We start from the raw sequence: 50635 nt of genomic DNA, 5'->3' as shown, positions 1-50635 counted from the left end.
TGTGCTGATCGGAGTAGAAGGCCACCGGCTTGCCGTGCCGCTCGATATACGCCCGGGTCGCTTCCATATAGGAAAAGGTACTCTCGCTCTCGACCATCTGGAGATGCATCAGCTCACTGGTCGCGTCGTCGATATAGACGAGCAGGGTGCATTGGGATCCGCGGTCAGAATGGTGAACGAGGCCCGGTGATGGCTGCCGGCTCGCGATAGCCGTTTGAAGCGCGGCAATGGCGAGGCGGGCGTCGATGACCGACCGATAGCATAGCCCACAACCCGCCTTGACCAGCCATCCAGGATTATCGCTACATAAGCAAAGCCACTCGCGATCGCGACATAAGTTAGGTCTGCGACCCAGAGCTGATCCGCACCTGTCAGAGCGACATCCTTCGCCAGGTCTGGGAATATCGGCAGATCATGAGCACTGTCGGTCGTTGCAACATATCGCCGCCGCTTTCGCGGCTGAAGGCTATGCTCGCGCATCAAGCGCTTGATGCGATTATGATTTGCACAGATGCCCTGGTGTTGCAGGGCCGCGCGTACGCGGCGCCAGCCATAGGCTTCGAACTCATCGCAGATCGCGATAATCGCGGCTAGCAGCTCGGCCTCTCCAATCCGCTCCACCCGCTCAAGGTAGTAAGTTGAACGCGCGATACCCATCAGCCTGCACCCTTGGGAGACGGAGATGCCGCTGGGCCGGCGATAACGGATGTAGTCCCGTTTCGCGGTCGTGGTGCGCTTTGAAGAGCCCCCTTTAGAAACTCCAGCTCAAGGGCCTGCTTGCCCACCAGTCGCTCCAGCGCGGCGATGCGGGCCTCATACTGCTGGATGAGATCAGCCGCTTGGGCGTCATCGTCGAATGCGCCGGCCTCGTACTTCTCGATCCAGACTCGGATCAACTGGCGAGAAACATCGTGACGCTTGGCCAGCCCATGCAACGTTTCGCCGCCCAGATATTCCTGAACGACCTGGCGCTTGAACTCCATGCTGTGGGATCGATGTCGCATTGGCTTTTCTCCGAAAGCCAAACCCACGGTCAATCATTATGGTCCCACCTGTCCGGCCCCAGGGGCCCACTCCATCTTCCTGGCAAAACTTGAGAAGATTGCCCGGGCGTGATCGGTTTGCTCGAACCTGAGGATCAGCGTCGGTTTGATATCCTTGCGTTGACTGGTTCCATGCGGAAGCATGCTCTGCGGACATCCTGGAGGGCCCATAGCGGGCGTAGCGAACGCGTCTTCCGGCAATTATGAAGTTTGAGCATGAAGTTTTCAGCGCTCCCCAAGATCGGCCATCATCGCCTCGCGCAGCAGATATTTCTGAACCTTGCCGGAGACGGTCATCGGAAAGGCCTCGACGAAGCGGACGTAGCGCGGAACTTTATAGTGGGCGATCTTCCCGCGACAGAAAGCAATGATCTCCTCGGCATCCGCCGCCGCTTCGGCGCGCAGCTTGACGCAGGCGAGCACCTCCTCGCCGAACTTTGCGTTTGGCACGCCGATCACCTGCACATCCTCGACCGCCGGATGGCTGTAGATGAACTCCTCGATCTCGCGCGGGTAGATGTTCTCGCCACCGCGGATGATCATGTCCTTGATGCGCCCGACGATGCGGCCATACCCCGCCTCGTCGATGACGGCGAGGTCGCCGGTGTGCATCCAGCCGTCGCGGACAGTGGCGGCGGTCATTTCGGGATCGTCCCAATAGCCAAGCATCACCGAATAGCCGCGTGTGCACAATTCGCCCTGCTCGCCCAACGGCACGGTCTCGCCGGTGGCCGGGTCGACGATCTTCACCTCAAGGTGGGGCTGAACCCGCCCGATCGTGCCGACCCGCCGCTCGATCGGATCATCCAGCGCCGTCTGGAAGCTGACCGGACTGGTCTCGGTCATGCCATAGGCAATGCCGACGTCGCGCATGTGCATCCGGGTCATGATCTTGTGCATCACCTCGACCGGGCAGGGCGATCCGGCCATGAGGCCGGTGCGCAGGCTCGACAGGTCGAAATGCGTGAACTGAGGGTGCTCGAGCGCGGCGATGAACATGGTGGGCACGCCGTGCAACGCTGTACAGCGTTCGGCCTCAACCGCCTCGAGAACGGCGAGTGGATCGAAGCCCGGCGACGGATAGACCATCGTCGCACCGTGAACGAGGCATGCGAGGTTGCTCATCACCATGCCGAAACAATGATAGAGCGGCACCGGAATGCACAGTCGGTCGCCCGGGTACAGGCCCATGGCGAGGCCGCAAAAATAGGCGTTGTTGAGCACGTTCCTGTGCGACAGCGTCGCTCCCTTGGGCGAACCCGTGGTGCCGCTGGTGAACTGGATATTGATCGGGTCGTTCGGATGAAGGCCTGCCGCGATGGCGGCAAGTTCCTGCGCGGATGCGTCTGTCCCAAGCGCGGCCACCGCGTCGAAGTCGAGCCAGCCGGGGCGATGACTGCCGCCGATCTTGATGAGATGGGCAAGGTCCGGCAGTCGGTTCGACATAGGCGCGGGTGCCGGGGCTGCGACAGTCGGAACCAATGCCTCGACCATGGCGATATAGTCGCTCGTCTTGAAGGAGGCCGCGCAAATAAGCGCCTTCGCGCCGACTTTCCGCAACGTATATTCTAGTTCCGAAGTGCGGTAGGCCGGATTGATGTTGACCTGGACGATACCTGCACGGGCAGTGGCGAACTGGGCGATGGTCCACTCTGCACAATTTGGCGCCCAGACACCGACCCGGTCACCGGGACGAAGCCCAAGCGACAGCAGTCCCATCGCGAATGAATCGACCGCTGCCTTGAGTCCCGCCCAGGAGAGGCGGACATTCTGGTGGCGCGACACCAGTGCCTCGGCCTCCGGCCGGCGCTGAGACGCCAGTTCCAGCGCTTCGCCGATCTTATGCTCAAGCAGAGGTGGCCCGGAGGCGCCGACGAGATGACTGAGTTTGTCCATGCTCATGACGCACCACCCATTGCTTCCAACATCAGCAATACCCGGTCATTGGGTTTTGCCAAGACTGGCCCCAGGGTTACTACCTGGCAACTAACATCATCATTTGGCGGCGCTGGATCCAGCATGGGAGAGCGCCGCCAAGACGCAGGGCCTAAGAAAAAGAACCGGGCCCCTGAACTCTATGCCGCGCCGGCGGAGGCGCAGGTTCAAAAACCGCTGCTCCTTCAGCATGATCGCGCGAGTTATGTGCGCCGCGGCCAATTATGACTCCAAATCGCCACAAATCCGGCCGCGATTGCTTGTCAGTTTCAGCAGCGGGGGCCATGCTGTTCCCCTATGCTGGAACGACGCGGCAGTCGATCTTCCGCGGCTCGGCGGCGTTTGCTATTGTGGCTTACATCCGATAATTCAGCGTCACACCGATCGTTCGATAGGAGTTTGGCCCGAAATTGTGCCAATAATCTCCCCCAAGCGCAGCGTCTGTAACGCCCGCCGGGCCGGTGTAAACTGTCGCAACCGGATCCGCGATAGCGTAAGTTGGAACTCGCTTATCGAACAGGTTCCGCACAAAGGCAGTGATGGTTAGTCTATCATCCGCAGTGTGCGCCCCGAACGATAGGCCGATAATCGCGTTGCCATTGATCCGCGTTTGCTGGTCGCGTGTCTGAGTGAAATAAGCGGACGTGCGATAGTAGACATCGCCTTGAACAAACCCCACCCAATCTCCAGAAACCGGCCTTTCGTAGCGAACCGTGCTGTTCATCGACCAGCGAGGGGCATTGGCGAGCTGGTTTCCGCTTACATCGGTAGTCCCGTTCGGCCTGCAAACATTTGTCCCGCTTGTTCCGGTCGGTTGGCCGTAATAGCAGGGCACGTTCTTGAGATTTTTATATTCAGTATTGTTGTACGTCACTCCACCCGATAGCTTGAGACCTTCCGCAAGCAAAGCATTATATTCCACTTCGACGCCGCGCGTTTTCAATTGACCCGCATTGAGGGTCACGAAACCAGCTGACAGGCCTGGTGCCTGAGCGAGGGTCTGGAAGCCGTCGTACTTGGTATCGAACAGCGCGATATTCAATCGGAGGCGCCGGTCGAACAATGTGGACTTTAAGCCGACTTCGATACTCTTCGGGATTTCGGGAGCGACCCGTGCACCACTAAGCTGATCGAAAGTCGGGCCTTTATATCCACGCGAGTAGGTCGCGTATGCGAGCACATCAGGCGCGACGTCATAGTCAACACCGAACCGATACGAAAAGTTGTTTTGTTTCGTTGAAACATCAAAGTCGATGTTAGGATAAAGGGGAATCACCGCCGAAGGGTTGGTGATCTTGTCCCGCAATGAAATGACATCATGGGTGTAACGACCACCAGCCGTGAGTCTCACCGCGTCCGAAATTTCGAACTGGCCTTCAAAGAATCCGGCATAGCTCTTCGTCCTGGCCGTTTGGTCAAGGAAGCCGCCCGCAAAGGAGAGCCCTGGCGGAACGGGTAGGCCGAGATTCGCGCCCTGAAGCAGATACTGTTTGGCGCGAAGATTGAGGTAGAACAAACCTAGCTGGAAGCTGAAGCGGCTGGTCGCGGGCGAAGACAGTCTGATTTCCTCAGTTGTCTGCCGATAGTCGTAGCCACCCTCATTATTATTAAATATGTCGGCGGTGGTGATGTCGATTGGCGACGCCATCCTCTGGCGAAATTTCCTATACGCCAGGATGTTGGTCAAAGTGAAGCCACCGCCAACATCGACTTCGGCTTTCAGTTGCCCGCCATAGACCTTCGAGACGAGATAGCCGAGACCATCGGTGGCAAGAAGGTTATTTGTTGGAGATGCCGTGATGCCATTTGCGGCGTTGATAGTCGCGATGAGTCCGCCAGGGGCGGTATAACTATGGACGAAAACGCCGTCACCGCGCCCCTTACTATGTTGATAGTCCCCGGCCAAGGTCAGCCGGACCGCCTCGGTCGGTTCCCAGAGATATTTGACACGTCCGCCGTAAGATGTGTTGCCAAGATTCTGATCCTGAGCGAGATCCTTAACGAAAGCATCTTGCCTGGTAAAAAACGTCGACAATCGAAGCGCAGAGTTCGCGCTCACGGGGAAATTGACGGCCGCCTGTAGAGAGGCGACGTTTCCGGACCCGGGCGCTGTCGTATTTCCATACTCGGCATGAACGAGCATTTCTCAGCTACCGATCTTCGGCTGCGTGGTTACAATGTTAATAAGGCCCGCAGAGGCGTTCTTTCCAAACAGCATACCCTGTGGCCCGCGCAGGACTTCGACCCGATCGAGGTCGAAGAACTGGACGTTGCCAAACTGAGGCCGCGCCATCGCCACGTCGTCGATGACGATGCCGACGCTCGATTCGGTCTGCGGCCCAATGGGCGTCGTTCCGACGCCGCGGATCGTGAAATTTACGGCGCCAGCCTCGAGCAGTCCCGACTGAACCTGCAGGCTGGGCGTCAGGTTGACAAGCTGGTGCGCGTTTAGGACCTGATGTTCCTCAAGGGTAGCTGCGTTCGCCACACTTACCGCCACAGGGACGGTCTGGGCACTTTCGCTGCGTCGGCGTGCAGTGACGATGATGTCCTGCAGCCCTTTGTCGCCGGCGGATGCGGCTTGCCTTGCCCCTGTTGGCGCAGAATTGGCGTTCGTCGCCCGCGATGGACTGGAATCCAGTTCGGCATCGGCCGCCGGGGCCACGGACTCCGCCATAACCTGCGCGCGCGCAGGAGCAGAGACTGCTCCTAGCAGGCCGACCAGACCGACGCTGCCCAGCAGGACACACTTGCTTCTCATTAGAAGCCTCCCATCCATTTTTTTGCCGATTTCAAGCGACAATCATTCATATATTAAGGAATATATATTCTGTCAAACATATAAATAGAATAACACCTTTGAATGGTTCGTTGTCGAGGTCGGCTTTGAACGAGCTAGACCCATAGCGGCGTCGGCCGGACGGGCTAACCTTCATGTTGGTAATTGCTCTTTGGTATCAGCCATGTTCCTTCCCACATTAAAGGGACCAGCAAAAGCAGTTTAATTCCGACTTGGAACTTGACGGAATAAAAATTCCATTTCATCCTAGGCTGGGATGATGATCTGGAGAGAGGGCATAACCCAATGTTGCGACGACGCGTATCTCGTGCGCGAGACCACATCCTGGCAATGTCGCGGACCCGCTGAATCGAGTGCGACATGATCTGTATGCGCGCGACTGAATGCGGCTACCGCCTGTGCAAGAATTAAGGATGATGGAGAGAGATATGACTACTCACGCCCCTATCGACACGCGGGAGCGATCCATGACGGTGACCGTGGAAGCCGACATGCCGGTCCCGATGCGCGACGGGACGGTCTTGCGTGCCGATGTCTACACGCCAGATGGCGACGGGCCGTGGCCCGTCCTGCTGTCGCGCACGCCCTATGGCCGCGCGGCGCCGGATCACCTGATGGTTCTGGAACCCGTGCGCGCGGCCCAGAAGGGATTCATCATCGTGCATCAGGACACCCGCAGTCGCGGCGGATCAGAGGGCGAGTGGATGCCGTTCCGCCACGAATATGACGACGGTTACGACACCGTCGAATGGGCGGCCCGCCTGCCCAAGGCGAACGGTCGCGTCGGCATGTTCGGCGGCAGCTATGTCGGCAATACCCAATGGAGGGCCGCCGCGGCGCAGCCTCCGTCGCTCGGCGCGATCTCGCCGATGGTGACGTGGTGTGATCCGATGGATGGTCTTTACGGACGCGGCGGCGCGATCGAATGGGGACTCGAGCTGCCTTGGACGACGCAGATGGGGTTCGAATATCTTGCCAAGAACCCGGCGCTCCCGCCCGAAGAGAAGGCGCGGCTCGCCGGCGAGTTGCTCGCTGATGTCGACGGCATGAAGGACCGGGGCTATTGGGACCTGCCCGTTCGCCGCAGCCCGACGCTGGAGAAATACAAGCTGCCCGGTCTGGGCGCGATCCGGGCGATCGACCAGCCGGAGACGGTGAGCTGGTGCCGTGTCGCCGGGCAGCATGACCGGATTGATGTGCCGAGCCTCCATTGGGGCGGCTGGTACGATATCTTCCTCCAGGGGACGCTCGACAATTACGTCGCCATGGCCGAGGCTGGCAAGGATGCGCGGCTTCTGGTCGGCCCGTGGACGCATGGTGTGTTCCGCGATCCGATCGGCGATCTGTGCTTCGGGGCGATGGCGTCGCGACTCTATGCCCCGGTCCATCCCCATGGCGACACCAATGACTTCCAGCTCGCATGGTTTCGCCGCCATCTGGCAACTGATGCCGGGGTGACGCTGCCCGACACGCCGGTGCGCATCTTCGTGATGGGTCGTAATGAATGGCGCGACGAGCCGGCCTGGCCGCTGGCGCGCGCCCGCACGGAACAACATTTTCTGCGCAACGGCGGCGGCCTGACCACGGGCAACCCGGATGCGGCGGAGGACGTCTCAACCTTTATCTACGATCCCGCCGATCCTGTGCCGACGCTTGGCGGCCCGCTCGTCATGGCGGCCGCCTATCCAGCCGGACCGCTGGATCAGGCGCCGGTCGAGGCGCGCGACGATGTGCTGGTCTTTACCTCCGCCCCGCTGGAAGAAGAGGTCGAAGTCACCGGCCGTATCCGCGTCGTCCTGCACGCGGCGAGTTCTGCGCCGTCGACCGACTGGGTCGCGCGGCTGTGCGACGTGCATCCCGACGGACGCTCGATCATTCTGGCCGACGGCATCACGCGCGTCGTGACCGGCGCGGACGCGATCGATCGCCACGAGATCGACCTGTGGTCGACCAGCAACGTGTTTCTGCCGGGGCATCGCATCCGCGTGCAGGTGACCAGCAGTTGCTTCCCGCGCTGGGACCGCAATCTCAACACCGGCGATCAGGATGGGACGGCGATGCAGGTCGCGCGGCAACGCATCTTCCATGATGCCGATCGTCCCTCGTTCATCGAACTGCCCGTGGTCCCTGGCGGACAGGCGTCGGCATGAGCCGCCCGAACTATGGCGTAGCGGCGGCCCGTTTCGATGCGGCGGCGGCGCTGGCATCGGTGGCGATGGACTCCGCCGGGCATATGAACGCGGCGGAGGTCTGCTGCGATCGTCATGCCGACGACGGGAACCGGATCGCGCTGCGTCACCGCAACCCGGCCGGCGAAACCCGCGACTGGACGTTTGCCGAGCTGAAGCGGCGGTCGTCCCAGTTCGCGCAGGTGCTGGCGGAGCTGGGTGTGGGCAAGGGCGACCGAGTCGCCGGCCTGCTGCCGCGCACGCCGGAACTAATCATCACCATCCTCGCCGCATGGCGGCTGGGTGCGGCCTATCAGCCGCTGTTCACCGCCTTCGGGCCGAAGGCCATCGAGCACCGTCTCACGCTCGCCGAAACGCGGGTGGTGGTCACGGACGCAGCGAACCGTCCCAAGCTGGCCGGGCTGGAGCATCTGGCCGCCATCGTTCAGGTCGGCGCAACGGCGGGGTATGGCGATCGCGATTTCTGGTCGTCGCTGGATGGCCGCGGCGAAGCGCTGGAGCCGGTCGTCTGTGAAGCGCAAGACCCGTTCCTGATGATGTTCACCTCTGGCACCACCGGGTTGCCCAAGCCGATGTTCATCCCGCTGCGCGCGATCGCGGCGTTCGTGGGCTATATGCGCGACGCCATCGGCCTACGCGAGGACGACCGCTTCTGGAACCTTGCCGATCCCGGCTGGGGCTATGGCCTCTATTATGCCGTCATCGGTCCCCTTGCGATGGGCATGACCACCCTGTTCCACGAAGGGGTATTCAGCGTCGACTCGACCTACGCGACGATCGCCGACTATGGCATCACCAGCCTCGCCGGATCGCCCACCGCCTATCGCATGTTGATGGCCGATGGCGCGGAGAAGGCGGCGAAGATCAAAGGGCAGTTGCGCGCGGTGAGCAGCGCGGGTGAGCCGCTGAACCCCGAGATCATTCGCTGGTTTGGCCAGAATCTCAGTGTGACGATCCACGATCATTACGGCGCGACCGAACTGGGCATGGTCCTGTGCAACCATCACGGCCTTGATCATCCGGTACGGATCGGATCGGCCGGTTACGCCACGCCGGGGCATCGGGTGGTCGTGCTGTCGCCTGAAGAAAAGGAACTGGGCGTGGGCGTACCGGGCGAACTTGCGCTCGACATAGCGGGTTCGCCGATGATGTGGTTCACGGGCTATCATGGGCGCGAGACGCCGGCTCTGGGCAAGGCCTATTTCCGCAGCGGCGACATGGTCGAGCTGAACGATGACGGCAGCATCTCGTTCGTCGGGCGGGCGGACGATGTCATCACCACGTCCGGCTACCGGGTTGGCCCGTTCGACGTCGAAAGCGCGCTGCTCGAGCATGAGGCGGTGACCGAGTCGGCCGTCATCGGCAAGCCCGACCCTGAGCGGACCGAGATCATCAAGGCTTTCGTCGTCCTCCAGCCGGGCTATGAGCCGGGTGCGGAACTGGCTGATCAACTGCGGCTCCATGTCCGCGCGCGCCTGTCGGCCCATGCCTATCCGCGCGAGATCGAATTCGTCGCGGACCTGCCCAAGACGCCGAGCGGCAAGGTACAGCGCTTCCTGCTGCGCAACCAGGAAATCGCCAAAACCAAGGCACCGGCGTGACGCCGGCCAACGATACCCGACAGGAATGAGTTGATGAATGTAAGAGATATCCCGGCGATCGTGACCGGGGCGGCGTCAGGATTGGGCCTGGCGTCTGCTGAGGCACTGGCGGCGGCCGGCGCGCGCGTGACGCTGATCGATCGCAACGTCGACGGGGTCGCCGAGGCGGCGGACGCTGTGGGAGGCCTGGGCCTCGCCTGCGACGTCACCGACGAAGCCGACGCCGAGGCGGCCATCGCGCGGGCGGCAAAGGCGCACGGGCCGGCGCGTATCCTGGTGAACTGTGCCGGCGTCGCGCCCGCCGCGCGGATCGTTGGCCGTAGTGGGCCAGCACCGCTCGCGGACTTCGCGCGCGTCATCGGCATCAACCTGATCGGCACCTATAATATGATGCGCCTGGTAGCGGCTGGCGGGGCCGGGCTGGACCCGCTGGAGGACGGGGAGCGTGGCGTCATCATTTCGACCGCTTCGGTCGCGGCCTTCGAAGGCCAGATCGGCCAGGCGGCCTATGCCGCGTCGAAGGCGGGCGTGGTCGGGCTGACCATGCCCGCCGCGCGCGAGTTTGCGGGCATCGGCATCCGCGTCTGCGCGATCGCGCCGGGCATTTTCGAGACGCCGATGATGAGCGCTATGCCGCAGGAGGTGCAGGATGCGCTCGGTCGATCGGTGCCCTTCCCGCCACGTCTCGGCCGGCCGCGCGAATATGCGCAGCTCGTCATGGCAATCATCGCGAACCCGATGCTGAACGGCGAGACGATCCGCCTCGACGGCGCGATCCGCATGCCCCCGAAATGACCGATGCCTCGTCGACAAGGCCAATATCTCTTCAACAAGGACTGACATGACCAACGACCCGATCGTGATAACCGCTTATACCCGCACGCCGATCGGCGGCTTCCTCGGCGGCCTGTCCACCGTCAAGGTGACAGATCTCGGCGCGGTAGCGATCAGGGCGGCTGTAGCGCGCGCTGGCATCGCGCCGGAGCGGATCGAGCGCGTCTATATGGGGTGCGTGCTGCCAGCCGCACTGGGGCAAGCGCCGGCCCGGCAGGCGGCGCTCGCCGCCGGCTTGTCGCTTTCCGCGCAGGCAACGACGGTCAACAAGATGTGCGGATCGGGCATGCAGGCGGTTATCATGGCCTGCGAGGCGCTCGCCGCCGGCACCGCCGATGTCATCGTCGCGGGCGGCATGGAGAGCATGAGCAATGCGCCCTACGCGCTGCCCCGGCATCGGGCCGGGGCGCGGATCGGTCACGACCGGATGATCGACACGATGATGATGGACGGCCTGGAGGACGCCTATAGCGCGGGCAAGCCGATGGGCGCCTTTGCGGAGGAGGCAGTCGCCCGATACGGCTTCACCCGCGAGGAACAGGACGCCTATGCGGTGCGCTCGCTCGAACGCGCGCAGCAGGCGATCGCAACCGGCGCCTTCGCCGATGAGATCGCGCCCGTGACCGTCCGCGACCGCAAGGGCGAGACGATCGTCGATACCGACGAGCAGCCGGGCAAGGCGCGGGTCGACAAGACCCCCTCGCTCAAGCCCGCTTTCACCGCCGACGGCACGATCACCGCGGCCAATGCGGCGTCAATTTCGGATGGCGCGGCGGCGCTGGTGCTGACGCGCGAGAGCGTCGCGAAGCAACTGGGGCTGCCGGTGCTGGCGCGCGTGGTGGGAACCAGCGCCCATGCGCAGGAGCCAGGCCTCTTCACCACCGCGCCGGTGCCCGCGATCCGGGCGCTGCTCGACCGCGCCGGTTGGTCCGTCGCCGATGTGGACCTGTTCGAGATCAATGAAGCCTTCGCAGTGGTGCCGATGATCGCCGCGCGCGAACTGGACATCCCGGCCGATGCGCTGAACGTCAACGGGGGTGCGACCGCGCTCGGTCATCCGATCGGTGCGAGCGGCGCCAGGATCATCGCCACACTGCTTGGCGCGTTGCGCTTGCGAGGTGGACGGGGCGGCGTCGCGAGCCTGTGCATCGGCGGCGGTGAAGCCACGGCTATGGCTTTCGAGCTGGTGGATTAGGCGATGATCGTTCCTGATCCGACCGTGTCTGCCTATGACGCCGTCGCCGGTCGGCGCTCGGTGCGCGCCTTCCTGCCCACCCCGGTCGCCGACGAGGTGATCGATCGCATTCTCACGGCGGCATCACGCGCGCCGTCAGGGCAGAACATGCAGCCGTGGCGGGTGCACATCGTGACCGGCGACACGCACGCACGGCTATGCGCCGAGGTCACCGCCGCCGCGTCCGCCGGGGAACGCAGTGACGAATATCCCTATTTCCCGGCCGACATTCGCGAACCCTACCGCGGCCGCCGGCGCAAGGTCGGCTTCGACCTCTTCGCGATCTATGGCATCGGCCGAGACGATCTGGAGGGGCGCCAGCGCGCGCTCCTGCGCAACTTCGATTTTTTCGGCGCGCCGGTCGGGCTGTTCTTCACGATGGCGCGCGACTGGGGCTACGGCGCGTGGATCGACATGGGCAATCTCATGACCAACGTCATGACGCTGGCGCCCGCCTTCGGGCTTGCGACCTGCCCGCAACAGGCCTGGGCGGAATATGGCGCTGCCGTCCGACGCGTGCTGCCGGTGCTCGACGACGAAGTGATCGTCTCGGGCATGGCGCTGGGTTATGAGGACCCGGCGGCAGTGGTGAACGGGCTGGTGACCGCGCGCGCCAGCATCGACGAGTTCGTCGTTCGCCATCGCTGAGCGACTGCAGCGAGACGGCTAGGCGTTGGCGCCTGCGATCTTGCGGCTGGCGAGCCCGATCGCGAGGGACTGCGCGAGACACATGGATGCCGCCAGCGAACGGAAGCCGCGGACCTCCGACTCCCGAACCTGGAGAACCAGCGCGTTTTCCTTGGCGATGGCGCCGATGACGCTGTCGGTGATAGCGATCACCGCACCTTGACCTGCGAACGCATCGACGAGGGCGATCGTTTCCGGGCTGTACGGGGCGTAGCTGATTGCCACTAGGACGTCCCCGTCCCTCAGGCCGCGGGCCTGCTGCAGGTGAAGGCCGCCTACGCCGTCGACAAGAACGGTCCGCTTGTCCGCTTGCGCCAGCATGTAGGTGAGATAGCTGGCGACAGGAAAAGAACGACGAAAACCGATGACATACACTGTGTCGGCGTTCTCGATCAGGTCGATGGCCTCGGTCAATTCGCGCATTCCTACCGAGTGGTTCAGATTCTCCAGCGCTAGGATGTTGCCCTTCACGAATTCGGACAGCAATTCGCGCGGCCCCTCCTCCTCGCCCGGTGTGGCATAGCGATGCTGCCGGATCCGCTCGGCATAACCCAGCGAGCGATCCTCCTGGAGCAGTCCGTCGCGTATCAGCCGTTGCATGGGGCTGGCGCCGGCGAAGCCGAACGCCTGTGCGAACCGCACGATCGCGGAAGGCTGGACATTGCTGCGTTCGGCCACGACCGCCAGAGTCTCGAAGGCGAGGTCGTTGGGCTCGTCCAAAATATGCCGGGCGATGCGCTGCAGACGGTCGCTGAGAGCGTCATAGCGCTCACGTATGGTCAGGAGGAAGCTTTCCAGATCCTCGGGCGGCTCGGTTATCGTCTGCATTACGCTCCTAATGACCATGAAATAGATCGCAGAACAAGTATTTCATCATCGCTCCCTTTGCGTCAGACATGCCGGATCGTGCGCCGACAACGCCACTGGCTGCGCCTAGGCGACGGTGAACGCCGCACGAAAAGCGTCGAGCGCGGCGGCGGGATCGCCCGATGCCCAGCCTTCCAGCCCGACGGGGCCGGTATAGCCCATCTCGGCCAAGCCGCGCGCGATGTTGGAATAGTTGATCTCGCCGGTCCCTGGCTCGCAGCGGCCCGGCACGTCGGCAACCTGGATCTCGCCGATATAGGGCAGCGCCTGGCGGCACAGCTCGATCAAATTCCCCTCGCCGATCTGCGCGTGGTAGAGGTCGAGCATCAGGCGAAGTGAGGGGCGGTCGATCGACGCGATCAGTTCCAGACATTCGGCCGCCTTGCCGAACGGAACCCCGGGATGATCCACGGGCGCATTCAGATTCTCTAGCACGAAGGTGACGCCCGCTTCCTCGCCCAGGTCGGCGAGGCGGCGCAGCGTGTCGCCCGCTTGCAGCCACATGGCGCCCGTCACTTCGGTCGCAGGTCGCAGCGGCAGGCCATCACCGCCCAGCCCGGTGCCGTGCAGATTAAGCCGTGGGACCCCCAGCCGCTTCGCGACCGCTACTGATTCGCGCGCTGTCGCGAGCAGTTCGTCGGCGCCCTCGCCATCGGCAAGCCGGCCACGGACATAGCCGGTCATTGAGGAGAAGGTGGCGTCACTCGCCGCCAGCGCACCAATATCATGGCGTGTCCAGTCCCAGATTTCCACTAGGAAACCAGCGGCGTCGATCCGACGCACACGTTCCAGAGGTGGCAGATCGACGAACATCATCTCGCTCGACACTGCTAGAGAGAATGGCACGCCAGCGAAATGCCCTTTGCCGGAACTCATTGCGCATACTTGGCGGCCAGCATGACTACGCTGGAGGTACGCGCTGACTCTTCCGCCGCTTCCGCCAGCAACAGCGCGCCGACGCCATCGTGCTGGTCGGCAAGCGGTGCTGCCTTGCCTTCCACAACATCGGCGAAGTGCTGCATCTCGATCCGATAGGCATCGGCGTAGCGGTCGAGGAAGAAATTCTGGAACGGCGCGTTCTTCGCGCCTGGCTCGGTCCAGGTTTGTACTGTGGTCTCGAGCGCATTGTCGGCGCGGATCAGCCCCTTGGACCCGAAGGCTTCGATGCGCTGGTCATAGCCATAGCCGCTGCGTCGGCTGTTGGAGATGACGCATAGCTTGCCAGTGACAGTGCGCAGGATGATCTTCGCACTATCAAAGTCGCCAGCCGCGCCGATTTCCGGGTCGATCAGCACCGAAGCCGATGCGAAGACGCTCTCGATCTCCTCGTCCAGCAGCCAGCGCGCCATGTCGAAATCGTGAATCGACATGTCCTTGAAGATACCGCCCGAGGTTTTGATGTAGGCCGGTGGCGGCGGCGCGGGATCGTGGCTGATGATATGGAGCGTCTCCAGCGCGCCGACTGCTCCCTGCGACAGCTGCGCGCGCAGGCTGGCAAAGTTCGGGTCGAAGCGGCGATTGAAGCCGAGCAATATCTTAGGCCCGGCAGCCTCCAATTCCTTCAACGCCCCTAGCGCGCGATCAACGTCCTGATCGAGCGGCTTTTCGCAGAAAACGTGCTTTCCGGCCCGAACCGCTGCGAGTGTGTAATCGAGGTGCGTGTCGGTCGAACTCGCGATCACGACGCCGGCGACCTCGGGGTCGGCCCAGACCTGCTCCACGTCGGTGGTCTGCGCGCCATGCTCCTGCGCCAGTCCGGCGGCGTCGCCATATGGGTCGACGACATATTTCAGCGACAGCCGCGCATTGCCCGCAGCGTTCGCCGCGTGAATTTTGCCGATACGGCCGGCGCCGATGACCGCGATACCAATCATGTCCGATCCTCATTAATATAGAATATGTATTCCGAACGGTAGCTATGAAGCGGCGCGATGTGAAGGGGGTTTTTCTGCAAAACGGTCGCCATACCCGCTCTTATAATAGAATTATTGTTCCGTATAATTCATTGACAGAAATTATGGTTCTCGTATTTTGGAGTGGAGAGGAAAAATGGATGACCGAAATGATCGGACTCACCGTGGCGGAGCGGCAGCCGAGGCTGCAGCGCTCGAAGACGCGGCGTTTGTCCATTCTCCTGTTCCTCGCCTATTCCTCGCTCATCACCATTTTCCAGGGCGTGCAGAACATTCTGCTGCCCCCCGTCGTGCAGCGGCTGGCGCCCGATGCGAAGGTGTCGACGATGGCCCTGCTGGTTACGCTCGCCTCGGTCACCACGGTCATCTCGCTCTTTGCGGGGGGCGCCCTGTCGGATCGCACCCGGTCTCGCTGGGGACGGCGGACACCGTCGCTGGTGCTCTCGTGGCTCGCGGGCGTGATCCTGATGCCGGTCATGGATATCGCCGGTTCGGTCACGCTTCTCGCGTTGGTGATGCCGCTGCTGTGGTTCGCGCTGAACTATTACCAGTCGGTGCTGCTGGCCGCGTTGCCGGATCGCATCCCCGAAAACGAGCTCGGCTTCGCCTCGGCGGCGATCGGCCTCGGCGCGCCGGTCGGAATATTCTGCGGAGTCAACCTGGCGACGTTCGCGTCGAGCACGATGCTTGGCTACGTTATCCTGGCAATTCCCTTCACGATCCTGACCTGGACGCTGGTGTTGCTGGAGCCGGAGGGATCGTCGGTCGACGTATCGACCCCGTCCCGGCAACCCATGTCAATGACCAGCTTCCTGGCGCAATTCTCGAGCGTGCGGGAGCGCAATTTCGCCCTGGCACTGGCGTCCCGGTTTCTGATGTTCCTGTGCTACTTTGCGGTTAGCGGGTACATGTTTTATATTGTCCAGGATTATGTTGGAGCGGCAAAGGTTCCCTTTGGCAACGTTGCCGCGGGCGTCAGCATTCTGCTGAGCGTGATGACGGTCACTTGGCTCGTGATCACGCTCGGATCTGGATATTTCGCAGACCGGATTGGCCGCACCGCGCTGGTCGTCGCACTCGCTTCTTTCGGCGCCGCGATCGTCACCATGCTGCCAGCGGCAAGCGCGAGCTGGCCGGTCATGCTCGCTTTCGCTCTCGGCATCGGGCTGACCTTCGGCGCCTATTTCGTGCTGGACCTGAAGCTTGCCACCCTTGTCCTGCCGGCGCCGGAGACTGCCGGACGCGACCTGGGTATCCTTCTGGCAGCCGGGTCCGCCCCCGGAGTCATCTCCCCGGCGATCGCTGCGTCGATCATCCAAGCCGGCGGCTACCCGGCGTTGTTTTTTTTCGGCGCGGCAGTCGCTGCGCTGGCGGGCGTGTGCGCGATCCTGATTCGCATCGCGCGCTGAACGCAAGGCGCTGCTCAAACATTGTAATCTTGCATTCTTTATTCCACTAAGTTATATAGTAGAAATATTATTCTGGAGTTGACCCCGACATGCAATTAGTGACGGAAGGGTCTGGGCACGACGCGTCGTCGGTCGATAACGCAGCCGGCTGGGCACCGATCGACGCGATGATCCGCGACGTGGTCGATCGCGGGCTGCTCAGTGGCGCAGTGACGATGGCCTGGCATCGCGGCACACTAGCGCATATGTCCGCGATCGGATCGCAGGACGTCGCCACTGGAGCGCAAATGCGCCCGGACACGATCTTCCGGCTGTTCTCGATGAGCAAGCCGGTCATGGCGGTCGCGATGATGATCCTGCGTGAGGAAGGACGCTGGGCACCCGGAGATCGGCTGGCGGACCATTTGCCCGAGCTGGCAGACCTTCAGGTGTTCCGCGGCGTGGATGACCATGGCACGCCGATCCTCTCCCCGCCTGTGGGTCCGGTGCTGATCGAGCATGTCATGACGCATCGCGCCGGCTTCACTTATGGCTTCAGCGACGAGCCGGCCGACCGCGCCTTCCGCGCGGCGGATGTGCCCGTCATTCCCCATGATCTGCCGCTCGCCGACTATCTCGCCCGGCTCGCACGCGCGCCGCTCGCCTTCGATCCCGGCACGGGATGGCGCTACGGCGTCGCAATGGACGTGCAAGGGGCGCTGGTCGAGCGGCTGAGCGGCATGACGCTGCGCGACTTCATGATCGACCGGATCTTCGCGCCGCTCGGCATGGTCGATACCGATTTCGTCGTGCCGGCGTCGAAGCGCGACCGCTTCGCCAGCCTGTACGTGCTGCCAGGCAACACATTGGTGGAGGCGAACGCCGAGGGACCTATGCCTTACGACAACATGGCGCATGCGCCGGCGCGTGAACTTGTTCTGGCCTATGACCGGATCCCCGCCTTTGCGTCGGGCGGCGGCGGGCTGGTGTCGACGGCGGGCGACTATCTGCGCTTCGCACGGATGCTGCTCAACCGGGGCGAACTGGAGGGCGCGCGCATCCTGAGCGCGGAGGCTGTCGTGGAAATGACACGCAGCCATACGCCACCGGACCTCCTGACCGGCGCGTTCGGCACGGCGCCGCATATCCTGCGCCTGGGCTATGAATATGCCTATAATGGCGTGGTCGTCACCGATCCGGCGGCGGCGGACGTCCGCCTGGGACGCGACACCTATTTCTGGGACGGGGCGGCGGGGTGCTGGTTCTGGGTCGATCCCACCAACGATGTGGCGTTCATCTGCATGGTCCAATTGCTGGCGGATGCCGAGCGTCTGTCGCTGCAATTTCGCAGCCGCGGGCTGGTGGCCGATATCCTGTCGGGCAAAGCGGACCAGGCGCAACAGGGGGGAGAAGGCCGATGAGCGAAACGGTAGCTGCGGCCAGACCACTGGACCTCATCGCCCTGGGCCGGTCCGGCGTCGATCTTTATGGCGAGCAGATCGGCGGTCGGCTGGAGGACATGGGATCCTTTGCCAAATATATCGGCGGCAGTCCCACGAACACGGCGATTGGTGCTGCGCGGCTGGGGCTGAGGACCGGCCTGATAACCCGCGTCGGCGCCGATCATATGGGACGCTTCATCCGCGAGGAACTCGAACGCGAGGGGGTAGACGTGGCAGGCGTGATCAGCGATCCCGATCGCCTGACCGCGCTCGTCATCCTGGGCATCCGCGATCCGGACAGCTTTCCCCTGATCTTTTATCGCGAGAACTGCGCCGACATGGCGCTGTGCGAAGCGGATATCGACCCGGAATTCGTCGCGTCGGCCGGCGCGCTTCTCATCAATGGCACGCATCTGTCGCGGCCTAACGTGCGTGCCGCGAGCCTCAAGGCGGCGCGGGCGATCAACGCGGCGGGCGGGCAGGTGATCTTCGATATCGATTATCGGCCGGTGCTGTGGGGTCTGGCGCAAAAGGACAATGGCGAGGACCGCTTCGTCGCGAGTGCGATCGTTACCAACAAACTGCAAAGCGTGCTGCCGCTTTGTGACCTGATCGTCGGCACCGAGGAGGAAATCCATATCCTGGGCGGCACGACCGATACGCTTGCGGCGCTTCGAACGATCCGGGCGGCCACTGACGCGCTGCTGGTCTGCAAACGCGGGGCTGACGGGTGCGTGGCGTTTCCGCGTGCGATACCCGACAGCCTCGATGGCGGTATCGTCGGTCAAGGCTTCCCGATCGAGGTGTTCAACGTCCTGGGCGCGGGTGACGCCTTCATGGCCGGGTTCCTGCGCGGCTGGCTGCGCGGCGAACCGATCGAGACCTGCTGCACCTATGCCAATGCGTGCGGCGCGATTGTCGTCTCTCGCCACGGCTGCGCGCCGGCCGAACCGAGTTGGAAGGAATTGCAGGCGTTCCTCGGGCGCGACGACTGGCCGCACCGCCTGCGCGACAGCGCGGCGCTGGAACAGACGCATTGGTCGACCAACCGTCACCCTGATTATCCCGACCTCACTGTGCTCGCGATCGACCATCGTAGCCAGTTCGACGATCTCGTAGTGACGCTGGGCACCGGCAATTTCGACCGGGTGCCCCGTTTCAAGGAACTGGCACTGCGCGCTCTGGAGCGTGTGGCGCGCGACAATCATGGCTATGGCCTGCTGGCCGACGGGCGCTATGGCGCGCGTGCGCTGGAGGCGGCGGCGGAGATGCCCTATTGGGTCGGCCGTCCGATCGAGCAACCCGGGTCGCGGCCGCTGGTGTTCGAGGGCGGGCTTGAGGCCGCGACGATCCTCGCCGACTGGCCGCTCGACCATGTCGTCAAGTGCTTGGTCTTCTACCACCCCGACGATGATCGCGCGCTGCGCGAGGCCCAGGATCGGCAGATTTTGCGATTGTTCGAGGCATGTCGCCAGACCCGGCACGAATTGCTGCTGGAGGTGATCGCGTCCAAACATGGACCGGTCACGACCGATACCGTGGCAGGGCTGGTGGAGCATTTCTATGAACTGGGCGTCTATCCCGACTGGTGGAAGCTGGAGCCAGCGGTCGAACCGGCGGCATGGGCCGCGGTCGAAGCGGTGATCGGCAAGCATGATCCGCACTGCCGTGGTATCGTGCTGCTGGGTCTGGCCGCCACGCAGGACGCGCTGCTGACCAGTTTTGCGGCGGCGGCCACCAGTCCGCTGGTGAAAGGCTTCGCGGTGGGTCGCACGATCTGGGCCGAGCCGGCAGCGAACTGGCTCGAGGGCACGATCGACGACGAGGACGCAGTGGAGGCGATGGCGGCGAACTTCTCCGTCCTCGTCGATGGTTGGCGCGCGGTACGCGAAAGGCAGGCGGTATGAGCGCGGCAATGATCCGACTGACCACCGCGCAGGCGCTGGTGCGCTGGATGGCGGCGCAACATATCGCGACCGATGCGGGGGAGGTGCCGTTCTTCGCGGGCGTCTGGGCGATCTTTGGCCATGGCAATGTGGCCGGCGTGGGCGAGGCGCTGGCCGGCGCGGGCGATACCCTGCCCACGTTTCGGGCGCATAACGAGCAGGGCATGGCACATGCCGCCATTGCCTTCGCCAAGGCGCACCGGCGCGAGCGTGCGATGGCCTGCACCACCTCGATCGGACCGGGCGCCACCAACATGGTGACCGCAGCCGCGCTGGCCCATGTCAACCGCCTGCCGGTGCTGTTCCTGCCCGGCGACGTGTATGCCAGCCGTCGCCCCGATCCGGTGCTCCAGCAGATCGAGGATTTCGGCGACGGCACGGTCAGCGCCAACGACTGTTTTCGCCCTGTCAGCCGCTATTTCGACCGTATCACCCGGCCCGAGCAAATCCTCGACGCCGCCCCGCGCGCGATGGCGGTGCTGACCGATCCGGTCTCCGCAGGGCCGGTGACGCTGGCCTTGTGCCAGGACGTGCAGGCGGAAGCCTATGACTGGCCAGAAAGCTTCTTCGCGCGGCGCCTATGGCGACAAAGGCGGCCCCGGCCCGACGAAGAGGAACTTGGTGCGCTGCTGGACGCGATCCGCGCGGCGGAGCGCCCGCTGATCGTCGCGGGCGGCGGCGTCCTCTATTCGCGTGCAGAAGCGGCGCTGGCGGCGTTTGCGCGGACGACGGGCATACCCGTTGCGGAGACCCAGGCGGGCAAAAGCGCGCTGGCGTGGGACCAGCCCGAGGCGCTCGGCGCGATCGGCGTCACCGGCACCAGCGCCGCCAATCGCGCGGCAATGACGGCCGACCTGGTGATAGGTATCGGCACGCGATTGCAGGATTTTACCACTGGCTCGCGCACCCTGTTCGGCGGCACGCTGTTTCAGGTCAACGTCGCCCCTCACGACGCGGCGAAGCATCATGCGCACGCCGTGGTCGGCGATGCGCGCGCGGTGATCGAAGCATTGGCTGCGCACCTCGGCGATTGGCAAGTGCAGGAGGCCTGGCGCGAAGCCAACGCTGCCGCGGTGACGAAATGGAACGCTGCGGTTGAGACGGCGATGGCGCCGGGTGACGCGCTGCCATCGGACGCGCAGGTCATCGGCGCGGTGTGGCGACGGGCGGGCGATGACACCGTCGTCGTCAGCGCCGCAGGGGGGCTGCCCGGTGAATTGCACAAGCTCTGGCGCGCGCACCGGCCGGGCGGCTATCATGTCGAATACGGCTTTTCCTGCATGGGGTACGAGATCGCCGGCGGACTGGGCGTGAAGATGGCCGATCCGTCGCGCGACGTGGTCGTGATGGTCGGAGACGGCAGCTATCTGATGCTCAATTCGGAACTGGCGACCTCGGTCATGCTGGGCCTGAAGATCATAGTCGTGCTGCTCGACAACCGCGGCTATGGCTGCATCAACCGATTGCAGCAGGCGACCGGCGGCCTGCCGTTCAACAACCTCCTCGCCGATACGCGGCACGACATGCTGCCTGCGATCGACTTCGCCGCCCATGCCCGCAGTCTCGGCGCGGCGGCGGAGAAGGTGGCGAGCCTTGCCGAGCTCGATGCCGCGCTCGCGCGCGCCGCGGCGTCACCGATCAGCACCGTCGTCGTAATCGATACCGATCCGGTTCCGACGACGCAGGCCGGCGGCCACTGGTGGGATGTCGCCGTGGCGGAGGTTTCCACGCACAAGGACGTGCTGGCGGCGAGAGCGCGCTATGATGATTCCAGGAAGGGACAAGTGAAATGACGATCCGCTGGGGCGCCAGCCCGATCGCCTGGGCCAATGACGACCTGCCCGAACTGGGCGGCGACACGACGCTCGACGCGCTGCTGACCGACGTGAAGGAGATCGGTTTTGACGGTGTCGAACTCGGCAACAAATTTCCCCGCGACCCTGCCACGCTGAAGCCGATCATGGCCGGATACGGCCTTGACATCGTCGGCGGCTGGTATTCCTCGAACCTGCTGGTCCGCGATGCCGACGCAGAGATCGAAGCGATGACGGATCATCTGGCGCTCCTCGAAGCGATGGGGTCGAGCGTTTTCATCCTCGCCGAAACCTCCAACGCGGTGCACGGCGACCGATCGAGCCGACTCGACACGCACCCGCAGCTTGCCGACGATGCCTGGGTGCGTTTCGGCCAGCGGCTCGATGCGGTCGCGGCCCATGTCAACCAACGCGGCCTGCGCTTCGCCTACCATCATCATTGTGGCACCGTCGTCGAGACCGACGCCGAACTCCGGCGCTTCTTCGAGGTGACTGGCGACCATGTCGGACTGGTGCTCGACACCGGCCACGCCTATTGCGGCGGCATCGACCCGGTCACGGTCGTGCAGGAGCGGTTGGAACGGGTGAACCACGTCCACTGCAAGGATATACGCGCCGCCCGGCACAAGGCGTTCCTCGCCAATGGCGACAGCTTTCTCGACGGCGTGGTCGGCGGCATGTTCACGACGCCGGGCGATGGCGATTACGACTTTGCGCCGTTCATGCGGGCGCTGGCCGGGGTCGACTATACTGGCTGGATCGTCATCGAGGCGGAGCAGGACCCTGCGGTCGCGAATCCGCGCACCTACCAGCAGCTGGGCCTCGACACACTCAGGCGTCTCGCCCGCGATGCCGAGCTGGTCATATGAGCCTGCGCGTTCGCAGCAGCGCTCCCGATGCCAGCGGCGTCGTGCTGGACATCACGCCCGAGAATGCAGGCTGGCGCTATGTCGGCTTTCGGGTCGTAAGGCTGATGCCCGGCCAAGCCTATGATGGAACCGAGCATGGCCGGGAGGCGTGCCTCGTCATCCTCTCGGGCACGATCAATGTGATCGGCGGTCATGAGCGCATCACCGGCGTCGGTGGACGCAAGGACGTGTTCGACGGGCCGGCCACCTCGGTGTATGTGCCGGCCGGAACGCCCTACCGGATCGAGGCGGACAGCGTTGCCGAGATCGCCATCTGCACCGCACCCGCCACGGGCAAGGGCCGCCTGCGCCTGATTCCGCCGGAGGATGTCGGCCTGGAAACGCGAGGGCAGGGCACCAACACCCGTTACGTACGCAACATCCTCGACGACAAGGCGGAGGCCGAGAGTCTGCTCGTTGTCGAGGTGATTACCCCCGGCGGTCACTGGTCGAGCTATCCGCCGCACAAGCATGATCGCGACGCCTATCCCGAGGAGACCTTCCTCGAGGAGACCTATTATCACCGGCTGTCGCCGCCGCAGGGCTTCGCCTTCCAGCGCGTCTACACGGACGACCGATCGATCGACGAGACGATCGCGGTCGAGGATGGCGACGTCGTCATGGTGCCGCGCGGCTATCACCCGGTCGGGGCAGCGCATGGCTACGATCTCTATTATCTGAATGTGATGGCAGGCCCTCGCCGTAACTGGGTCTTCGCCAATGACCCGGCGCACGCATGGATCATGGACACGCCCGTCGCAGACGACGCAACAGGAGACTGACGATGGCTCTCGACCCTGTACTACAGCAGATGCTCAATCAGATGCCGATCCCCGCATCGGAGGGCCTGGACATCGCCGCCTATCGCGCAGCGGCCGAGGCGCTCCGCCCGATGATGGTCGGACCCGACGGAACGATCCCTGTGGGGTCGATCGAGGATCGGACGCAGCCGGGTCCGCGCGGCGACATCGCCATGCGCATCTATCGCCCCGAAGGTGCGGTCGAGGGCACACTCCATCATTTTTATGGCGGCGGCTGGTCGGTCGGCAACATCGACATCATCGATCCCATTGCGCGCCGGATGGCGCGAGACCTGTCGATGGTGGTGGTGACGAGCCATTATCGCCTTGCGCCAGAGAATCCCTTCCCGGCGGGTCTCGACGACTGCCTCGTCGCGGCGCGCTGGACGCTCGATCACCTCAAGGACCTTGGTGGCGGCGATCTGCCGGTGGTGCTGAGCGGCGAGAGCGCCGGCGCGAACCTCGCCGCGGCGGTAGCCCTGCTGCTGCGCGACGAGCGACCGGGCGGAAGCTTCGACGCCCAGTTGCTGGTCAACCCGGCGGTCGATCTACGCGACACCGCGTTTCAACGCGCCTCGGTCCTGGCGGATGCAGATCCCTCGCTGCGCACCCATTCGCTCCGCCAGCTTTATCCCTTGTACAGCGCCGGACATGACCGCGCCGACCCGCGCCTCTCGCCGCTGGCAGCAGATGACCTGTCCGGGCTGCCGCCGGCGGTAATCGCCGTCCTGACGGTCGATCCGCTGCGCGACGAGGCCGTGGAATATGCTGATAGGCTGCGTGCGACCGGCGTGCCGGTCGAACTGATCGAGTTCGGCGACCTGACACACGGATTTACGGGCCACACGATCGTGGTGCCCGCTGCGGATCGCGCTTTCACGCGCACTTTGGCCGGGTTGCAAGAGGTTCTCGCGCGCACGAGCGCGAGGACCGGCCGGTCATGACCCCTCTTCAAGGAGAACGACGTTGACCACATCAACCATCCGCGAGGTGGAGCATTTTATCGGCGGTGCGTCCGTGCGATCCTCGTCCGGCCGCGCCGCCGACATCTTCGATCCCAACACTGGCCAGATCCAGGCGCGCGTCGGGCTGGGCGGGGCCGCCGATCTGGACGCGGCGATCTCCGCGGCGCAGGCGGCGCAACCGGCATGGGCCGCGGTCAATCCGCAGCGGCGCGCGCGGGTGATGTTCGGCTTCAAGCAACTGGTGGAAGCAGAGATGGAGTCGCTAGCACGGCTGCTCGCCTCCGAACATGGCAAGGTGGTGAGCGACGCCAAGGGTGACATCCAGCGCGGTCTTGACGTGGTCGAGTTCGCCTGCGGCATCCCGCACCTGCTGAAGGGCGACTATACCGAGGGTGCCGGGCCGGGAATCGACGTCTATTCGATGCGTCAGCCGATCGGCATCGGCGCGGGCATCACGCCGTTTAACTTCCCAGCCATGATACCGCTGTGGATGAGCGCGGTGGCGATCGCGTGCGGCAACGCCTTCATCCTCAAACCCTCCGAACGCGACCCGTCGGTGCCGGTGCGTCTCGCCGAACTGTTCAAGGCGGCGGGCCTGCCGGACGGCATCTTCCAGGTCGTCCATGGCGACAAGGAGATGGTGGACGCGATCCTCGATCATCCCGCGATCGGCGCGGTCAGCTTCGTAGGCTCCTCCGACATCGCCCAATATGTCTATTCGCGCGGCGTCGCGGCGGGCAAGCGCGTACAGGCGATGGGTGGGGCGAAGAACCACGGCATCGTCATGCCCGACGCCGATCTAGACCAGACCGTCGCCGACCTGTGCGGCGCGGCGTTCGGCTCTGCGGGGGAACGCTGCATGGCGTTGCCAGTCGTGGTGCCGGTCGGTGCCGACACTGCGGAGCGACTGAAGGCGAAGCTGATCCCGGCGATCGAGGCGCTGCGCGTCGGCGTTTCAACCGATCCCGACGCACATTACGGCCCGGTCGTCACCGCCGACCACAAGGCCCGGATCGAACGCTGGATCCAGACCGGGATCGACGAAGGCGCGGAACCGGTTGTCGATGGTCGCGGCTTTACGCTGCAGGGGCATGAGGACGGCTTCTTCGTCGGCCCCAGCCTGTTCGACCATGTCACGCCTGAAATGTCGTCCTATCGCGAGGAAATCTTCGGGCCGGTTCTGCAAATCGTCCGCGCGTCTAGCTTCGAGGAGGCGGTAGCCCTGCCCTCTGGCCATCAATATGGCAACGGCGTGGCGATCTTCACGCGCAACGGCGATGCCGCGCGCGAATTTGCGCAGCGTGTCAACGTCGGCATGGTCGGCATCAACGTGCCGATCCCCGTGCCCGTCGCCTATCACAGCTTCGGCGGCTGGAAGCGTTCGGCATTTGGCGACCACAATCAGCACGGCATGGAGGGCGTGCATTTCTGGACCAAGGTCAAAACCATCACCCAGCGTTGGCCCGGGGGCGGCGCGGTCACAGATTCAAGCTTCGTCATACCGACGATGGCGTGACCCCATTTGTTTTGCCTAGCGGTCGGTCGCCTGCGCCGGACGTGACTGCGCTGGAATGATACCACCCGGCAACTGAACTGAGAGAAAGCGATGGTACTGACCGAGGTTCAACTGGCCATCCGTGACACGGTGCGTACTTTTGCGCAGGAGCGCATTCGTCCGCAGAGCGCAGCTTTCGAGGAGGCGGGTGGCTATCCATCCGGGCTGTTCGTCGAACTTGCTTCGTTAGGGCTGATGAGCATGACCGCGCCGGAAGACGTGGGCGGCGCCGGTGCCGACTATGTGTCCTACGCGCTGGCACTCATCGAGCTTGCTGCTGCCGACGGCGCGTTGTCGACGATCGTGTCGATCCAGAATAGCCTCATCGTCGGGGGAATCCTGCGCGACGGCACGGGAGCACAGCAGGCGCGTTTCCTGCCCGACCTCATCTCAGGGCAAATGATCGGCGCCTTTGCGCTGACCGAGACGGACGCCGGATCAGACGCCTCGGCCATTCGTGCGCGCGCCACGAAGGTTGAGGGCGGCTATCGCCTTAACGGCGCCAAGCAGTTCATCACCTCCGGCAAGATCGCGGGTCTGGCTGTCGTTTATGCGGTGACCGACCCAGCCGCCGGCAAAAAGGGCATTTCGGGCTTTCTTGTGCCGACCGACCGGCCAGGCTACTTGGTCGAAAAGGTTGAACACAAGCTGGGGCAAGCTGCGTCCGACACCTGCGCGATCCGCTTCGATGATCTGTTCATCGAGAACGATCTGCGGCTGGGAGAAGAGGGACAAGGTTATCGCATTGCGCTTTCAAATCTGGAAGCCGGCCGCATCGGCATTGCGGCACAGTCCGTTGGCATGGCGCAGGCAGCGCTCGAAATCGCGGTCGCCTACGCGAAGGACCGTCGCTCCATGGGAAAAGCGATTATCGAGCATCAGGCGGTCGGCTTCCGGCTTGCGGATCTCGCCGCATACCTCGCGGCGGCACGGCAGCTCGTGCTTCACGCGGCCTCGATGAAGGATGCAGATCAGCCATGCCTGACAGAGGCGTCGATGGCCAAGCTCGTCGCCTCCGAAACGGCCGAGAAAATATGCTCGGGCGCCCTGCAGACCTTGGGAGGTTACGGCTATCTTGAGGAATTCGGCATCTCCAAGATCTACCGCGATGTGCGCGTCTGCCAGATCTACGAAGGCACGTCCGACATCCAGCGCATGGTAATTGCGCGCGATCTCTGAAAAGGACCATAGCATTACAGCTGGTTCAGTCGTTATCGTTTCAAACACGGGGGCAGCCATGCGATGTTGTCATTTCTGAATGGCGTGTGATTAATAATTGTTCCGCTAATTAGAGAAGTCACATTGAGGTCATCGCAATGGATGCTTTCTGAATTGCGTTAGGTGAGAACGGGTACGTAACCCGCCTTCAAGCGGTTCGCCGCTGCTGCGCGATACGAAATACGGGTAACTCATAAATGGGTATCTTAAATCGAACATGCCTGTGGAGCCTGATGGCGAATGGACATGCAGATAAACCAGTTATCTCACAAACGGAATCGACGGTCGAACGGGCGATGCAGTACAAGCGCCGCCGAGGAGCGCAGCGCGGCATGGGCACAAGAACCGATCCGGAAGGGCAAAAGAGCGCGGGTGTAGCGGCTGGGATCGACCTGCCGGCCGTGACGGAGCCTACCGACCTTGGCTGGGCGGTGATGCGCATGCGCGCTGGCGAACGGATCACCGTCAACGAGGATCTCATCGCCGCCTATCAGGCGGCGAGTTCGCCGCACAGCCTGCGGGCGCTGCAATCCGATCTCGCGGCGTTCGACCTTTGGTGCCGGCGTCATAGTCGGATCGCGCTGCCGGCCACGCCTGAGACGGTGGCGGATTATTGCGATGCGCGGGCAGGGCAGGGGGCCAGGCCGGCGTCGCTCAGCCGCTACACGGCGTCGATCGCCAAGATCCACCAGTTGCTCGACCTCAAGGACCCGACCCAGGCCCCGCTGGTCAAACTGCGTTGCGCGCGATCCGCAAGGACAAGGGGACCGCCCAGCGCCAGGCGCGGCCACTGCGCTTCAAGGGTCCGGTCCGCGATGTCGCCGCCGATGCGCCGCGCGGCCTCAATCTCCGGGCTTTGCTCGACAGCTGCGGCACGACGCTGCCCGAATTGCGCGACCGGGCGCTGCTCTCCACCGCCTATGACACCGGCTTGCGCGCCTCTGAACTTGTGGCGATCCAGGTCGAGCATATCCAGGAGGCGACCGACCCCGAGGCACGGCTACTGGCGATCCCGCGGACAAAGGGCGACCCGGAAGGGGAGGGGGCCACCGCCTTTTTGAGCCCGCGCAGCGTGCGCCCGATCCGCGCCTGGCTACAGGCGGCGGGGATTGACGACGGGCCGCTGTTCCGCCGGGTGCAGGTGCGGCGGCTCAAGCCGCGCGTGGCGGTGCCAGGGGAGGGGGTCGCGCGGCTCGACGCGGACGGCAGATTGGTGCTCATGCGGGGCAACGGCAAACCGGCGCAGCCCGCACGGATGGAGTATGATGTGGGGCCATCGGCGCTGCATCCCGGTTCGGTCGGGCCGCTCTATCGCGCGATCATCCGGCGGGCATTCGCGCGCGTGGCGCTGCCCGACCTCACCGCCGACGACTGTGCGCACCTGCTCGAGGGGATCAGCGCGCATTCGACTCGGGTGGGATTGAACCAGGACCTGTTCGTCAGTGGGGAGGAACTGGCCGGGATCATGGACGCGCTGCGCTGGAAAAGCCCGCGCATGCCGCTCGCCTATAACCGCAACCTGGCGGCGGAGCAGGGCGCCGCCGGGCGTCTGATGGCGAATCTCGGTTAAGGGATCAAAAGGCTGGCCGACCTTCGGCGATGTTGAGCAGCTCGGGAAAAACGAAGGTGGCTGGCGCGCGGCCGGATGCTGGCACCAGATCACGCAGCATGCCGTGATCGCGAAACGCGCGGATGATCTTCCGGGCCGTGGCTGCCGGGATCTGCGCAGATTCGACGAAATCGGCGTCTTGAACAGGGGGCATCGCCGATGTGAGGTGACATGGGGAAAGTGGTCCACACGCAAAGTTAGTTTTTCCGGCGCATTTTCCATTTGAGGGAGATACGGCGACGAAGAGGCAAAGGTTTTCCATAGAGCAGATCGTAGAGGGATCGTGCCCCGCGGGATGGTGTAACAGCGCGGATCCTCGGTAGAGGAACGGACTGGATCAGGCGGCCACGCCGGGCAGCTTGATGAGAGGGTTGTCGCTGACTGGCGCGAGACTTTCAAGACTCATGTATCGGCGGGATACGGCCCATTCATCCTGCTGTTCGAGCATCAGAGCGCCGACGAGGCGGATCACGGCCGCATCATTGGGAAAGATGCCGACGACATCAGACCGTCTTTTGATCTCGCCGTTGAGGCGCTCGAGAGGATTCGTAACCGGTATGAGGATTGGCGGTGCCGATGTCCCTGCCGCGATTCGATGTTGTGGCGTATGGTACGACCATCCGGGACAGAGGCACCGGGAGCACGAATGTGCGGGCAGGCCGATCTTATAGCATGAGCTACGAGCTCGAGTTAGTAGCTGGCCGCCTCTGCGACTCACCCGGTTGCGCTGCGAGCGCGGATCCGTAGTTGTCGTGTCGCCCGCCGCTCCCGTCACTTTGACTGACAGGAGGCGGTATGAAAGCGATTAGCTTCCGTGAAGGAATGGAGCGGTGATGATCACCGTAGAGGCAAGGGCTCCCCCCCTCGTGCAGGCAGGAGCGTTAAGCGGATTGCCGAACCTCCTCGGCAATGGAGATGCACCCATGTCTTATGATTATCATATCGGCGTGGATTACCACAAAGCCTATACGCATCTGGTGGTGCAGGACGGCGGCGGGAAGGTCCTGCGATCGGGCAAGGTGAAGAACGATCCGCGCTCGCTTGCCGGCTTCCTCTCGCCCTATCTGGAGAACAGCCATGCGGTGATGGAAGCGAGCCGCAACTGGACGGTGATGTACGACTGGCTCGATGAGCTGTGCGACGATGTCATTCTCGCCCATCCACTCAAGGTGAAGGCGATTGCCGACGCCAAGATCAAGACCGACAAGATCGACGCGACGATCCTGGCGCATCTGCTGCGGGCTGACCTGATCCCGGAATCCTATGTCCCGTGCGAGGCCGCGCGCGCGCTTCGCCAGGCGTTGCGAGAGAGGATCTTCTTCGTCCGGCTGCGCACGATGGTGAAGAACCGGGTGATGCCGGCGCCGATCCTTCACATCCGGTAATTGAGCGTCACGCCGATGGTGCGGAATGAGTTCGGGCCGAAATTCTGCCAGTAATTGCCGCCCAACGCACCGTCGCTCCGCCCGGTGGGACCAGTGTAGAAATTGGCGACCGGATCGGCAAGAATAAAGCTTGGCACGCGCTTGTCGAACAGGTTGCGTACGAAGGCCGTCAGGGACAGTCGGTCATCGGCACTGCGGGCACCGATCGAAAGGCCGACAATCGCGTTCGCTTTGACACGCAAGTTCGGATCATTAGTCTGGGAGAAGTAGAAGGAACTGCGGTGGTAAACGTCACCCTGCAAGAAGCCGATCCAATTACCCGCAACGGGGTGCTCGTACCGGGCCGTAGCTGTCGTGGTCCATCGCGGCGCGTTTGCGAGCTGGTTTCCGCTTACGTCTGTCGTCCCGTTTGGCAGGCAGACATTCATGCCACTCGTGCCTGTCGGCTGACCATAGTAGCATGGAATACCGGACAGGTTCTTGTACTTGGTATGATTGTACGTGGTACCACCACTGATCGTCAGCCCTTCGAACGGCAGCGCGGTAAATTCGACTTCCACGCCGCGGGACTTCAATTGACCCGCGTTGAGAGTCATGAAGCCGGCCGCGGTGCCCTGTTTCTGCGCTTGCGTTTGGTACCCATCGAAGGTCGTGTCGAACAGCGCCATGTTCAACCGGAGCCTGCGGTCCAGAAGCGTGGACTTGAGACCCAGTTCGATGCTCTTAGGTATCTCGGGATTGACGGTGGCACCGCTGAGTTGGTCGAAAGTCGGCCCCTTATAACCTCGCGAGTAGGTAGCATAGGCAAGCACGTCCGGCGCGATCTTGTAGTCGATACCAAAACGATAGGATAAATTATTCTTGGTGATCTGACTTGTACGATGGATGTCAGAGCCGTAGAGCGGCAGGAGAGCCGCCGGATTGGTCAGGTCCAGACTATAGCCAATATTGTCATGCGTGTAGCGGGCACCTGTGGTCAGTCCCAAGTTCTCCGTGAGTTTGAATTGACCTTCGAAAAATCCGGCATAACTCTTGGTCGGGGACACGCCATCTGCATATCCGCCGAGGAGTGACAATCCGGGGGGAACGGGCGCCCCGAGATTCGCGCCCTGAAGGAGAAACTCCCGAGCGACAAGATTCAGATAGAAGAACCCCAGCTGGTAGCTGAAGCGGTCGTCCTGTGGTGATGAAAGGCGCAGTTCTTCGGTCGTTTGATGGCGCGTAAAACCGCCGGTGTTGACGCTGAAGAGGTCGGATGTCGTCGTATCGGTGTCGATCGAGGTGTTCATCTTGTAATTACGGTACGCAAGTACGTTGGTCAGCGTATAGCCGCCACCAAGATCGACTTCCGCCTTGAGCTGTACGCCATACACCGTGGAGTCGTTGTCATTAGGGACATCCGTGGCGATGCGGGCGTTCTTGGGGGACGCGAAAATGCCGTTGGACGCGTTGATCGTGTCGATCAAGCCACCCGGCGCGGTGAAGCGATGCGCGAGGACGCCTTCACCGGGTCCTTTAGAACGCTGATAGTCGCCCGCGAGCGTCAGGCGGATGGCATCGCTTGGCTCCCAGAGAAATTTGAGGCGTCCGCCATAGGCCGTATTGCCGAGGTTCTGATGGAGAGTAACGTCGCGAACATAGGCATCCTGACGTGTGACGAACGCGGAAAGCCGAAGTGCTGAATTGCTCGTGACCGGAAGATTGGCCGCTGCCTGGAACGTGGCGATATTGCCGGATCCCGGCGCATTCGTGTTGCCATACTGGGCGCTAGCCAGCAACTCGGTACGCCCCAGTTTCGGTTGGGCCGTAACGATATTGATCAGGCCGGCCGCCGCGTTTTTCCCGAACAACATTCCCTGGGGGCCGCGCAGAACTTCCACACGTTCGAGATCGAAGAACTGGATGTTGCCGAATTGCGGGCGGCTCATCACAACATCGTCGATAACGATACCGACGCTCGACTCGACCTGCGGCCCGAAGACTGTCGTCCCGATACCGCGAATAGCGAAATTGACAGCGCCCGCCTGCTGATTGCTCGATTGCACCTGCAAGCTTGGAGTCAGGTTCACGAGTTGGTAGGCATTGAGAACCTGATGCTGCTCGAGTGCGGCTGAGCTTACGACGCTGACCGCCACCGGGACGGTCTGGGCGCTCTCGCTACGCCGACGTGCTGTGACGATGATGTCCTGCAGACCTTTGTCACTGGCGGATGCGGTCTGCCTTGCTCCAGTCGGCGCAGAATTGGCGGACACGGCCCTCGATGGGCTGGAATCCAGTTTGGCATCCGCCGCCGTAGCTGCCGACTCTGCCGTCATCTGCCCATGCGCAGGAGCAGAGACCGCTCCCAGCATGCCAACCAGAGCGACGCTGCCCAGCAGGGCACGCTTGCTTCTCATCAGAATCCTCCCGTCAATTTTTTGCCAATTCAAAGTGGTCACCCCTTCCATAAGCGGAATATATATTCTGTCAATATAACTTATGGAAATATACTTCCGTATCGCTCGTAGCCGTGCTCGTCGTTGACCGTGCTGGGCCGGATAAGACGCCCGTTAGAGGCGTTAGGGGGCGGGTATAAGATCGGTACCCGGGCAGCCATGGTCGCCAGGTCGTGCAGTCAGGTCGCGTCGCGGGGACGACGGCGAACCGATAGCGCCATACAGGCGCGGGTCGCCGAATGTGTCGGCCGTGCGCGCCAGTGCCACCTCGGTCGCCGCGTTGGCGCGATCGGGCGCAGCCATCGCGATCAGATCTTCATTCCATTCCTCAACATCGGACCAGTCGAGATGGCAGGCGCTCTTGCCGTCCCAGGCCTTGTCGACACTGAGAAGGCGGCACCTCCGGCGGTAGGCGGCGCGAGTCATCGGATAGACCAGCAGGGCCGTTCCATTGGCCAGGGTCGAGGCCGCTGCCAATGATCGCGCGCACGCCCGTCGCCTTCCTTGCATCCCAGGTACGCACGATCCCGGCAACGCTGTGGGCATTTTGCTGGGCCCGCCAGTTTGAGCAACTGGGCCACAAGGTGAAGATCGTCAGCCCGCAATATGTGAAACCATTCGTGCGACGGCAGAGGAACGACGGCAACGATGCCGAGGCGATCTGCACGGCTGTGCGTCAACCCCACATTCCGCTGGTGCCCAAAAGGAGCGTGGAGCAGCAGGATGTCCAAGCCCTCCACCGAGCCCGCCAGCGCCTCGTTAATCATCGAACCGCCCTGGTCAGTCAGATGCGCGGACTGTTGCTTGATCGCGGTATCGCCTTTGCCAAGTCGATCACCCGGGCGAGGCGAATGATCCCGGACATACTCGCGCTGCCGATTCCGGTCTGTCGACTATGGCGCGTGAGAGCATTTCGGAGCTCTGGGATTTCTTCTGCGATCTCGATCGTCGCATCACGCATTTCGACAAGAAAATTGAAGCCGTCTTCAAAGCGAGCGAGTCCTGTCAGCGCGTCGCCAAAATCAAAGGCGTTGGGCCCAAAACGGCCACAGCGATTGTCGCGGCGGTCGGCGATGGTTCGGACTTCAGGAATGGGCGCCACATGGCGGCCTGGCTTGGATTGGTACCCCGCCAGTTTTCGAGCGGTGACAAGGCCGTGCTTATGGGTATTTCCAAACGAGGAAGTCAGCATCTGAAAGATCTGGAAAAGGAGAACCAGCGGCTCCGCCGGGCGATCTCGGACCTCACCTTGGACAAGCTGATATTGCAGGAGGCGGCGCGGGGAAACTTCTGAGCCCCGCGCGGCGACGGCGCTGCATCGATCATGTGCGACGAGAGCTTCCGGTGTCCGAGCGACGGATATGCCGGGTGCTGGGACAGCACCGATCGACACAGCGCAAAGCGCCACGCGGGGCGGATGACGAACAGGCGCTCACGGAGGACATAATCGCATTGGCAAAGCAATATGGTCGCTATGGCTATCGCCGGGTTACGGCATTGCTGTGCCAGGCGGGTTGGACAGTAAACCATAAGCGTGTCGAGCGGATCTGGCGCCGCGAAGGGCTCAAGGTCCCACAACGCCAGCCAAAGCGCGGGCGCCTGTGGCTTAACGACGGATCATGCATCCGCCTGCGGCCTGAGTATCCGGGACATGTATGGGCCTACGACTTCGTCGAGGGTCGCACGCATGATGGGCGCAAGTTCCGTATCCTCACCATAATCGACGAGGCCAGCAGGGAATGCCTGGCGCTCATAGTCGCGCGACAACTCAAGCATGAGGATGTGCTGGCCGCCTTGGCGGACCTATTCATCTCGCGCGGCCCGCCAGCCAATATCCGGTCAGATAATGGCGCCGAGTTCATCGCCAATGCCGTCCAGCAATGGCTGGGGCACATCGGCGTGAAGACACTCTACATCGCGCCGGGATCGCCATGGGAGAACGGCTACAATGAAAGCTTCAATGGGTCGCTTCGCGACGAACTGCTCAACGGCGAGATCTTCTACAGCCTCGCCGAGGCCAAGGTGCTGATCGAAGCGTGGCGGCGACATTATAATACTGTCCGTCCACACAGCAGCCTGGGTTATCGGCCACCGGCCCCGGAAACGGCGACACCGCCATATCAGGCCTCCGGTTCCGCTTCGCTCCACCTCCCCCGCGCGAGCTTTCCGCCATCCGGCCGAGCCCGAGATTGGTTGCATCGGCGAGGATCGCCCCCATCAGCGCGGACTGATCGGAGGCCGGCTCGCCGCTGCGCGCATGGACGAAGCGGTCGGCGAACCACGACCAGGCGGCGACCTCGACCAGCAGGTCGGTGATCCGCACACGCGGCAGCATCGCGTGGAGCCGGGCCTTCAGCGCCTCGGCATCGTCGGATGGCGTGCGGCGGATCGGCGAAATCAGCAACTGCCCGCGCTCGATCGTCACATCGACCATCTCGCCCGTCGCGGCTGCGCGTTGCCGCCGCGGCCGAAGTTCAAGGCGAAGCCATCGGGCATGGAGCAGGCAACACTTACATCCAGCCCGATAAATGTTGTATTCCGTTCCATGGCTCGTCTCCCATGTCTGAGGCTCTGGTCGCAACACTAACCCTCGATGCCGACATGTTCGAGGCGAGCCACCTGACACCACCTCGGACATGGCGTCTCACACTTTGGATGACTCCCGGTGGATCTGGCCCTGACGACGATGGCGGTTTTGCCGATTTACGCCGTGTGGTTGGTGCGCTGGCGGCGCAGGTGAAGTCGCTTCAAGAGGCGGTCGATCGTCTGACGAGCGAGAATGCGGAACTGAAGGCCGAGAATCTCGCGCTGAAGGACGAGATTGCGCGACTGAAGGGGTTGCCGCCGCGGCCGAAGTTCAAGGCGAAGCCATCGGGCATGGAGCAGGCAACGTCGAAGCCGAAGAGCAAGAAGGGACGTAAACGCGGTCGGGGATCGGTGCGTGACAAGCTGGTTGTAACGTCAGAAGTGAAGCTGAAGGCGGATGCGCCTGCCGGATCGAGGTTTCGCGGCTACGAAGAGCCTGAACCGCGATCTTGGCAGTCTAAGGAGGCAAGAGACCTACCTCGCGATAGCTGTCGATCGCCGAATCGTAGAGCGAGATGTCTGACCGGCTTCTCGCCATAAGCTGCGCGCCGACGATGGCGGCAAAGATAGCCCGCGCCCTCTGCTCACTATTCTCGACGGTGATGAGGGACGAAGCGGAAAGTTGGTGCCCGATCCACGCGATATTGACGTCGGCAAAGGCTTGAACCTCCTTTGCCACAGCGTCGGGCAGATTATCATATTCGGCCGCCATGAAGCTGCCGAGACACATTCGGTTGTCGTTCTCAAGCGCCATTCGGAAGGTATCAGGATAGCGGCGCAGACATGCAACCGGGTTCACCGTTTCGTCCGATAGAGCTTCGAGTGCAGTGGCCGCATCCTCCCGATAACGCCTCGCCACCGCCACACCTAGATCGGCCTTGCTGGGAAAATAATAGTGGATGCTTGCCGCCTTGATACCCACCTCCTTCGCAAGATCGCGAAAGTTCAGGCCGCCATAGCCCCGTGCCTGCGCGGATCGCGTGGCGGCATTCAGGATCGCCTCCCTGGTGTTCATACTCATCGCAATACCCTCGAAGGTCCTCAATTGCCTGTCAATCAGCAGATAGTCGTTGACGTGTCGATCATGATAGCCATGATGAATCTATCAACTGGCAGATAGGCATGATTGTCATGAAGATTCACGATTTAGCTATGGGTCCTTATCCCGCGCGCGTGCGCATCGCTCTGGCCGAGAAGAACATGAAGTCGCGGGTCCAGTTCGTGCCAGTCGATCTTCTCAAGGGCGAGCATAAGACGCCAGAATTCCTGGCAAAGAATTATTCGGGCACCTTGCCTGTGCTCGAACTCGAAGACGGCACGTTCATCAGCGAATGCACGGCCATCACCCAATATCTGGATACACTCGACGGCCATCCGACGCTGACCGGTACGACGCCCTTGGAGCAGGGCCTGATCCACATGATGACGAAGCGCGCCGAACTGGAAATGCTTGATGCCATCAGCATCTATTTCCACCATGCCACCCCCGGACTTGGGCCGGATGTCGAGCGATATCAGAACAAGGAGTGGGGCCTCTACCAGCGTGACAAAGCTCTTCGCGGCATGCGCTACTTCGACACCATATTGCGCACTCAGCCATTCGTTGCCGGCGAAGTCTTTTCAATGGCCGACATAGCCGTCATCGGTGGTTTGATCTTCGCGGGCTATCTGGACGTGGCCGCGCCTGCGGAATGTGACGCACTAGGGGCTTGGTATGACAAGATGCAGGCTCGCCCCAGCGTGAAAAACCGGGTGACCATGTCTGATAAAGCAACGGCGTAACATTAGCAGATATCCGCTCGGAATGGCGTGTTCGGAGTGGCCCGGAGCAAAGCAGCGGCGGCATCGCGGTTGGCTTCCGCTATTAGTGGGTCAGACGTTGTTTGTGCCATTACGATCGCCCCCTGAATGAGCGAGAGGATTTGCAGCACGGCCTTATCCGGATTGCTTAACGCCATCGGCACGATAAGGTCGGCGACCAGATCGTGCAGGCTTTGGAAATAGGCGGCGATCGTCGCCTGCACTTCAGGCGATTCGGCATCCGGGCCGAATTCCGCCAGTCCCCTTACGAATGGGCATCCGCGAAAGGGCGCCGTGTGGAACGACCCGTCAAGTGCATCGAAGATCGCTAGGACGCGCTCGACCGGTGCCAGTCCGGGTTGGTCGGTCGCGTTCGCGAGCATCTGTAGCCAGACGACGTTCTTGTGCCGGAGATAGTCGGCCACCAAACGGGCTTTGGACGGGAAATGCTTGTAGAAGGTCATCTTCGCCACGCCGCTTTCGGCGATGATCCGGTCGATGCCAACCGTGTGGATGCTGAACCGGTAGAAGAGGTCCGACGCGGTTTTCAGGATGCGCTCTCGCGTTGGGAGTGCGGCGAAAGCCTGATCGTCGAGATTGATCGTTTCCTGCATGCCACGGCTCCATTTTCCACCTAGCCCTGAGCGCTCTCGAAGCATGACCAGACCGGCTTGTCGATTTTATATTTGCATAGATAGACAGGTCTGTCTATGCCACATCACCTACAATCGAGTCGATGGGATCTGGAATGGGCAACAAAGTAATTGTCGTGACCGGCGCAAGCGGCGGGTTCGGGAACCTCACCGTGCTGGAGCTGGCCCGGCGAGGACATACCGTCATCGCGACCATGCGCGACATCGATGGCCGCAACAGCCAGATCCGCAGTGAACTGATCGAGGCCGCCAAGGCGGAAGGCAATCCGTTACAGGTGCTCGAAATTGATGTCGCCGATGACGCATCGGTCCAGTCAGCCATCGACAGCATTATCGCACAGCACGGCAAGATCGACGTGCTGGTCAACAACGCAGGGCTGATGCCGATCGGGGTGACCGAAGCCTATACGATCGCCGACGTCGAACGGCTGTTCGCGGTCAATGTCTTCGGGGCCATCCGCACCGATCGTGCCGTCCTGCCACACATGCGCGCCGCCGGCAGCGGACTTCTGATTCAGGTCACGTCGCTGATGGGGCGGTTCGTCATGCCCTTCTTCGGTATCTATTCCGCCAGCAAGTTCGCGCTCGAAGCCCTGGCCGAAGCCTATCGCTACGAATTGACCAGCTTCGGAGTGGATTCGGTCATCGTCGAGCCGGGTCCGTTTCCGAGCAACCTCATCTCATCCAGTCCTGAGCCGTCCGACGCGGGCGTGCTCGCGACCTATGGTGAAGTTGCGGCGATCCCCGGCCACATCAAGGCCAGCGCCGACCAGTCGCACGATCCCGCCCTTCCGCCACGCCCGCAACTGGTCGCCGACGCGATTGCGAAACTGGTCGAGGCCACGGAGCGGCGCCCCCTGCGCACGGTCGTCATGCCCGAGGGTCTGGATTACGGCGTCCAGCAGATCAACGACGCGGTTGCGCCCATCCAGAACGGCGTCCTCACCGCCATGGGTATGGAACATCTTATCTGACAATCGGGCCGGTTTCGCATGAGGGTTACCTGGCCGGGCGGCATAGCGCCGCCCGGCCGATGGGTATCATTCTGCAAGTCCGCGCATCATCTTGACAAAGTCGAATTTGCCTTCGAACCCGACAACGGGAAGTTCAGGAATGCCGATGTGGCCGTCGATCACCTTCACGCCGTCCGGGAAACTGTCACAGGGCTGAAACAGGTCGGGATAGCTCTCGTTGCCGCCCAGACCCAGACCAGCTGTGATGTTGAGCGACATCTGGTGAAGATGCAGCGCGAGGGCAACCACCCGAACTGCTTGAGCACTTCAGGCGTCCTCAGATATTCGACGAACCTGTAGGACAGCGCGCCATCGAACTGGAGACAGTCGCAATCCGGGCGCACGCCGCCGCGGCGCAGCGAGTCGCCCGCGTCCTGATTGTGGATCGGCCCGGAGACAGGACCCGCTTAGATTTTGGCGAAGTCGCTAGAAGTGAATGAAAAATGCTACGGTGCTGGGGTCGCGATCGGCGCCGGTTGGAACCCCAGCAATATCTCTTCTTCGCACGTGATTTCAAATAGTTGCGCTACGCAGAGCCAGGATTACGTTTCGGTGCCGATCCACACCCACGTATTCGGCAGTGGTGGTGAAGGCTAGATTTGCGCGAGACGGTAAGGAGCTCGGGCAGTGGCGGATGAGATTGATGTGGTGTCAAACGGCGGTTTGGCGTGTGCGTCGCACAGTGCAATTTCGCGTTTGACGGTCAGTTTGGCGCCCGCACGGCGGCGCCACGAGCGGTGGCCGGATGATGATCGTGATCGCATTCTCGCTGAAAGCTTCACGCCTGGGAAGACAGTGGCGCAGGTTGCCCGGGATAATGGCGTGGGCCTTGGCCTGCTCCACTATTGGCGTCGACAAGCGCGGGCAGCGGGTGCGGTCGAGGAATTGCGGCTCGTGCCGGTGACCGTTGTCGATGCGAGGGAGAAGGCGAGCGAGCAATTGCCTGCCAGCCTGGAATTGATCGTGCGCGACGTGACGGTTCGTGTCCGGGGCGCCATTGAGGCGGACCAGCTGCGTACTGTGCTGGCGACGATCCGGGAATGATCCCCATCGATGGAAGCGTGCGTATCTATGTGGCGACGCAGCCGATAGACTTCAGGGCCGGCATCAACCGCCTGATGGGGTTGGTGACGCATGTACTGGGCCATGATGCCTGTGCCGGGGATGTGTTTGTTTTCCGCAACAAGGGGGCGGATAAGGTCAAATTGGTCCGTCACGACGGCTCTGGCGCGGTTATGGCGACGAAATGGCTCGACCACGGGAAGTTCCATTGGCCTGCGGTAGAGGGCGGGACACTTGCCCTGACCGGGGCGCAATGTGTGGCTCTGCTGTCGGGCCTGGACTGGCGGAAACTGCCGTTCCAGGCGGCGAAACGACCAACGATTTTTGGCCGAAATCCTGCGGTTTTGCATAGCAGCTTGGGGGCCGTGTGGTATAATCGGCCATGCCCTCGCGAGCCGAAGACCTTCCTGAAGATATCGAGCAGATGGCAGCCTTGGTCGTTGAACTCAGGGCTGAAATCGCTCAGTTGCGCTCGCTCATCAAAGGCGTGGCCCATCAGGCGTTCGGCAGTCGATCGGAACGCGCCGGCGTCATTCTGGGAGATCAGGGGCAACTTGATCTGGGCGATCTGGTCGGCATGCCGATGGCCGCTGCCAATGATGATGGGGCGGTCGAGGAAAAGCCTTCGATCAGGCGCCCGCGCGCGAAGCGTGGCATGATGGCACTGCCGGCCCACCTCGAGCGGGTGGAGCAGGTCATTGCCCCCGAGATGTTGGACTGCCCCTGTTGCGCGGGCAAGCTCCACAGGATCGGGGAGGACACCAGCGAGGCCCTCGACTGGGTTCCGGCCATCGTACGCGTCATCCGTACCGTGCGCCCTCGGTACGCCTGCCGCAGCTGCCGAGAAGGGGTCGTTCAGGCACCAGCGCCCCGGCGTGCGATCCCTGGCTCCATGGTCACCACCTCGACGCTGGCCTGGATGGCGACGGCGCGGTTCGCCTGGTCAATCCCGCTCAACCGGCAGCTTCAGATGCTTGCCGGACAGGGCGTCATCCTCGATCGCGCGCTCCCAAGCCGCTGGATGCGCAAAATCGCATGGTGGCTGAGACCGCTCTACGAGCGACAACTCGCTTATATCCACCCCCAGGCCCGGATCTTCTGCGACGAGACTCGGATGCCGGTTCTCGAAAAAGGAAGAAAGCGAACCCGGATCACGCAGTTCTGGGCCCATGCCTGCGATGACAGCCCCTGGTCCGGCCCGGCAAGACCGGCGGTTGCATATATCCATGCTCGCGGTCGCGGGCACGCCGAAGCGCGCCAGCAGCTTGCCTGCTATCAGGGCATCCTCCAGGTCGATGGCTACGCCGCCTACCAAGGCACTCGTGCGCAAGGGGGCGAAAGGGATCATGCTGGTCTTCTGCCTTGCCCATGCCCGGCGCAAGTTCGTTGATGCCTACCGCAAATCCCCGTCGCCCGCAGCCGCCGCGATCATCGCCCTTATCGGCGAAGTCTACGCCATCGAGGCGCGGGTGCGCACGGGCAGCGCAGCGCAGCGTCTGAAGGTCCGGGCGGCCGAGACGCACAAGGTGATGGATACGGTCAAGGCGCGGATCGACGAGATGCTGCCGCAACTCTCGCCCAAATCCGATCTGGCCAAGGCGATGCGCTACATGCTCAACCACTGGAAGGGGCTGACGCTGTTCCTGGAAGACGGACGTATCGAGGTTGATACCAATACCGTCGAGCGCGGCATGAGAAATGTTGCTCAGGGCAGAAAGGCAAGCCTCTTCGCCGGCAGCGAGGAAGGGGCACTGACCTGGGCGATCCTCGCCTCGCTTCTCCAGACGGCTCGCCTCAACGGCCTCGATCCCTACACCTGGCTGAACGACGTCCTCGAGCGGGTCGTCTGCGACCAAGTGAAGATCAACGATCTGGACAGCCTGCTCGCCTGGAACTGGCGCCCTGCAGCCGAACCGCTACAAGCGCTGGCGGCATGAGCTTCAAACGTCAAACCGCAGGGGGCAAGCCCCTATCACTCGAGCAGCTTGAAATCTGGCTCGACACCCTCGATCCTCCGGTCGCCGGGGTCTCGTCGATCGATGGCTTCCTGGCGGCGCTGGCCGCAGGCCCTTGCGTCATCAATCCTGACATATGGCTCAAGAGCATCCTGCGCGAACACGTTCAAAGCGCCAGATCAGCCCCCGCGCGCCGAACGATCCTCAAGCGCTACAACCAAATCTGCATCGAACTTGCCGGCCGGCCCGAGGCATACGCTCCGATCTACATGCGCACCGACAACGGCGAGGTCCTGCTGGAGGACTTCGCCAACGGCTTCTTCACTGCGATGCACCTCGACATGGGCGCCTGGAAACCCTTCATCGCCGATCGGGACTTCGGTTATCCCCTCGCTGCGATCCTTGGCCATAGCACTATCACCGGCGGCCCCTCATGGATCGAGCAACTCGGCGATCCGCTCGCCAGTCAAGCTCTCGACGATACTTGGCGCATGGTCCCACAGATCATCTCGTTCATCCATGACCACTGCGCCTTCGCGAGAACCCTGACGGTGCAATGACCCATGGCCGATCTCTCCGTGTGGGGCGCAAGCAGCGGTTACCATTAAACTATCGATAATGACATGGGCGTTTTGGGCGCTACAAAACCGTCCACGAGCGGCAACTTCGCCTAAGTGTGCCGCCGCCCCCACCTGGATATGGCCGTAGCGGCTTTAATCCACTACAAACCAATCGGTGAGGGCCAATCAAAATATACTTGGCCAATGCTGGTTGATAAGAGTGAAAATTGATTTCAAGTGCGAGTGGAAGCTTCGTCGAGCCCCGCATTTCTTAACTTCCGTAACGCACCAAGGCAGGCTATCGGACCCAATGATCTCCATTCATCCGTTGTACGATCTTCCCGAAATTGCCGCTGGCGACGACCTTGCGGCCCTGTTGCGAACCAGCCTTTCCTCGGCAGGACTGCTGCCTTTGCAGACCGGTGATGTGCTGGTGGTGACCCAGAAGATTTTGTCAAAAATGGAAGGCCGGATGGTCGACCTTGCCACGGTCGTGCCCAGCCCAGGAGCAATCGAACTGGCCGAACAGACGCGCAAAGACCCTCGGCTGATCGAACTGGTGTTGCAGGAAAGCACGGCGATCGTCCGGGCCGTTCCTAATATTCTGATTACCCGCCACCGACTGGGCCATGTGATGGCAAACAGCGGCATTGACCGGTCCAATATCGGTCCGGGCGCAACCGAGCGCGCCTTGTTGCTGCCGATCGATCCAGATAGATCGGCTCGACAATTGTTGGAAGCCATGTCTTCCAACAGCGACAGTCGGATGGCAGTCGTCATTTCAGACAGCTTCGGCCGCCCTTGGCGTCATGGCGTTGTGGGCGTGGCGATCGGGGCGGCGGGGCTGCCGGCGTTGGTCGACCGACGTGGTGACCAGGATCGCGACGGCCGACGGTTAGAAGTAACCCAGATTGCGCTGGCCGATCAGATCGCGACCGCCGCCGCGCTTGTTACCGGCGAAGGGGCTGAAAGCGTACCTGCCGCACTGATCCGCGGCCTGAATCTGCCCGAGGGCGAAAATTGTGCGGGCGCCATCGTTCGCCCGATGGACGAGGATTTGTTCCAGTGAGCGGGCGCGTCACAGTCCTGACTGGCGGCGTGGGCGGCGCGAAGCTCGTGCTGGGGCTGTTGCAGGTCTGCGCGCCAAAAAACATCACCGCTATCGTCAATACGGGCGATGATTTCCAGCATCTGGGCCTTTCTATCTCGCCCGACATCGACACGCTGCTGTACACCTTGTCAGGCAAGGCCAACAAGGCACAGGGCTGGGGACGTGAGGGCGAGACATGGACCTTCATGGAAGCGCTGAAATCGCTGGCGGGCGAAGATTGGTTCCTACTGGGCGATGGCGACATGGCACTGCATGTGTTGCGCCCATCCTTGCGTGCATCGGGCCAGCCGCTGAGCGGGGTGACCGCACATTTCGCGGCGAGCTGGGGGCTTGGTCTCAACATGCTGCCGATGAGCGACGATCCGGTTGCCACCCATATCATGACCGATCAGGGCGAACTGCGCTTCCAGCGTTATTTTGTAGAGCAGCGCTGCGCCCCTGCCGTCCGCGCCATCCGATTTGCGGGTGCGGAGGCGGCACGGCCCGCGCCCGGCGTGATCGATGCAATCCGTGATCCAGAAACGCGGACTATCGTGATCGCGCCCTCCAATCCCTGGCTCAGCATCGATCCGATATTGGCTGTGCCGGGCATCCGGGAAGCGCTGGCTGCCGCATCCGCGCCGGTCATCGCCATGTCCCCGATCGTTGGTGGCCAGGCGGTGAAGGGGCCGACCGCTAAATTGATGGGCGAACTGGGCCTTGCCATCAGCAACGAGGTCATTGCAAATCAATATGCGGGCATAGTCGACGGCCTCATAGTTGATGAGCGCGATGGAGCAGAGGGACTTGCCATCCCCCACGCTGTCACCGACACGCTTATGAAAACTCTGGGCGACAGGGTAAGGGTTGCGCGCGCCGCGCTGGATCTAGCCCTACGGTTGGCCTGAGGCAATGAACTGCTGGGTTTTCATTCCGATCAAGTCGCCTGCGTATTGCAAGACGCGCCTTGCGCCGGTCCTGGACGAGGCGGAACGCCAGTATTTGGTCGCGGCGATGCTGGAACGCGTCTATACGGCCGCCTGCGCGGTGGCCGGACCGGACCGGACCTTTATACTTGGCCCGTCGCGGCATGCCCTTGGTAACAAAGTTCGTCAGTTCGGCGATCCAGGGGTCGGCCTCAATCCTGCCGCGACAAGCGCCCGCGATGCAGCGCTACAGGGTGGCGTTGAACGGTTGATCCTGTTATCCGCCGACTTGCCCCGGGTCACAACTGATGATGTCGCCGCTCTGATCAACATTCCGGCAAGAACCATCGCAGTGGCACCCGATGAGAGCGGTCAGGGCACTAATGCTCTGTCATTGCCTTTGCCACAAGCGAGCGATTTTCGCTTTCATTATGGTTTGGGCAGCTGCGCCGCGCATCGGGAGGAGGCCGCTCGCCTCGCCTTGCCCCTTTTAACGATCGTTCGGCCGGACCTTGCCTTCGATATCGACGAACCCGCTGAACTTGCCGGCTGGTATAACGCTGGACCGAATAGCAGTTTCACCAATCAATTCTAGGGCTGTGCGGAGCATCTGCATCGTTCGGCGATAGCGCGACGTTCGGGGAGAGAACTCATGCTCACTGCCGGCTCGAGACTGCGGAGGCAGGAAGGAAGAGACTGTCAATCGGCCCTTTAATTTCGGGTTTCAGTCAAGTCTGTTTTGCGGCCGTACCGGGGTATGGCCCTATGCTGATGTTCGGGTCGGGTGCCCTAACGTGCGCAGCGCGGTCTTGTAAGGCCGTAGCCTGTTGATTATGGGATGGCCCCCGCCCCTTTTCCCTGACATCGGATATGATGTCGGGTGGCTCCGACTATCCTGCTGCGCGCCGTTGTACGCGGCATGTTCTTGGATCGACTGACCAGCATATCCGGGGTCACAAATATTCAGAGCAGCGTCGCTCAAATCCTTCATCAACCGCCCATCGCCCCTGATCAAAGTCGGCGCTTAGGCGCGCTCAGCGTTGCATGTTGGTGCGCGGCAATAGTTCCGCCGGTGGATTTGCCAGCCGCGCCTCTATCTGCCGCTTCTAGCTTCGCAAGATCGGGCACGCGGTCGGGCTGCATCCGGTTGGGTATCGCGCCGATCGACAATGCCCCGACACATCTGCCCCCCATGCCGATAATCGTAACGGCGATTCCGTGACTGACCTTGTTGGTCGCGTTGAAAGCGTACCCCGCTTTCCGCGTTGCTTGCACATGCTCGAGTATCAGTTCCGGCACATAGGCGGGGAAGCGGCCTGCGATCTCTGCTGCGTTGTGATCGATCGCCTGCGCGATCTCGTCGTCGCTCAACGTAGCCAGTATAGCGATCCCGGCCGAATGTATCCCGAGCGGCGGCCGATCCCCGACGTGTGTCAGAATTATCTCCATGCTTGGACATATAGCGACAATCAAATTGTGTGATTCCAACGAGCTTCTTCGGCACGACGACGTGGGCAGCGCTGGGGCTGGGCGTCATCGCCTCGCTGCTTATTTTCGGCGTGGGCATGGCCTATCTCGAAGCGCGCCGGAAGCAAGCGGCGCGGTTGGGTGAGGGCTATGGCGACATACTCGTGAACGAACCAGAATCGCCGGCCGGCGACCACCTACCCCCTCTTGCGCTGGCGGTCATGCCGCTGCTGGTTGTGGCGCTGGCGAACCTGGCATTGCCCATGGTCCTGCCCCGTCTGCTGGGCGATAGCCAGAACCCGCCCATCCGATCCTGACCGACATGAAGAAGTAGGGTGCCTTGTGGGCGGTCCAGGGCGCTCTGTTACTCGGCATCCTGACGACGGTGATCGGCGGCTATCTTAATGTTGCCGCGCGCTTCAACGAGGGCGTTCGCGCTGCGGTCAGCGGAGCCCTGCACGCGGCGATGAACACCGCGTCCGAATATGGCTTCGGCGCGGTCATCGCCGTATTGCCCGCTTTCCTGGCGGTTCGAACTGCGCTCAGCCGCATATCCGATCCGCTGTTGAACGAGGCGGTGACGATCACGTCGTTGTGTCCGAACGACGGATCTGCCGGGTGTTGGGGCAGCATCGATCGACGCAGCGCAAGGTGCCGCGCGGGGCGGATGACGAACAGGCACTGACAGAGGACATCATCGCTTTGGCGAAGCAATATGACCGTGCGGCCGAAGCTGAAGGCGCAGACCCCGACATTTATAACTACAATTGCCAAATCGTAGATCGAAGAAATGTGCCAGGAATCCCTCTTGACGGGGATGCGATTAGACGACCTGGTTGGGCCGCATGATCGGCAGTTTGCGCAGCAAATAGGGGTAGATCTTGTGCCCCGGCGTCGGCTTCGATGTGTTCGGGCGACGGTAAATCGCCTCGATCGCCATCTTCTTCATCAGCGTGGCGACATGCTGGCGATCGATCTCGATGCCTTCCTGCCGCAGCATATCTCGCAGCATCCGACTGCCTGCAAATGGGAACTCTAGGTGCAACTCGTCCATGCGCCGCATGATCGCCAGATCAGCTGCCGACACCGGCCTGGGCAAGTAATAGACGCTGCCCCGGCTGACCCCAAGCGCCCGGGCCTGCCGCGCTAAAGGCAGAGCGTGAGTCCGATCGATCATCGTTTTGCGCTCGGCAACAGACCGGCCTTCCCGAGCGCGCCGGCCAAAAATTCATTCGCCAGCGTCGACTCGCCGATCTTGGCGTGCAGCGTCTTCACGTCGATCGCCGGCTCGGAAGCTTCGTTGCCCGTCTCGTTGCCGAACACGCGGGCAGCCCCTTCCAGGAGCTGCCCGCGCCATTGCGTGATCTGGTTGGGATGCACATCAAACTGCTGCGCCAACTCCACCAGCGTCTTCTCGCCCTTCACGGCAACGTCGCGGCGTTCGCGCCCGAGAGGGAGCCCGGACACCAGCATGGCCGCCTATCTCGTCGCGCCGAGGACGAGTGGCCCATTCGCTTACTCCCGCGAGGATCCGGCAAAGTCTGATGCCTTCAATTGCCGCCACAGTTTATCAGTTGGCAGGGAAATCGAGTGTGGGCCCGTTTGGACGCGATCGACAGTTGACCTGTCGACAGTAGTAGAGATGGCACGCTCGAGAGATTTCTTAACGATAGGGAAACTAGTGTCTAGTATCTACCAACGAAAGTGACTAACCTTGTTTGCCGGGTCAACAGAGAATGGCGAAGGCGCCTTGTCCGCCGGGAACGTGGATGAAATGAACATTGTCATTTTGAAAGAGATGGCGCCGTATGAGCGTCGGGTGTCGGGCACGCCGGAAACGGTGAAGAAGTTCAAGGCGTTGGGTGCCGATATCGCGGTCGAATCGGGCGCGGGCCTGTCCGCATCCATTTCGGACGAAGACTATGCCGCCATGGGCGCGACCGTGACCGACCGCGCTGCGGCGGTATCGGGCGCGGACATCATTCTTGGCGTGCAGGGGCCTGATCCGGACAGTATTTCGGGAGCAAAGCCCGGCGCGTGGATTGTCGCGGGCCTCAATCCCTTCGTCGAGCGGGCGCGGATCGATGCCTATGCGGTGGGGGGCTTCGAGGCGCTGGCGATGGAGTTCATGCCGCGCATCACCCGCGCGCAGTCGATGGATATCCTTTCCTCGCAATCCAACCTCTCCGGTTACAAGGCGGTGCTGGATGCGGCAGCTGAATATGGCCGCTCCTTCCCGATGATGATGACCGCTGCGGGCACGGTGTCGCCGGCCAAGGCCTTCATCATGGGCGTGGGCGTCGCAGGTCTTCAGGCGATCGCCACCGCCAAGCGCCTGGGTGCTCAGGTTTCCGCGACCGACGTGCGTTCCGCCACCAGGGAGCAGATTGAGAGCCTGGGCGCCAAGGCGATCTTCGTCGAGAGCGTCGCGGGCATCGAGGGCGAGGGCAAGGGCGGCTATGCCACCGAAATGTCCGAAGAATACAGACAAGCGCAGGCCGAACTGGTGTCTTCGCATATCGCCAAGCAGGACATCGTCATCACCACGGCGCTGATCCCCGGCAAGGCCGCGCCGCGCCTGATTTCCGACGCGCAGATCGCGACGATGAAGCCGGGCAGCGTGATCGTCGACCTGGCGGTCGAACAGGGCGGCAACGTCGAAGGTTCTGTGCTGGGCGAAGTGGTCGAGCGGCATGGCGTGAAGATCGTGGGGCACAGGAATGTGCCGTCGCGTCTGGCGGCGGATGCTTCGGCCCTGTTTGCGCGCAACCTCTATAATTTCCTCTCCGCCTTCTGGAACAAGGAAAACAATGCGCCGGTGCTGGACGAGGAAATCGGCAATGCCGTCCGCGTGACGCAGGGCGGGAAGGTGGTCAACGAACGGCTGCTTCAATTGACGGGGGTAACGCAATGAGCGCGCTTAATCCGGACTATCTGTTCGTCTTCATCCTGGCGGCATTTGTCGGTTTCCAGCTGATCAAGAAAGTATCGCCGCTGTTGCACTCGCCCCTGATGTCGCTGACCAATGCGATTGCCGCCGTGGTGATCGTCGGCGCGATCACGATCACGGGTGAGGAAGGCGCGACGCCGCTGGCCAAGACGCTGGGCTTCATCGCGGTGTTCTGCGCCACGGTCAATCTGGTCAGCGGTTTCATGATCACCGATCGCATGCTCAAGATGTTCAAGCCGCGGGGGAAGTAAGAGATGCACGCTTTCGTACCTTTCGCGGCGATCATCTCATCGTCGCTGTTCATCCTGGCGCTGATGTGGATGAGCCATCCCTCGACAGCGCGCCGCGGCGTGCGCGCGGGCGAGATCGGCATGCTCGTTGCCATTGTCGGCGCGCTGGTCCAGCATGAGGTGGTCGATTACAACCTCATCATCATCGCCATGATCGCGGGCGCGGCCGTGGGCATTCCCATGGCGCTGCTGATGCCGATGACCGCTATTCCGCAGCGGACCGCGATCTCCCACGCCTTCGGTGCGCTTGCCGTGGGCCTGATCGGCGCGGCGGAATATTATAAGCATGCCCATGCCGAATATGCGGGCAGCTTCATCGTCTGGGCGCTGATGTTCGAGATGCTGCTGGGTTTCCTGACCTGCACCGCATCGGTCATCGCCTTCGCCAAATTGCAGGAACTGATGGGCAGCCGTCCCGTTTCCTTCCCCGGCCAGCGCATCGTCAATGGTGTGGTTGCGCTGGCGGCGGTGGTGATCGGCGCGATGCTGGCCATCGACCCGACGCAGACCTGGCTGTTCCCGGCCTTTGTTGCGCTGGCGCTGCTGTTCGGCATTTTGATGGTGATCCCCATTGGCGGCGCAGACATGCCGACCGTCATCGCGCTCCTGAACAGCTATGCGGGTCTTGCGGCGAGTGCCATGGGCTTTGCGCTGGGCAATAAGCTGCTGATCGTGGCGGGTGCGCTGGACGGGGCGTCGGGCTTCATCCTGGCGGTCATCATGTGCAAGGCGATGAACCGCAGTTTCGCCAACGTCATGTTCGGCGGCTTCGGCACGGTCGTAGCGGGCGCGGCGGGCGGCAAGGACGACCGCGTCGTCCGCTCCGCTTCGGCCGAGGAAGCGGCGATGCAGCTGGAAAATGCCAGCACCGTCGTCATCATCCCCGGCTACGGCATGGCCGTCGCCCAGGCGCAGCACAAGGTCAGCGAACTGTATCAGGCGCTCACCAAGAAGGGCGTGGACGTCAAGTTCGCGATCCATCCGGTGGCGGGCCGCATGCCCGGCCATATGAACGTGCTGCTGGCCGAAGCCAATGTGCCCTATGAGCAGTTGGTTGACCTTGATGACATCAACCCCGAACTGCCTCAGGCGGACGTGGCCGTCATCATCGGCGCGAACGACACGGTGAACCCCTCGGCGCGCGACGATCCGCAAAGCGCCATTGCAGGCATGCCGATCATCGAGGCGGATCGCGCCAAGTCGGTGTTCGTCATCAAGCGATCCATGAATGCGGGCTTCGCCGGGATCGACAATCCGATCTACTATAATAGCAACACCCAGATGCTGTTCGGTGACGCCAAGGACATGGTCGGCTCCATCGCCAAGGAACTGGCCGGCGGCGGGTCAGGCCTGCACTGATGACGACTCAGTCATGATAAGTTCGCCAGCTCAACTATCGGACGTATAGCAAAGGTGAAGAGATGAAGATCCTTGTGCCCGTGAAGCGGGTCATTGACTATAATGTGAAGCCGCGGGTGAAGGCTGACGGGACGGGTGTTGACCTGGCGAACGTCAAGATGAGCATGAACCCGTTCGACGAAATCGCTGTCGAGGAAGCCATCCGCCTGAAGGAAAAGGGCGTGGCGACCGAGGTCGTCGCCGTGTCTATCGGCGTCGCCAAGGCGCAGGAAACGCTGCGCACGGCGCTGGCCATGGGCGCGGACCGCGCGATCCTGATCCAGACCGACGATGAAGTCGAACCGCTGGGCGTCGCA

44 protein-coding genes and 9 pseudogenes are annotated in these 50635 nt (G+C 62.5%); 35 read left to right on the top strand and 18 right to left on the bottom strand.

Translation table 11 applies throughout. The annotated features are described in order from the left end of the window. Positions 1 to 108: 108 nt before the first annotated feature. The 3 genes from ACFO3E_RS17510 to ACFO3E_RS17500 all read right to left on the bottom strand — a co-directional run bounded on the left by ACFO3E_RS17510 (position 109) and on the right by ACFO3E_RS17500 (position 2939). Positions 109 to 657, bottom strand: a complete 549-nt coding sequence (locus ACFO3E_RS17510; protein WP_380806806.1) for an IS3 family transposase — start codon at positions 655 to 657, stop codon at positions 109 to 111. Continuing rightward, the gene (locus tag ACFO3E_RS17505; protein WP_380806803.1) at positions 657 to 1004 is read right to left on the bottom strand and encodes a transposase; all 348 of its coding nucleotides are present in this window, start codon (positions 1002 to 1004) and stop codon (positions 657 to 659) included. Before ACFO3E_RS17505 ends, ACFO3E_RS17510 begins: the two co-directional genes overlap by 1 nt. Positions 1005 to 1268: 264 nt before the next feature. Next, positions 1269 to 2939: an AMP-binding protein gene (locus ACFO3E_RS17500; RefSeq protein WP_465269448.1), complete on the bottom strand. Its 1671-nt coding sequence runs from the start codon at positions 2937 to 2939 to the stop codon at positions 1269 to 1271. Between ACFO3E_RS17500 and ACFO3E_RS17495 the strand changes: the two genes are divergently transcribed. Further along, positions 2922 to 3206: a hypothetical protein gene (locus ACFO3E_RS17495; RefSeq protein WP_380806797.1), complete on the top strand. Its 285-nt coding sequence runs from the start codon at positions 2922 to 2924 to the stop codon at positions 3204 to 3206. The genes ACFO3E_RS17500 and ACFO3E_RS17495 overlap by 18 nt on opposite strands. A gap of 127 nt (positions 3207 to 3333) precedes the next feature. Here ACFO3E_RS17495 and ACFO3E_RS17490 read toward each other — a convergent pair whose 3' ends face one another. Together ACFO3E_RS17490 and ACFO3E_RS17485 are read right to left on the bottom strand one after the other, a co-directional pair. Beyond that, positions 3334 to 5121 (bottom strand): TonB-dependent receptor, encoded by a 1788-nt coding sequence (locus ACFO3E_RS17490; protein ID WP_380806795.1) that lies wholly within the window; start codon positions 5119 to 5121, stop codon positions 3334 to 3336. Positions 5122 to 5124: 3 nt separating this feature from the next. After that, positions 5125 to 5739 (bottom strand): TonB-dependent receptor plug domain-containing protein, encoded by a 615-nt coding sequence (locus tag ACFO3E_RS17485; protein WP_380806792.1) that lies wholly within the window; start codon positions 5737 to 5739, stop codon positions 5125 to 5127. Positions 5740 to 6245: 506 nt separating this feature from the next. On the opposite strand from ACFO3E_RS17485, the gene ACFO3E_RS17480 reads away from it, so the two are divergent. The 5 genes from ACFO3E_RS17480 to ACFO3E_RS17460 are packed head-to-tail and all read left to right on the top strand — an operon-like array spanning position 6246 to position 12284. Then, positions 6246 to 7928, top strand: coding sequence for a CocE/NonD family hydrolase (locus ACFO3E_RS17480; protein ID WP_380806790.1), 1683 nt, complete (start codon positions 6246 to 6248; stop codon positions 7926 to 7928). Further along, positions 7925 to 9568, top strand: a complete 1644-nt coding sequence (locus ACFO3E_RS17475; RefSeq protein WP_380806787.1) for an AMP-binding protein — start codon at positions 7925 to 7927, stop codon at positions 9566 to 9568. The genes ACFO3E_RS17480 and ACFO3E_RS17475 overlap by 4 nt, the downstream gene beginning before the upstream one ends. A 33-nt stretch (positions 9569 to 9601) precedes the next feature. Then, the gene (locus tag ACFO3E_RS17470; RefSeq protein ID WP_380806784.1) at positions 9602 to 10363 is read left to right on the top strand and encodes an SDR family NAD(P)-dependent oxidoreductase; all 762 of its coding nucleotides are present in this window, start codon (positions 9602 to 9604) and stop codon (positions 10361 to 10363) included. Positions 10364 to 10409: 46 nt separating this feature from the next. After that, complete coding sequence (locus ACFO3E_RS17465; protein ID WP_380806782.1) at positions 10410 to 11597, top strand: acetyl-CoA C-acyltransferase; 1188 nt, start codon at positions 10410 to 10412, stop codon at positions 11595 to 11597. A gap of 3 nt (positions 11598 to 11600) precedes the next feature. After that, entirely contained in the window at positions 11601 to 12284 is a 684-nt protein-coding gene (locus tag ACFO3E_RS17460; protein WP_380806779.1) for a nitroreductase, read from the top strand. A gap of 18 nt (positions 12285 to 12302) precedes the next feature. Here ACFO3E_RS17460 and ACFO3E_RS17455 read toward each other — a convergent pair whose 3' ends face one another. From ACFO3E_RS17455 to iolG, 3 genes are all read right to left on the bottom strand, one after another. After that, the gene (locus ACFO3E_RS17455; protein WP_380806777.1) at positions 12303 to 13151 is read right to left on the bottom strand and encodes a MurR/RpiR family transcriptional regulator; all 849 of its coding nucleotides are present in this window, start codon (positions 13149 to 13151) and stop codon (positions 12303 to 12305) included. A 105-nt stretch (positions 13152 to 13256) separates the two neighbouring features. Beyond that, positions 13257 to 14066 carry a TIM barrel protein gene (locus tag ACFO3E_RS17450; protein WP_380806774.1) on the bottom strand — a complete coding sequence of 270 codons (810 nt, stop codon included), beginning with the start codon at positions 14064 to 14066 and terminating at the stop codon, positions 13257 to 13259. Next, positions 14063 to 15064, bottom strand: a complete 1002-nt coding sequence (gene iolG / locus ACFO3E_RS17445; RefSeq protein ID WP_380806771.1) for an inositol 2-dehydrogenase — start codon at positions 15062 to 15064, stop codon at positions 14063 to 14065. The genes ACFO3E_RS17450 and iolG overlap by 4 nt, the downstream gene beginning before the upstream one ends. A 179-nt stretch (positions 15065 to 15243) precedes the next feature. On the opposite strand from iolG, the gene ACFO3E_RS17440 reads away from it, so the two are divergent. From ACFO3E_RS17440 to ACFO3E_RS17395, 10 genes and pseudogenes are all read left to right on the top strand, one after another. Beyond that, a complete protein-coding gene (locus ACFO3E_RS17440) occupies positions 15244 to 16512 on the top strand; it encodes an MFS transporter (RefSeq protein WP_380806768.1) in 1269 nt (422 codons plus the stop codon). Positions 16513 to 16601: 89 nt separating this feature from the next. Then, on the top strand, positions 16602 to 17912 hold the full coding sequence (locus ACFO3E_RS17435; RefSeq protein WP_380806765.1) for a serine hydrolase domain-containing protein: 1311 nt from the start codon (positions 16602 to 16604) through the stop codon (positions 17910 to 17912). Continuing rightward, positions 17909 to 19840, top strand: coding sequence for a bifunctional 5-dehydro-2-deoxygluconokinase/5-dehydro-2-deoxyphosphogluconate aldolase (locus tag ACFO3E_RS17430; protein ID WP_380806762.1), 1932 nt, complete (start codon positions 17909 to 17911; stop codon positions 19838 to 19840). The genes ACFO3E_RS17435 and ACFO3E_RS17430 overlap by 4 nt, the downstream gene beginning before the upstream one ends. A gap of 8 nt (positions 19841 to 19848) precedes the next feature. Then, the gene (iolD, locus tag ACFO3E_RS17425) at positions 19849 to 21672 is read left to right on the top strand and encodes a 3D-(3,5/4)-trihydroxycyclohexane-1,2-dione acylhydrolase (decyclizing) (RefSeq protein ID WP_380806760.1); all 1824 of its coding nucleotides are present in this window, start codon (positions 19849 to 19851) and stop codon (positions 21670 to 21672) included. Further along, on the top strand, positions 21669 to 22562 hold the full coding sequence (gene iolE / locus ACFO3E_RS17420; protein WP_380806757.1) for a myo-inosose-2 dehydratase: 894 nt from the start codon (positions 21669 to 21671) through the stop codon (positions 22560 to 22562). The genes iolD and iolE overlap by 4 nt, the downstream gene beginning before the upstream one ends. Next, the gene (gene iolB / locus ACFO3E_RS17415) at positions 22559 to 23383 is read left to right on the top strand and encodes a 5-deoxy-glucuronate isomerase (protein WP_380806754.1); all 825 of its coding nucleotides are present in this window, start codon (positions 22559 to 22561) and stop codon (positions 23381 to 23383) included. Before iolE ends, iolB begins: the two co-directional genes overlap by 4 nt. Before the next feature lie 2 nt (positions 23384 to 23385). After that, complete coding sequence (locus ACFO3E_RS17410; RefSeq protein ID WP_380806751.1) at positions 23386 to 24345, top strand: alpha/beta hydrolase; 960 nt, start codon at positions 23386 to 23388, stop codon at positions 24343 to 24345. Positions 24346 to 24382: 37 nt separating this feature from the next. Beyond that, entirely contained in the window at positions 24383 to 25882 is a 1500-nt protein-coding gene (locus ACFO3E_RS17405) for a CoA-acylating methylmalonate-semialdehyde dehydrogenase (RefSeq protein ID WP_380806809.1), read from the top strand. Between the two features lie 90 nt (positions 25883 to 25972). After that, positions 25973 to 27100 carry an acyl-CoA dehydrogenase family protein gene (locus tag ACFO3E_RS17400; protein ID WP_380806748.1) on the top strand — a complete coding sequence of 376 codons (1128 nt, stop codon included), beginning with the start codon at positions 25973 to 25975 and terminating at the stop codon, positions 27098 to 27100. A gap of 371 nt (positions 27101 to 27471) precedes the next feature. Beyond that, positions 27472 to 28709 (top strand): annotated as a pseudogene (locus ACFO3E_RS17395) (site-specific integrase). 4 nt (positions 28710 to 28713) lie between these two features. On the opposite strand, the gene ACFO3E_RS17390 reads toward ACFO3E_RS17395, so the two are convergent. Further along, positions 28714 to 28902 carry a hypothetical protein gene (locus tag ACFO3E_RS17390; RefSeq protein WP_380806745.1) on the bottom strand — a complete coding sequence of 63 codons (189 nt, stop codon included), beginning with the start codon at positions 28900 to 28902 and terminating at the stop codon, positions 28714 to 28716. A 183-nt stretch (positions 28903 to 29085) separates the two neighbouring features. Beyond that, positions 29086 to 29298: pseudogene (locus ACFO3E_RS17385) on the bottom strand (transposase); the annotation flags it as partial. 373 nt (positions 29299 to 29671) lie between these two features. On the opposite strand from ACFO3E_RS17385, the gene ACFO3E_RS17380 reads away from it, so the two are divergent. After that, positions 29672 to 30133 (top strand): IS110 family transposase, encoded by a 462-nt coding sequence (locus ACFO3E_RS17380; RefSeq protein ID WP_380806742.1) that lies wholly within the window; start codon positions 29672 to 29674, stop codon positions 30131 to 30133. Here ACFO3E_RS17380 and ACFO3E_RS17375 read toward each other — a convergent pair. Together ACFO3E_RS17375 and ACFO3E_RS17370 are read right to left on the bottom strand one after the other, a co-directional pair. After that, positions 30121 to 32580, bottom strand: a complete 2460-nt coding sequence (locus ACFO3E_RS17375; protein WP_380806740.1) for a TonB-dependent receptor — start codon at positions 32578 to 32580, stop codon at positions 30121 to 30123. The two genes, ACFO3E_RS17380 and ACFO3E_RS17375, sit on opposite strands and share 13 nt — an antisense overlap. Before the next feature lie 111 nt (positions 32581 to 32691). After that, positions 32692 to 33078, bottom strand: a complete 387-nt coding sequence (locus ACFO3E_RS17370) for a PHP domain-containing protein (RefSeq protein ID WP_380806812.1) — start codon at positions 33076 to 33078, stop codon at positions 32692 to 32694. Positions 33079 to 33092: 14 nt separating this feature from the next. Between ACFO3E_RS17370 and ACFO3E_RS17365 the strand changes: the two are divergent. Both ACFO3E_RS17365 and ACFO3E_RS17360 read left to right on the top strand, forming a co-directional pair. After that, positions 33093 to 33772, top strand: a pseudogene (locus ACFO3E_RS17365) (IS110 family RNA-guided transposase); the annotation flags it as partial. Next, a pseudogene (locus ACFO3E_RS17360) lies at positions 33761 to 34719 on the top strand (IS3 family transposase); the annotation flags it as partial. The pseudogenes ACFO3E_RS17365 and ACFO3E_RS17360, both read left to right, overlap by 12 nt. A gap of 1 nt (position 34720) precedes the next feature. Here the strand turns inward: ACFO3E_RS17360 and ACFO3E_RS17355 are convergent. Next, positions 34721 to 35026 (bottom strand): annotated as a pseudogene (locus ACFO3E_RS17355) (Tn3 family transposase); the annotation flags it as partial. Between the two features lie 101 nt (positions 35027 to 35127). Here ACFO3E_RS17355 and ACFO3E_RS17350 point away from each other — a divergent pair. After that, complete coding sequence (locus ACFO3E_RS17350) at positions 35128 to 35694, top strand: hypothetical protein (RefSeq protein WP_380806737.1); 567 nt, start codon at positions 35128 to 35130, stop codon at positions 35692 to 35694. Here the strand turns inward: ACFO3E_RS17350 and ACFO3E_RS17345 are convergent. Next, the gene (locus ACFO3E_RS17345; protein WP_380806735.1) at positions 35612 to 36175 is read right to left on the bottom strand and encodes a TetR/AcrR family transcriptional regulator; all 564 of its coding nucleotides are present in this window, start codon (positions 36173 to 36175) and stop codon (positions 35612 to 35614) included. The genes ACFO3E_RS17350 and ACFO3E_RS17345 overlap by 83 nt on opposite strands. A gap of 101 nt (positions 36176 to 36276) precedes the next feature. On the opposite strand from ACFO3E_RS17345, the gene ACFO3E_RS17340 reads away from it, so the two are divergent. After that, positions 36277 to 36936 (top strand): glutathione S-transferase, encoded by a 660-nt coding sequence (locus ACFO3E_RS17340; RefSeq protein ID WP_380806732.1) that lies wholly within the window; start codon positions 36277 to 36279, stop codon positions 36934 to 36936. 2 nt (positions 36937 to 36938) lie between these two features. Here the strand turns inward: ACFO3E_RS17340 and ACFO3E_RS17335 are convergent, their stop codons facing one another. After that, positions 36939 to 37568: a TetR/AcrR family transcriptional regulator gene (locus ACFO3E_RS17335; RefSeq protein ID WP_380806730.1), complete on the bottom strand. Its 630-nt coding sequence runs from the start codon at positions 37566 to 37568 to the stop codon at positions 36939 to 36941. Positions 37569 to 37690: 122 nt separating this feature from the next. On the opposite strand from ACFO3E_RS17335, the gene ACFO3E_RS17330 reads away from it, so the two are divergent. Beyond that, positions 37691 to 38581, top strand: coding sequence for an SDR family oxidoreductase (locus tag ACFO3E_RS17330; protein WP_465269447.1), 891 nt, complete (start codon positions 37691 to 37693; stop codon positions 38579 to 38581). A 66-nt stretch (positions 38582 to 38647) separates the two neighbouring features. Here the strand turns inward: ACFO3E_RS17330 and ACFO3E_RS17325 are convergent, their stop codons facing one another. Beyond that, positions 38648 to 38869, bottom strand: a complete 222-nt coding sequence (locus ACFO3E_RS17325) for a hypothetical protein (protein WP_380806725.1) — start codon at positions 38867 to 38869, stop codon at positions 38648 to 38650. 378 nt (positions 38870 to 39247) lie between these two features. On the opposite strand from ACFO3E_RS17325, the gene tnpA reads away from it, so the two are divergent. From tnpA to cofC, 7 genes and pseudogenes are all read left to right on the top strand, one after another. Further along, positions 39248 to 39664 carry an IS66-like element accessory protein TnpA gene (gene tnpA / locus ACFO3E_RS17320; protein WP_380806723.1) on the top strand — a complete coding sequence of 139 codons (417 nt, stop codon included), beginning with the start codon at positions 39248 to 39250 and terminating at the stop codon, positions 39662 to 39664. Next, positions 39661 to 39960 (top strand): annotated as a pseudogene (gene tnpB, locus ACFO3E_RS17315) (IS66 family insertion sequence element accessory protein TnpB); the annotation flags it as partial. The gene tnpA and the pseudogene tnpB, both read left to right, overlap by 4 nt. A 104-nt stretch (positions 39961 to 40064) precedes the next feature. Next, positions 40065 to 41619, top strand: a pseudogene (tnpC, locus tag ACFO3E_RS17310) (IS66 family transposase). Then, positions 41616 to 42197: a UPF0149 family protein gene (locus ACFO3E_RS17305; RefSeq protein ID WP_380806720.1), complete on the top strand. Its 582-nt coding sequence runs from the start codon at positions 41616 to 41618 to the stop codon at positions 42195 to 42197. Before tnpC ends, ACFO3E_RS17305 begins: the two are co-directional and overlap by 4 nt. Before the next feature lie 310 nt (positions 42198 to 42507). Beyond that, positions 42508 to 43266, top strand: coding sequence for a coenzyme F420-0:L-glutamate ligase (cofE, locus tag ACFO3E_RS17300; RefSeq protein ID WP_380806717.1), 759 nt, complete (start codon positions 42508 to 42510; stop codon positions 43264 to 43266). Beyond that, complete coding sequence (gene cofD, locus ACFO3E_RS17295) at positions 43263 to 44195, top strand: 2-phospho-L-lactate transferase (RefSeq protein ID WP_380806714.1); 933 nt, start codon at positions 43263 to 43265, stop codon at positions 44193 to 44195. Before cofE ends, cofD begins: the two co-directional genes overlap by 4 nt. Before the next feature lie 4 nt (positions 44196 to 44199). Then, positions 44200 to 44808 (top strand): 2-phospho-L-lactate guanylyltransferase, encoded by a 609-nt coding sequence (cofC, locus tag ACFO3E_RS17290; RefSeq protein WP_380806713.1) that lies wholly within the window; start codon positions 44200 to 44202, stop codon positions 44806 to 44808. Between the two features lie 416 nt (positions 44809 to 45224). Here cofC and ACFO3E_RS17285 read toward each other — a convergent pair whose 3' ends face one another. After that, complete coding sequence (locus ACFO3E_RS17285; protein ID WP_380806710.1) at positions 45225 to 45662, bottom strand: IclR family transcriptional regulator domain-containing protein; 438 nt, start codon at positions 45660 to 45662, stop codon at positions 45225 to 45227. A gap of 29 nt (positions 45663 to 45691) precedes the next feature. Here ACFO3E_RS17285 and ACFO3E_RS17280 point away from each other — a divergent pair, with 29 nt between their 5' ends. Together ACFO3E_RS17280 and ACFO3E_RS17275 are read left to right on the top strand one after the other, a co-directional pair. Further along, on the top strand, positions 45692 to 45997 hold the full coding sequence (locus ACFO3E_RS17280; RefSeq protein WP_380806708.1) for a hypothetical protein: 306 nt from the start codon (positions 45692 to 45694) through the stop codon (positions 45995 to 45997). A 277-nt stretch (positions 45998 to 46274) separates the two neighbouring features. Then, positions 46275 to 46403, top strand: a pseudogene (locus ACFO3E_RS17275) (IS3 family transposase); the annotation flags it as partial. 106 nt (positions 46404 to 46509) lie between these two features. Here ACFO3E_RS17275 and ACFO3E_RS17270 read toward each other — a convergent pair. Next, positions 46510 to 47153 (bottom strand): annotated as a pseudogene (locus ACFO3E_RS17270) (IS3 family transposase); the annotation flags it as partial. Positions 47154 to 47454: 301 nt separating this feature from the next. On the opposite strand from ACFO3E_RS17270, the gene ACFO3E_RS17265 reads away from it, so the two are divergent. From ACFO3E_RS17265 to ACFO3E_RS17250, 4 genes are all read left to right on the top strand, one after another. Next, positions 47455 to 48594, top strand: coding sequence for an NAD(P) transhydrogenase subunit alpha (locus ACFO3E_RS17265; protein WP_380806705.1), 1140 nt, complete (start codon positions 47455 to 47457; stop codon positions 48592 to 48594). Continuing rightward, positions 48591 to 48881 carry an NAD(P) transhydrogenase subunit alpha part 2 gene (locus tag ACFO3E_RS17260; protein WP_046763759.1) on the top strand — a complete coding sequence of 97 codons (291 nt, stop codon included), beginning with the start codon at positions 48591 to 48593 and terminating at the stop codon, positions 48879 to 48881. Before ACFO3E_RS17265 ends, ACFO3E_RS17260 begins: the two co-directional genes overlap by 4 nt. A 3-nt stretch (positions 48882 to 48884) precedes the next feature. After that, on the top strand, positions 48885 to 50279 hold the full coding sequence (locus ACFO3E_RS17255) for an NAD(P)(+) transhydrogenase (Re/Si-specific) subunit beta (protein ID WP_380806702.1): 1395 nt from the start codon (positions 48885 to 48887) through the stop codon (positions 50277 to 50279). Between the two features lie 62 nt (positions 50280 to 50341). Next, positions 50342 to 50635, top strand: a 294-nt coding sequence (locus ACFO3E_RS17250; protein WP_380806700.1) for an electron transfer flavoprotein subunit beta/FixA family protein, incomplete at its 3' end; no start/stop codon positions are given.

The organism is Sphingobium tyrosinilyticum (assembly GCF_042654265.1).
Taxonomy (GTDB): domain Bacteria; phylum Pseudomonadota; class Alphaproteobacteria; order Sphingomonadales; family Sphingomonadaceae; genus Sphingobium; species Sphingobium tyrosinilyticum.
Note: the sequence above shows the minus strand (reverse complement) of the source record. Positions and strands in the feature narration are given on the sequence as shown.

Coding starts and splice junctions, on each gene's coding strand:
- ACFO3E_RS17510 (WP_380806806.1), bottom strand. CDS start 657: ATGGGTATCGCGCGTTCAACTTACTACCTTGAGCGGGTGGAGCGGATT.
- ACFO3E_RS17505 (WP_380806803.1), bottom strand. CDS start 1,004: ATGCGACATCGATCCCACAGCATGGAGTTCAAGCGCCAGGTCGTTCAG.
- ACFO3E_RS17495 (WP_380806797.1), top strand. CDS start 2,922: ATGACTGAGTTTGTCCATGCTCATGACGCACCACCCATTGCTTCCAAC.
- ACFO3E_RS17500 (WP_465269448.1), bottom strand. CDS start 2,939: ATGGACAAACTCAGTCATCTCGTCGGCGCCTCCGGGCCACCTCTGCTT.
- ACFO3E_RS17490 (WP_380806795.1), bottom strand. CDS start 5,121: ATGCTCGTTCATGCCGAGTATGGAAATACGACAGCGCCCGGGTCCGGA.
- ACFO3E_RS17485 (WP_380806792.1), bottom strand. CDS start 5,739: ATGAGAAGCAAGTGTGTCCTGCTGGGCAGCGTCGGTCTGGTCGGCCTG.
- ACFO3E_RS17480 (WP_380806790.1), top strand. CDS start 6,246: ATGACGGTGACCGTGGAAGCCGACATGCCGGTCCCGATGCGCGACGGG.
- ACFO3E_RS17475 (WP_380806787.1), top strand. CDS start 7,925: ATGAGCCGCCCGAACTATGGCGTAGCGGCGGCCCGTTTCGATGCGGCG.
- ACFO3E_RS17470 (WP_380806784.1), top strand. CDS start 9,602: ATGAATGTAAGAGATATCCCGGCGATCGTGACCGGGGCGGCGTCAGGA.
- ACFO3E_RS17465 (WP_380806782.1), top strand. CDS start 10,410: ATGACCAACGACCCGATCGTGATAACCGCTTATACCCGCACGCCGATC.
- ACFO3E_RS17460 (WP_380806779.1), top strand. CDS start 11,601: ATGATCGTTCCTGATCCGACCGTGTCTGCCTATGACGCCGTCGCCGGT.
- ACFO3E_RS17455 (WP_380806777.1), bottom strand. CDS start 13,151: ATGCAGACGATAACCGAGCCGCCCGAGGATCTGGAAAGCTTCCTCCTG.
- ACFO3E_RS17450 (WP_380806774.1), bottom strand. CDS start 14,066: ATGAGTTCCGGCAAAGGGCATTTCGCTGGCGTGCCATTCTCTCTAGCA.
- iolG (WP_380806771.1), bottom strand. CDS start 15,064: ATGATTGGTATCGCGGTCATCGGCGCCGGCCGTATCGGCAAAATTCAC.
- ACFO3E_RS17440 (WP_380806768.1), top strand. CDS start 15,244: ATGACCGAAATGATCGGACTCACCGTGGCGGAGCGGCAGCCGAGGCTG.
- ACFO3E_RS17435 (WP_380806765.1), top strand. CDS start 16,602: ATGCAATTAGTGACGGAAGGGTCTGGGCACGACGCGTCGTCGGTCGAT.
- ACFO3E_RS17430 (WP_380806762.1), top strand. CDS start 17,909: ATGAGCGAAACGGTAGCTGCGGCCAGACCACTGGACCTCATCGCCCTG.
- iolD (WP_380806760.1), top strand. CDS start 19,849: ATGATCCGACTGACCACCGCGCAGGCGCTGGTGCGCTGGATGGCGGCG.
- iolE (WP_380806757.1), top strand. CDS start 21,669: ATGACGATCCGCTGGGGCGCCAGCCCGATCGCCTGGGCCAATGACGAC.
- iolB (WP_380806754.1), top strand. CDS start 22,559: ATGAGCCTGCGCGTTCGCAGCAGCGCTCCCGATGCCAGCGGCGTCGTG.
- ACFO3E_RS17410 (WP_380806751.1), top strand. CDS start 23,386: ATGGCTCTCGACCCTGTACTACAGCAGATGCTCAATCAGATGCCGATC.
- ACFO3E_RS17400 (WP_380806748.1), top strand. CDS start 25,973: ATGGTACTGACCGAGGTTCAACTGGCCATCCGTGACACGGTGCGTACT.
- ACFO3E_RS17390 (WP_380806745.1), bottom strand. CDS start 28,902: ATGCCCCCTGTTCAAGACGCCGATTTCGTCGAATCTGCGCAGATCCCG.
- ACFO3E_RS17380 (WP_380806742.1), top strand. CDS start 29,672: ATGTCTTATGATTATCATATCGGCGTGGATTACCACAAAGCCTATACG.
- ACFO3E_RS17375 (WP_380806740.1), bottom strand. CDS start 32,580: ATGGAAGGGGTGACCACTTTGAATTGGCAAAAAATTGACGGGAGGATT.
- ACFO3E_RS17370 (WP_380806812.1), bottom strand. CDS start 33,078: ATGCAAGGAAGGCGACGGGCGTGCGCGCGATCATTGGCAGCGGCCTCG.
- ACFO3E_RS17350 (WP_380806737.1), top strand. CDS start 35,128: ATGTCTGAGGCTCTGGTCGCAACACTAACCCTCGATGCCGACATGTTC.
- ACFO3E_RS17345 (WP_380806735.1), bottom strand. CDS start 36,175: ATGAGTATGAACACCAGGGAGGCGATCCTGAATGCCGCCACGCGATCC.
- ACFO3E_RS17340 (WP_380806732.1), top strand. CDS start 36,277: ATGATTGTCATGAAGATTCACGATTTAGCTATGGGTCCTTATCCCGCG.
- ACFO3E_RS17335 (WP_380806730.1), bottom strand. CDS start 37,568: ATGCAGGAAACGATCAATCTCGACGATCAGGCTTTCGCCGCACTCCCA.
- ACFO3E_RS17330 (WP_465269447.1), top strand. CDS start 37,691: ATGGGATCTGGAATGGGCAACAAAGTAATTGTCGTGACCGGCGCAAGC.
- ACFO3E_RS17305 (WP_380806720.1), top strand. CDS start 41,616: ATGAGCTTCAAACGTCAAACCGCAGGGGGCAAGCCCCTATCACTCGAG.
- cofE (WP_380806717.1), top strand. CDS start 42,508: ATGATCTCCATTCATCCGTTGTACGATCTTCCCGAAATTGCCGCTGGC.
- cofC (WP_380806713.1), top strand. CDS start 44,200: ATGAACTGCTGGGTTTTCATTCCGATCAAGTCGCCTGCGTATTGCAAG.
- ACFO3E_RS17285 (WP_380806710.1), bottom strand. CDS start 45,662: ATGGAGATAATTCTGACACACGTCGGGGATCGGCCGCCGCTCGGGATA.
- ACFO3E_RS17265 (WP_380806705.1), top strand. CDS start 47,455: ATGAACATTGTCATTTTGAAAGAGATGGCGCCGTATGAGCGTCGGGTG.
- ACFO3E_RS17260 (WP_046763759.1), top strand. CDS start 48,591: ATGAGCGCGCTTAATCCGGACTATCTGTTCGTCTTCATCCTGGCGGCA.
- ACFO3E_RS17255 (WP_380806702.1), top strand. CDS start 48,885: ATGCACGCTTTCGTACCTTTCGCGGCGATCATCTCATCGTCGCTGTTC.